The 53,984-nt window shown below is 64.3% G+C and carries 53 protein-coding genes and 2 tRNA genes; 35 read left to right on the top strand and 20 right to left on the bottom strand.

Translation table 11 applies throughout. The features are described from left to right. Window positions 1–328, bottom strand: a 328-nt coding sequence (locus FHR95_RS16440) for a helix-turn-helix domain-containing protein (protein WP_183315220.1), incomplete at its 3' end; no start/stop codon positions are given. A gap of 186 nt (window positions 329–514) precedes the next feature. Beyond that, window positions 515–1,348, bottom strand: coding sequence for a posphoenolpyruvate synthetase regulatory kinase/phosphorylase PpsR (ppsR, locus tag FHR95_RS16435; RefSeq protein WP_040187115.1), 834 nt, complete (start codon window positions 1,346–1,348; stop codon window positions 515–517). A gap of 238 nt (window positions 1,349–1,586) precedes the next feature. On the opposite strand from ppsR, the gene ppsA reads away from it, so the two are divergent. The 6 genes from ppsA (at window position 1,587) to FHR95_RS16405 (ending at window position 10,445) form a co-directional block, all read left to right on the top strand. After that, a complete protein-coding gene (gene ppsA / locus FHR95_RS16430) occupies window positions 1,587–3,959 on the top strand; it encodes a phosphoenolpyruvate synthase (protein ID WP_183315219.1) in 2,373 nt (790 codons plus the stop codon). A 119-nt stretch (window positions 3,960–4,078) separates the two neighbouring features. Then, window positions 4,079–4,690 carry an anti-virulence regulator CigR family protein gene (locus FHR95_RS16425; RefSeq protein ID WP_183315218.1) on the top strand — a complete coding sequence of 204 codons (612 nt, stop codon included), beginning with the start codon at window positions 4,079–4,081 and terminating at the stop codon, window positions 4,688–4,690. A gap of 130 nt (window positions 4,691–4,820) precedes the next feature. Next, on the top strand, window positions 4,821–7,229 hold the full coding sequence (locus tag FHR95_RS16420; RefSeq protein ID WP_183315217.1) for a Lon protease family protein: 2,409 nt from the start codon (window positions 4,821–4,823) through the stop codon (window positions 7,227–7,229). After that, entirely contained in the window at window positions 7,219–8,001 is a 783-nt protein-coding gene (locus FHR95_RS16415) for a universal stress protein (RefSeq protein WP_183315216.1), read from the top strand. Before FHR95_RS16420 ends, FHR95_RS16415 begins: the two co-directional genes overlap by 11 nt. An 83-nt stretch (window positions 8,002–8,084) precedes the next feature. Beyond that, window positions 8,085–8,555: a hypothetical protein gene (locus FHR95_RS16410; RefSeq protein ID WP_183315215.1), complete on the top strand. Its 471-nt coding sequence runs from the start codon at window positions 8,085–8,087 to the stop codon at window positions 8,553–8,555. 63 nt (window positions 8,556–8,618) lie between these two features. Further along, window positions 8,619–10,445: a gamma-glutamyltransferase family protein gene (locus FHR95_RS16405; protein ID WP_183315214.1), complete on the top strand. Its 1,827-nt coding sequence runs from the start codon at window positions 8,619–8,621 to the stop codon at window positions 10,443–10,445. Between the two features lie 36 nt (window positions 10,446–10,481). On the opposite strand, the gene phnE (FHR95_RS16400) is transcribed toward FHR95_RS16405, so the two are convergent. The 4 genes from phnE (FHR95_RS16400) to phnD form a co-directional block, all read right to left on the bottom strand. Further along, a complete protein-coding gene (gene phnE / locus FHR95_RS16400; RefSeq protein ID WP_183315213.1) occupies window positions 10,482–11,291 on the bottom strand; it encodes a phosphonate ABC transporter, permease protein PhnE in 810 nt (269 codons plus the stop codon). Beyond that, window positions 11,285–12,100 carry a phosphonate ABC transporter, permease protein PhnE gene (phnE, locus tag FHR95_RS16395; RefSeq protein WP_183315212.1) on the bottom strand — a complete coding sequence of 272 codons (816 nt, stop codon included), beginning with the start codon at window positions 12,098–12,100 and terminating at the stop codon, window positions 11,285–11,287. The genes phnE (FHR95_RS16400) and phnE (FHR95_RS16395) overlap by 7 nt, the downstream gene beginning before the upstream one ends. After that, window positions 12,087–12,902 (bottom strand): phosphonate ABC transporter ATP-binding protein, encoded by an 816-nt coding sequence (gene phnC / locus FHR95_RS16390; protein ID WP_183315211.1) that lies wholly within the window; start codon window positions 12,900–12,902, stop codon window positions 12,087–12,089. The genes phnE (FHR95_RS16395) and phnC overlap by 14 nt, the downstream gene beginning before the upstream one ends. 83 nt (window positions 12,903–12,985) lie before the next feature. Beyond that, window positions 12,986–13,990 (bottom strand): phosphate/phosphite/phosphonate ABC transporter substrate-binding protein, encoded by a 1,005-nt coding sequence (gene phnD / locus FHR95_RS16385; protein WP_040187106.1) that lies wholly within the window; start codon window positions 13,988–13,990, stop codon window positions 12,986–12,988. Window positions 13,991–14,092: 102 nt separating this feature from the next. Here phnD and FHR95_RS16380 point away from each other — a divergent pair, with 102 nt between their 5' ends. Further along, window positions 14,093–14,692 (top strand): histidine phosphatase family protein, encoded by a 600-nt coding sequence (locus FHR95_RS16380; protein WP_183315210.1) that lies wholly within the window; start codon window positions 14,093–14,095, stop codon window positions 14,690–14,692. Window positions 14,693–14,728: 36 nt separating this feature from the next. On the opposite strand, the gene glpD is transcribed toward FHR95_RS16380, so the two are convergent. Further along, entirely contained in the window at window positions 14,729–16,306 is a 1,578-nt protein-coding gene (gene glpD, locus FHR95_RS16375; protein WP_183315209.1) for a glycerol-3-phosphate dehydrogenase, read from the bottom strand. Window positions 16,307–16,483: 177 nt separating this feature from the next. After that, a complete protein-coding gene (locus FHR95_RS16370; protein ID WP_040187104.1) occupies window positions 16,484–17,242 on the bottom strand; it encodes a DeoR/GlpR family transcriptional regulator in 759 nt (252 codons plus the stop codon). Between the two features lie 211 nt (window positions 17,243–17,453). Here FHR95_RS16370 and glpK point away from each other — a divergent pair, with 211 nt between their 5' ends. The 3 genes from glpK to FHR95_RS16355 all read left to right on the top strand — a co-directional run bounded on the left by glpK (window position 17,454) and on the right by FHR95_RS16355 (window position 19,240). Next, the gene (glpK, locus tag FHR95_RS16365) at window positions 17,454–18,938 is read left to right on the top strand and encodes a glycerol kinase GlpK (RefSeq protein ID WP_040187103.1); all 1,485 of its coding nucleotides are present in this window, start codon (window positions 17,454–17,456) and stop codon (window positions 18,936–18,938) included. Window positions 18,939–19,061: 123 nt separating this feature from the next. After that, window positions 19,062–19,138 (top strand) — tRNA-Val (locus tag FHR95_RS16360). A gap of 25 nt (window positions 19,139–19,163) precedes the next feature. After that, window positions 19,164–19,240 (top strand) — tRNA-Val (locus FHR95_RS16355). Window positions 19,241–19,283: 43 nt separating this feature from the next. Here FHR95_RS16355 and FHR95_RS16350 read toward each other — a convergent pair. The 4 genes from FHR95_RS16350 to FHR95_RS16335 form a co-directional block, all read right to left on the bottom strand. Continuing rightward, entirely contained in the window at window positions 19,284–19,742 is a 459-nt protein-coding gene (locus FHR95_RS16350; protein WP_183315208.1) for a GAF domain-containing protein, read from the bottom strand. A gap of 84 nt (window positions 19,743–19,826) precedes the next feature. Next, window positions 19,827–20,621 (bottom strand): MetQ/NlpA family ABC transporter substrate-binding protein, encoded by a 795-nt coding sequence (locus tag FHR95_RS16345; protein WP_183315207.1) that lies wholly within the window; start codon window positions 20,619–20,621, stop codon window positions 19,827–19,829. Between the two features lie 99 nt (window positions 20,622–20,720). Next, window positions 20,721–21,374, bottom strand: a complete 654-nt coding sequence (locus tag FHR95_RS16340; RefSeq protein ID WP_183315206.1) for a methionine ABC transporter permease — start codon at window positions 21,372–21,374, stop codon at window positions 20,721–20,723. Beyond that, window positions 21,355–22,413 (bottom strand): methionine ABC transporter ATP-binding protein, encoded by a 1,059-nt coding sequence (locus tag FHR95_RS16335; protein WP_040187099.1) that lies wholly within the window; start codon window positions 22,411–22,413, stop codon window positions 21,355–21,357. The genes FHR95_RS16340 and FHR95_RS16335 overlap by 20 nt, the downstream gene beginning before the upstream one ends. Window positions 22,414–22,851: 438 nt before the next feature. Here FHR95_RS16335 and FHR95_RS16330 point away from each other — a divergent pair, with 438 nt between their 5' ends. The 14 genes from FHR95_RS16330 to FHR95_RS16265 all read left to right on the top strand — a co-directional run bounded on the left by FHR95_RS16330 (window position 22,852) and on the right by FHR95_RS16265 (window position 37,019). Then, window positions 22,852–23,481, top strand: a complete 630-nt coding sequence (locus FHR95_RS16330) for a riboflavin synthase subunit alpha (protein ID WP_183315205.1) — start codon at window positions 22,852–22,854, stop codon at window positions 23,479–23,481. A 219-nt stretch (window positions 23,482–23,700) separates the two neighbouring features. Beyond that, window positions 23,701–25,005 (top strand): NCS2 family permease, encoded by a 1,305-nt coding sequence (locus FHR95_RS16325; RefSeq protein ID WP_040187097.1) that lies wholly within the window; start codon window positions 23,701–23,703, stop codon window positions 25,003–25,005. A gap of 42 nt (window positions 25,006–25,047) precedes the next feature. Further along, a complete protein-coding gene (locus FHR95_RS16320; protein ID WP_040187096.1) occupies window positions 25,048–25,593 on the top strand; it encodes an adenine phosphoribosyltransferase in 546 nt (181 codons plus the stop codon). A gap of 5 nt (window positions 25,594–25,598) precedes the next feature. Further along, on the top strand, window positions 25,599–26,078 hold the full coding sequence (gene gpt / locus FHR95_RS16315) for a xanthine phosphoribosyltransferase (protein WP_040187095.1): 480 nt from the start codon (window positions 25,599–25,601) through the stop codon (window positions 26,076–26,078). Between the two features lie 2 nt (window positions 26,079–26,080). Beyond that, the gene (ung, locus tag FHR95_RS16310; RefSeq protein WP_040187094.1) at window positions 26,081–26,764 is read left to right on the top strand and encodes a uracil-DNA glycosylase; all 684 of its coding nucleotides are present in this window, start codon (window positions 26,081–26,083) and stop codon (window positions 26,762–26,764) included. A gap of 97 nt (window positions 26,765–26,861) precedes the next feature. Then, window positions 26,862–27,491 (top strand): uracil phosphoribosyltransferase, encoded by a 630-nt coding sequence (gene upp / locus FHR95_RS16305; protein ID WP_040187093.1) that lies wholly within the window; start codon window positions 26,862–26,864, stop codon window positions 27,489–27,491. 384 nt (window positions 27,492–27,875) lie between these two features. After that, window positions 27,876–28,964 (top strand): ABC transporter ATP-binding protein, encoded by a 1,089-nt coding sequence (locus FHR95_RS16300; RefSeq protein WP_183315204.1) that lies wholly within the window; start codon window positions 27,876–27,878, stop codon window positions 28,962–28,964. A gap of 1 nt (window position 28,965) precedes the next feature. Continuing rightward, window positions 28,966–30,066 (top strand): ABC transporter ATP-binding protein, encoded by a 1,101-nt coding sequence (locus tag FHR95_RS16295; RefSeq protein ID WP_183315203.1) that lies wholly within the window; start codon window positions 28,966–28,968, stop codon window positions 30,064–30,066. Continuing rightward, entirely contained in the window at window positions 30,059–30,940 is an 882-nt protein-coding gene (locus FHR95_RS16290; protein ID WP_040187078.1) for a carbohydrate ABC transporter permease, read from the top strand. Before FHR95_RS16295 ends, FHR95_RS16290 begins: the two co-directional genes overlap by 8 nt. 1 nt (window position 30,941) lies before the next feature. After that, window positions 30,942–31,835 (top strand): carbohydrate ABC transporter permease, encoded by an 894-nt coding sequence (locus tag FHR95_RS16285; protein ID WP_098180669.1) that lies wholly within the window; start codon window positions 30,942–30,944, stop codon window positions 31,833–31,835. Between the two features lie 12 nt (window positions 31,836–31,847). Further along, window positions 31,848–32,120: a DUF2160 domain-containing protein gene (locus FHR95_RS16280; protein WP_040187076.1), complete on the top strand. Its 273-nt coding sequence runs from the start codon at window positions 31,848–31,850 to the stop codon at window positions 32,118–32,120. A gap of 57 nt (window positions 32,121–32,177) precedes the next feature. Beyond that, the gene (locus tag FHR95_RS16275) at window positions 32,178–33,920 is read left to right on the top strand and encodes an ABC transporter substrate-binding protein (protein ID WP_183315202.1); all 1,743 of its coding nucleotides are present in this window, start codon (window positions 32,178–32,180) and stop codon (window positions 33,918–33,920) included. Window positions 33,921–34,068: 148 nt separating this feature from the next. Beyond that, a complete protein-coding gene (locus tag FHR95_RS16270; RefSeq protein WP_183315201.1) occupies window positions 34,069–35,679 on the top strand; it encodes a glycerol-3-phosphate dehydrogenase/oxidase in 1,611 nt (536 codons plus the stop codon). Window positions 35,680–35,777: 98 nt separating this feature from the next. After that, window positions 35,778–37,019, top strand: coding sequence for a uracil-xanthine permease family protein (locus tag FHR95_RS16265; RefSeq protein WP_183315200.1), 1,242 nt, complete (start codon window positions 35,778–35,780; stop codon window positions 37,017–37,019). A 6-nt stretch (window positions 37,020–37,025) separates the two neighbouring features. On the opposite strand, the gene FHR95_RS16260 is transcribed toward FHR95_RS16265, so the two are convergent. Continuing rightward, window positions 37,026–37,610 (bottom strand): cupin domain-containing protein, encoded by a 585-nt coding sequence (locus FHR95_RS16260; protein WP_040187073.1) that lies wholly within the window; start codon window positions 37,608–37,610, stop codon window positions 37,026–37,028. A gap of 193 nt (window positions 37,611–37,803) precedes the next feature. Between FHR95_RS16260 and mobA the strand changes: the two genes are divergently transcribed. From mobA to FHR95_RS16225, 7 genes are all read left to right on the top strand, one after another. Then, window positions 37,804–38,448, top strand: coding sequence for a molybdenum cofactor guanylyltransferase MobA (mobA, locus tag FHR95_RS16255; RefSeq protein ID WP_183315199.1), 645 nt, complete (start codon window positions 37,804–37,806; stop codon window positions 38,446–38,448). Next, window positions 38,445–39,041: a molybdopterin-guanine dinucleotide biosynthesis protein B gene (gene mobB / locus FHR95_RS16250; RefSeq protein ID WP_183315198.1), complete on the top strand. Its 597-nt coding sequence runs from the start codon at window positions 38,445–38,447 to the stop codon at window positions 39,039–39,041. Before mobA ends, mobB begins: the two co-directional genes overlap by 4 nt. Beyond that, a complete protein-coding gene (moeA, locus tag FHR95_RS16245) occupies window positions 39,038–40,291 on the top strand; it encodes a molybdopterin molybdotransferase MoeA (protein ID WP_183315197.1) in 1,254 nt (417 codons plus the stop codon). Before mobB ends, moeA begins: the two co-directional genes overlap by 4 nt. Before the next feature lie 13 nt (window positions 40,292–40,304). Further along, a complete protein-coding gene (moaC, locus tag FHR95_RS16240) occupies window positions 40,305–41,165 on the top strand; it encodes a cyclic pyranopterin monophosphate synthase MoaC (protein ID WP_183315196.1) in 861 nt (286 codons plus the stop codon). A gap of 3 nt (window positions 41,166–41,168) precedes the next feature. Next, the gene (gene moaE, locus FHR95_RS16235; RefSeq protein WP_183315195.1) at window positions 41,169–41,624 is read left to right on the top strand and encodes a molybdopterin synthase catalytic subunit MoaE; all 456 of its coding nucleotides are present in this window, start codon (window positions 41,169–41,171) and stop codon (window positions 41,622–41,624) included. Next, entirely contained in the window at window positions 41,621–42,613 is a 993-nt protein-coding gene (gene moaA, locus FHR95_RS16230; protein ID WP_183315194.1) for a GTP 3',8-cyclase MoaA, read from the top strand. The genes moaE and moaA overlap by 4 nt, the downstream gene beginning before the upstream one ends. A gap of 259 nt (window positions 42,614–42,872) precedes the next feature. Further along, complete coding sequence (locus tag FHR95_RS16225) at window positions 42,873–43,163, top strand: H-NS family histone-like protein (RefSeq protein ID WP_183315193.1); 291 nt, start codon at window positions 42,873–42,875, stop codon at window positions 43,161–43,163. 196 nt (window positions 43,164–43,359) lie between these two features. On the opposite strand, the gene FHR95_RS16220 is transcribed toward FHR95_RS16225, so the two are convergent. The 4 genes from FHR95_RS16220 to FHR95_RS16205 form a co-directional block, all read right to left on the bottom strand. Continuing rightward, window positions 43,360–44,967: a ribonuclease J gene (locus tag FHR95_RS16220; protein ID WP_183315192.1), complete on the bottom strand. Its 1,608-nt coding sequence runs from the start codon at window positions 44,965–44,967 to the stop codon at window positions 43,360–43,362. 168 nt (window positions 44,968–45,135) lie between these two features. Next, window positions 45,136–45,897 (bottom strand): amino acid ABC transporter ATP-binding protein, encoded by a 762-nt coding sequence (locus tag FHR95_RS16215; RefSeq protein WP_040187065.1) that lies wholly within the window; start codon window positions 45,895–45,897, stop codon window positions 45,136–45,138. Continuing rightward, window positions 45,894–46,568 carry an amino acid ABC transporter permease gene (locus tag FHR95_RS16210; protein ID WP_040187064.1) on the bottom strand — a complete coding sequence of 225 codons (675 nt, stop codon included), beginning with the start codon at window positions 46,566–46,568 and terminating at the stop codon, window positions 45,894–45,896. The genes FHR95_RS16215 and FHR95_RS16210 overlap by 4 nt, the downstream gene beginning before the upstream one ends. Window positions 46,569–46,585: 17 nt before the next feature. Beyond that, complete coding sequence (locus tag FHR95_RS16205; protein ID WP_246378670.1) at window positions 46,586–47,302, bottom strand: amino acid ABC transporter substrate-binding protein; 717 nt, start codon at window positions 47,300–47,302, stop codon at window positions 46,586–46,588. A gap of 525 nt (window positions 47,303–47,827) precedes the next feature. Here FHR95_RS16205 and FHR95_RS16200 point away from each other — a divergent pair. Then, the gene (locus FHR95_RS16200; protein ID WP_040186973.1) at window positions 47,828–48,499 is read left to right on the top strand and encodes an energy-coupling factor ABC transporter permease; all 672 of its coding nucleotides are present in this window, start codon (window positions 47,828–47,830) and stop codon (window positions 48,497–48,499) included. Between the two features lie 96 nt (window positions 48,500–48,595). Then, the gene (locus FHR95_RS16195; RefSeq protein WP_183315190.1) at window positions 48,596–48,937 is read left to right on the top strand and encodes a four helix bundle protein; all 342 of its coding nucleotides are present in this window, start codon (window positions 48,596–48,598) and stop codon (window positions 48,935–48,937) included. 105 nt (window positions 48,938–49,042) lie between these two features. Here the strand turns inward: FHR95_RS16195 and dinB are convergent, their stop codons facing one another. Continuing rightward, complete coding sequence (gene dinB / locus FHR95_RS16190) at window positions 49,043–50,101, bottom strand: DNA polymerase IV (RefSeq protein ID WP_183315189.1); 1,059 nt, start codon at window positions 50,099–50,101, stop codon at window positions 49,043–49,045. A 24-nt stretch (window positions 50,102–50,125) separates the two neighbouring features. Beyond that, window positions 50,126–50,779, bottom strand: a complete 654-nt coding sequence (gene lexA, locus FHR95_RS16185; protein WP_183315188.1) for a transcriptional repressor LexA — start codon at window positions 50,777–50,779, stop codon at window positions 50,126–50,128. A 406-nt stretch (window positions 50,780–51,185) separates the two neighbouring features. Here lexA and FHR95_RS16180 point away from each other — a divergent pair, with 406 nt between their 5' ends. Continuing rightward, a complete protein-coding gene (locus FHR95_RS16180; RefSeq protein WP_183315187.1) occupies window positions 51,186–51,854 on the top strand; it encodes a TetR/AcrR family transcriptional regulator in 669 nt (222 codons plus the stop codon). After that, entirely contained in the window at window positions 51,854–52,372 is a 519-nt protein-coding gene (locus FHR95_RS16175) for a L,D-transpeptidase (RefSeq protein ID WP_183315186.1), read from the top strand. The genes FHR95_RS16180 and FHR95_RS16175 overlap by 1 nt, the downstream gene beginning before the upstream one ends. Window positions 52,373–52,580: 208 nt before the next feature. On the opposite strand, the gene FHR95_RS16170 is transcribed toward FHR95_RS16175, so the two are convergent. Beyond that, window positions 52,581–53,813: a type II secretion system F family protein gene (locus tag FHR95_RS16170; protein WP_183315185.1), complete on the bottom strand. Its 1,233-nt coding sequence runs from the start codon at window positions 53,811–53,813 to the stop codon at window positions 52,581–52,583. Window positions 53,814–53,984: the final 171 nt, after the last annotated feature.

Below are 53,984 nucleotides of genomic sequence, written 5' to 3'. Positions count from 1 at the left end.
CTAGTGCAGTCAGGCCACCACTATGGTATTGACGCTCCCATCTGCCAATGGCGCCGCGCTCGCGGATATCGAACAGGGCCTCCGTCTGACGCCGTGACAAGCCATCTCGCCACATCGTCTCAAGGACCTCTAGCTTGAAAGCCGCGCTGCGGCGCGTGTATTTCTTGCGCAGGCCCATCACGCCATGCTGACGGTAGTTGTCCCGCCATGTCCGTACCAGGGAATGGTCCAGGCCATGCTGGCGGGCTACCTCCCTCAAGCTGGTGTCATCGTGCAAACACTGCTGAGCCACCAGCAGCTTGAACCACTCGTCGTATCGATTGCTCATAAAAACACCCCGAAGGTTGGATTGGGTGTCCAACTTTCGGGGTGCAGTTCAGCCGCTGGAGGCTTTTGCTTGTCGCCATCTTGGTGCATGAGCACACTCCTGCTGGCGCTCGGCGCTCGGCGCTCGGCGCTCGGCGCTCGGCGCTCGGCGCTCGGCGCTCGGCGCTCGGCGCTCGGCGCTCGGCGCTTATCGCGGCGAAAACCGCCGTGTCAGCCCAGTCTCGGCGATCATCCGGGTGGAGATCTCTTCCACGGAGAAGCGGGTGGTGTCGATGTAGGGGACGTGCATCTGGCGATACAGTCCCTCAGCCTGCTCGACCTCCTGAACACACTGATCCATCGAGCTGTAGCGGCTGTTGGGCCGGCGTTCATGGCGGATGGCCGCCAGCCGTCGCGGGTCGATGGTCAGGCCGAACAGCTTGTGGCGATGCGGCACCAGCGCCTTCGGCAACTTCAGGGTGCCGTTCTCGTCCTGGTCGTCCTCGGTGAGAGGATAGTTTGCGGCGCGAATGCCGAACTGCAGGGCCAGGTAGAGCGAGGTGGGCGTCTTGCCACAGCGCGAGACCCCGACGAGGATGATGTCCGCCTTGTCGTACTGGTGGGTGCGGGCGCCGTCGTCGTTGTCCAGGGCGAAGTGCACCGAATGGATGCGATCCATGTAGACGTCGTCGCGGCCGATGGCATGGGTGCGGCCGACGCTGTAGGAGGAGTGGGCTTCCAGCTCCTCTTCCAGCGGCTTGAGGAAGGTCGAGAAGATGTCGACCTTGAAGCCCGGGGCCTGACGGATGACCTCACGGATCTGCTCGTCGACGATGGTGTCGATGATGATCGGCTGTTCCCCATCGCGAACGGCCGTCGCCTCGATGATTGCCACCAGGGTATGGGCCTTCTCGAGGGAGTCGATATAGGGCTTGGTGAGCATGCGGATCTCGACGCTCTCGAACTGGGCGAGCAGGCTGCGTCCCAGGCTCTCGGCGGTGATGCCGGTGCCGTCAGAGATGAAGAAGGCGGTGCGCGTCATGGCGGGTCGCTGTGCGGCGAAGGGAAAGTGGGCTCCATTGTCGGTGCTGGCGGATACCGGAACAAGAGGTGGGGATGCCGGGTGAATCGGCCAGGTGTTGTAAAAAACCTCCAGTGACTTCGATGTTAGACTAATGGCGAATATGGAGGGTCGCTGTTAGAGTCGCCACCATCCCTTCATGCCCGTGTCCCGCGCGGCCCGCCGGCATGTTGCATCCGTCGCTTTCCTGGGAGGTCTCATGGACGATTACATTCAGTGGTTCGATCAATTGGGCATGGACGATGTTGAGCGGGTAGGAGGCAAGAACGCTTCCCTTGGCGAGATGATCTCCAACCTCTCCGGCGCGGGCGTCACCGTCCCTGGCGGGTTTGCCACCACGGCCCACGCCTACCGCGAATTCCTCTCCCATGAAGGGCTCAACGAGCGCATCAACCGCCGGCTGGCGACTCTGGACGTCGATGACGTGGCCGAACTGGCGAGGGCCGGCGCCGAGATCCGCCAGTGGGTCATCGATACCCCGCTGCCGCCGACCTTCGAGCGCTACCTGCGCGAGAGCTACGAGGCGCTATCGGCGATGCATCCCAACCTCAAGGTCGCCGTGCGCAGTTCGGCGACCGCCGAGGACCTGCCGGATGCCTCCTTCGCCGGTCAGCAGGAAACCTTCCTCAATATCGAGGGTTTCGACAACATCAAGCGTGCGGTGCATGAGGTCTTCGCCTCGCTGTTCAACGATCGTGCCATCTCCTATCGCGTCCATCGCGGTTACGCCCACGAGAACGTGGCGCTCTCCGCCGGCATCCAGAAGATGGTGCGCTCCGAGACCGGCGCCTCGGGCGTAATGTTCACCCTGGACACCGAGTCCGGCTATCGTGATGCGGTCTTCGTTACCGCCTCCTGGGGGCTGGGCGAGACCGTGGTACAGGGCGCGGTGAACCCCGATGAGTTCTATGTCCACAAGCCGACCCTGGCGGCGGGGCGTCCGGCGGTGCTGCGTCGCAACCTCGGCTCCAAGCTGATCAAGATGGTCTACACCGACGACACCAGCGCCGGCAAGTCGGTGGCGACAGTGGACGTGCCGCTGGCAGAACGCGCACGCTTCTGCATCGATGACCAGCAGATCATGGCGCTGGCGCGTCAGGCGGTGACCATCGAGCAGCACTACGGTCGTCCCATGGACATCGAGTGGGCCCTGGACGGTGACGACGGCGAACTGTACATCGTTCAGGCACGCCCCGAGACCGTGGTCTCCCAGCAGGAGGGGGGCAAGCTCGAGCGATTCCAGCTCAAGGAGAAGGGGCGCACCCTGGTGGCTGGGCGGGCCATCGGTCAGCGCATCGGCCGCGGTGCGGTCAAGGTTGTCTTCTCGCCGGACGACATGGAGAAGGTCAACCCCGGCGATGTGCTGGTCACCGACATGACCGACCCGGACTGGGAGCCGATCATGAAGCGCGCCTCGGCCATCGTCACCAACCGCGGTGGCCGGACCTGCCATGCGGCGATCATCGCCCGCGAGCTGGGCATACCCGCCGTGGTCGGCTGTGGTGACGCCACCGAGGCGCTCGAGGATGGGCGCGACGTCACCGTCTCCTGTGCCGAAGGGGATACCGGTCACGTCTACGCCGGGCTGCTGGAGTTCGACCGACGCGTGACCAGCGTCGACGCCATGCCCGAGATCCCTTTCAAGATCATGATGAACGTCGGCAACCCGGATCGCGCCTTCGGCTTCGCCGGCCTGCCCAATGCCGGGGTCGGTCTGGCGCGGCTCGAGTTCATCATTAACCGCATGATCGGTGTGCACCCCAAGGCACTGCTCGAGTACGACCTGCTGCCTGCTGACCTTCAGCAGACTATCGACCTGCGCACCGCCGGCTACAGCGACCCGGTGGAGTTCTATGTCGACAAGCTGGTCGAGGGAATCTCCACCCTGGCGGCGTCCTTCTACCCGCAGCGGGTCATCGTGCGGCTGTCGGACTTCAAGTCGAACGAATACGAGAACCTGATCGGCGGCAAGCTCTACGAGCCGGGCGAGGAGAACCCCATGCTCGGTTTCCGCGGCGCCTCGCGCTACATCTCGGAAACTTTCCGTCCCTGCTTCGAGTTGGAGTGCCGCGCGCTCAAGCGCGTCCGCGAGGTGATGGGGCTGGACAACGTCGAGATCATGGTGCCCTTCGTGCGCACCACCGAGGAGGCCCGCGAGGTGGTCGACCTGCTGGCCGCCAACGGTCTGACCCGTGGCGAGAACGGCCTCAAGGTCATCATGATGTGCGAGCTTCCCGCCAACGCTCTGCTGGCCGAGGAGTTTCTCGAGTACTTCGACGGCTTCTCCATCGGCTCCAACGACCTCACGCAGCTGACGCTGGGGCTGGATCGCGACTCCGGTATCGTTGCCCACCTGTTCGACGAGCGTAACCCGGCGGTGAAAAAGCTGCTGGCCATGGCCATTCAGGCGTGCCACGCCCAGGGCAAGTACATCGGTATCTGCGGTCAGGGGCCCTCGGACCATCCGGACCTCGCCAAGTGGCTGATGGAGCAGGGCATCGACTCCGTCTCGCTCAATCCCGATGCGGTACTGGAGACCTGGTTCATGCTGGCCGGCGAGACCCTGGGCTGACGCGAGAGCTGGCCCGTAGTGATCGACGACACCCGGGCTTGCCCGGGTGTCGTGCTTTGCACCGCTCTTGCACGATGGCGGGCTAGACTTGGCCTATATGTCTCGACGAGGAGGTCCGCATGAAACGCCGTTTCCCTCACTATCCTCTGCTGTTGGCCAGTGTCCTTGGCCTGGCCTTCGCCGCCTCGCCGCTGCTGGCCCAGCCCGGTAATAGCCAGGGCAATGCCCAAGGCGCCGCACCCTGGAAGGAGCAAGGTCAGCCGCAGCGTGGCCAGAAGGGGCAGGGTGGTCCCCAGAAGTCCCATGGTCAGGGCCAGGCCCGAGGTGAGCGTTCCCGCCAGGAGCCGGGTGATCGAGTCCGTGAGGAATATCGCGACCGCGACCTGGAGCGCGATGCGTATCGTGACCGTGAGCGTGACGAATACCGCGAACGCTATCGCGACGAGGCTCGGCGGCCGATCATCGACGAGCGCCGGATTCGCGACATCTTTCGCGAGCGGCGGGAGTTCATCCGTCATGACGACCGCGATCGCCTTCCGCCCGGCATCCGCATGAATCTGGAGCGTGGCAAGCCCCTGCCGCCCGGCATCGCCAAACAATTCGACGCGCGTGTGCGGCGTGATCTGCCCACCTACGAGGGGTATGAATGGCGTCGTGTGGGCGACGATGCCGTGCTCGTTGATCTCACCAATGACATCATCCGCGAGGTGATTCACGACATCCTGCGGTGATCGCCGACGAGGGGCATGCTGTTGCCCGTTGACCCCTGTCGCGGCTCTCTGTGGCGACTCGCCTTGATTCACATCAGGCAGGACCCTGCGACGTGTCTCATACTGCCCGTGTCTGCAAAGGAGAGCCGCTATGGTGGAACCCCTTGAGGTGGCAAAGGTGTACCGGACCTGTCCGACCGATGCCTTCGACTTCGAGATTACCAGTGAGCTCGAGTCGCTGGACCTGCTCGTCGGCCATGAGCGGGCACGAGGTGCGTTGAGTTTCGGCACCGCAATCCGCAGCGACGGCTTCAATCTCTTCGTGCTGGGCCAGCCTGGCCACGACCGGCGCAGCCTGGTGGGCAGTTTCCTCGCCGAGAAGGCCTTGGACGCCTCGCCCCCCCGGGACTGGTGCTACCGCTACAACTTTGACGACCCGGGGGTGCCGCTGGCGCTTCCACTGCCGCCGGGCCTGGGACGCCGGCTGCGTACGGACCTGGAAGCGCTGGTCGAGGAACTGCGCAGCGCCATTCCGGCCGTTTTCGAGAGCGAGGAGTACCAGAATCGCCTCCATGAGCTCAAGCAGGCCATGGGCGAGCGGCAGCGCGATGCCGTGGAAGCCGTACGACGCGAGGCCCGCGAGCACGATATCCTGCTGCTCTCCACCCCCAACGGCTTCACCTTCGCGCCGGCCGACGGCGACAAGATGATGGCACCGGAGGCCTTCGAGAAGCTGCCGCAGGACGAGCGCGAGCGCATCGAGGCCACAATCGAGACCCTGCAGGGCAAGCTGACTCAGGCGATCCGCCAGATGCCGCGCCTCGCCAAGGCGCTGCGGGATCAGGCCAACGCCCTCAACGCGGAAATGCTCGAGTCGGCCATCGGTGCCCCCCTGGAAGAGCTCAAGGAGCGCTATGCCGAGCACTCGGGCGTGCTGACCCACCTCGACGCCATCCGCGAGGCGATCCTGTTCAATGTCGACTCCTTCATCGACGATGAGCCCGATATCCCGGCGGAGGCGGTGTTCAGCCGCTTTCAGGTCAACCTGCTCGTCGACAACGCCGAGGCACAAGGGGCGCCGGTGATCTACCAGGACCTGCCCAGTCACCAGCACCTGGTGGGGCGCATCGAGCACCATGTGCACAACGGTACCCTGCTGACCGACTTCTCGCTGATTCGCCCCGGTGCCCTGCATCGTGCCAACGGCGGCTACCTGGTGCTGGACGTGCGCGGCGTGCTTACCCAGCCGGGGGCCTGGGAGACCCTCAAGCGGGTGCTGAAGGCCGGCGAGATCCGCACCGAGTCGCTTGAGCAGGCCTATGGGCTGATCAGCACCGTGACCCTCGAGCCGGAGCCGATCCCGCTGGACGTCAAGATCGTACTGCTGGGCGAGCGCCTGCTCTACTACCTGCTCTGCGAGCACGACCCCGAGTTCCTGGCGCTGTTCAAGGTCCAGGCCGACCTCGAGGACGAGCTCGAGCGTGACCCTGAGCATGAGGCCTTCTATGCCCGCCTGGTGGCAACGCTGGCCCGCGAGGCGGCCCTGCGCCCGCTGGACCGCAGCGGCGTAGCCGCTGTGATCGAGCGTGCCAGCCGCCTGGCCGACGACCAGCGTAAGCTGACCGCTCGCCACCGCGACCTTCATGACCTGGTGCTGGAAGCCGATCACTGGGCTGGCGAGGAGGCGGCCAAGGTGATCGCTCGCCGCCACGTCGAGAAGGCGGTCAGCCAGCAGCTGTGGCGCACGGGGCGTATCCGCGAGCGTAGTCACGAGATGATCTCTCGCGGCACCATGATGGTCGCCACACAGGGGCGCGTGGTCGGGCAGGTCAACGGCCTCTCCGTGCTGCAACTGGGCGAATATGCGTTCGGCCAGCCGTTGCGCATCACTGCCACGGCGCGTCCCGGCAACGGCCAGGTAGTGGACATCGAGCGCGAGGCACACATGGGCGGGCGTATTCACTCCAAGGCGGTGATGATCCTGTCACGCTACCTGGCCAGTCGCTACGCGGGGGCAGAACCGCTCTCGCTATCCGCCAGCCTGGCCTTTGAACAGTCCTATGGCGGGATCGAGGGCGACAGTGCCTCCGTGGCCGAAGTCTGCGCGCTGGTCTCGGCCATTGCCCAGGTGCCGCTTGACCAGGCCTTCGCCGTCACCGGCTCCATCGACCAGCATGGTCGTGTCCAGGCGGTGGGCGGCGTGAACGAGAAGATCGAAGGTTTCTTCGATGTCTGTGCCGCCCGTGGCGACCTCGCGGATCAGGCGGTGATCCTGCCGGCCACCAATGTCGAGCACTTGATGCTCAAGGCCGAGGTCCGCGAGGCGATCGAGCAGAAGCAGTTCAGGGTCTTTGCCGTATCTCGGGTCGATGAGGCACTGGCGCTGCTGACCGGCTTGCCCATTGGTGAGCCCGACGCCCAAGGGCAGTTTCCCGAGGGCAGTCTGGATGCCTGTGTGGCCAAACGACTGGCGCAGTTCCGCAGGGTGGTGAAGCAGGCGCGACTGGACGAGCGGGATGATAATGGCGACGCGCACGAGAAGCATGATCATGAACGCTGACCCACCCCGGTCAGGCATGGCCAGGCGTATGGGAGATGACAATTTCCCGGTGATGCGGGTGCTGGCCTTGCTTGATGCGTCTCGTCACAGCCTGGCGGCCCTGGCCGCCGCGGTGGACCTGGCGATGACGCGTGACGCCGAGCTGGTGGCGCTCTACGTCGAGGACCAGGAACTGCTGGGCAGCGCCGGCTTTCCCTTTGCACGGGAAATCGGCGCCGCTTCGGGCAGAGTGCGCCGGCTGTCAAGGACCGACCTCGAGGCCGGCATGGTCCGCCAGGCTCGCCGAGTGACCGAGGCTCTGGAGGCTGCGGTGGCCGGCCGTGAGCTGCGCCACGAGCTGCGGATCCGTCGTGGCCTGGTGGTCAGTGAGGCGCTGTCGCTGGCCGGCCCGGGAGATCTGCTGGTGCTCGGCAAGGCCGGGCTATCGGGCCACTGGGGCGTACGCCTGGGATCCACCAGCCGTGCCCTGATCCTCGAGGCGCCGTGCACCGTGATCATCTGGGACGAGCGTCTTTCGCTGGCCCGCGGCCTGCTGCGCACGCTGGACGGTCCCGGGACCGAGGGCGAGCGTCCGCCGGTTCCCGAGGCACTGGCCCGCCTGTTCGACGGCCGGGAGGTCCTGCAGGCGATCGATGCCCGGCAGCTGGAACAGCAGCTGGCCCGCGTGGACAATGGCGCCCTGTTGCTCCATCGCTCCCAGCTTGCTCGCCTGGCCGAGCAGGACGCCGACCTCTTGGCCCGTTTGGCGATCCCGGTCATCGTGGTGCCATGAAAGGCGAGGGCGATCGTGGCCCACGGGCCGGCGAGAATTTGGCAAGATAGCGCCTCTAACGAGCCTGAGGGGGATTTGCCGGGATGGCATACTTGCTGGTGATGGGTGGCCTGGCGCTGTCTGTCTTCTTTACGCTGGGTTGGTGTCTGGTCTGCGCCACGCGCTGGCTGGTCGGCCGCCTGCCGGGCGCGGGGGGCCAGTCGCCGGGTCGCGCGCGCCGTGCGCCGACCAGGCCCAGGGCCAAGCCCCGCGCCAAGCCTCCTTCCAAGTCACAATCCACGGCCCGCAAGGCCACGCCTGCCAAGACGCCATCGGAACCTTGGGGCCTGACCCAGTGGCTGGCGCGGCAGCGCTCGCTGCTGCCGCTGGGCCTGTTGATGCTGCTGCTCTACGGGGGCAGTAGACTGGCCGAGTATGGCATGGCCTTCCGGCCTCAGGCGGCCCCCGGCGCGTACCATGGCCTGGTCAGCACGCTTGGCTGGGTCGCCGCGGTACTGCTGATCCTCGCCTGCATGAATCTGCTGGCCGTATGGCGCTGTCGGCGGCAGGGGTAGCGACGCGCCGGCCAGCCTCACCTATGCTGACATGCACGTGAATCGAGACAAGGAGTCATGATCATGGTTATCCCGCGCCCCTGTCGCCGTCCAGTATCCCTGCTGCTGCTTCTCGCGTCGCTGCTGCTCTCTCCAGCGGCCTTGGCCGAGACGGACTTCCAGTACCAGCGCCCGGACATTGCCCCGGAAATGGGCTCCGGACACCAGGAGAAAGCCGGCTGGGCCACCCAGACGTTTGCCGTGGCCGCGGCCAACCCGCTGGCGACCGACGCCGGCTACCAGATCCTCCAGGCAGGGGGCTCGGCCATTGATGCCGCCATCGCCGTGCAGATGGTGCTCACTCTGGTCGAGCCCCAATCCAGCGGTATCGGCGGTGGTTCCTTCCTGGTGTATCACGACGGCGAGGAGGTCAAGGCCTACGACGGCCGCGAGTCGGCACCCTCCTCGGTGAAGGAGGGACTCTTCCTGAATGCGGACGGAGAGCCTCTCGCGTTCATGAAGGCCGTGGCCAGCGGTCGTTCGGTCGGCGTGCCTGGCACCCTGCGCATGCTGGAGATGGCTCATGATGCGCATGGCCGACTGCCTTGGGCAGCCCTTTTCGCACCGGCCATCGCCCTGGCCGACGAGGGATTCCCGATCAGCCCCCGGCTGCATCAAAGCCTGGCCAACACCGACGCGCTGCGGAACGATGCCCGGGCGGGGGCCTTCTATTTTACCGAGCAGGGCGAGCCGCTGCCGGAAGGGTATACGCTCAAGAACCCGGCGCTGGCCGTGATCCTCGAGCGGGTCGCCGAGCAGGGCAGCACGGCGCTGCATACCGGTGATATCGCGGCGGACATCGTCGCACGGGTGCAAAATCACCCCGACGTTCCCGGCAGCCTCAGTCTGGAGGACCTGGCCACCTATACCGCGAAGGAACGCGATCCGCTCTGCACCGACTGGCAGAGCTACCGGGTGTGCGGTTTCCCGCCACCCTCCTCGGGCCATCTGACGGTGATGCAGATCATGGGCATGCTCGAGGAACGTCCGCCGCTGGAGACGGCCCTGGAGGATGATCTGCCCGGCGTTGACTGGCTGCACCGCTTCCTCGAGGCCTCGCGGCTGGCCTTTGCCGACCGGGGGCGTTACATCGCCGATCCGGACTACGTCGAAGCGCCGGGTGGCGACTGGTCATCGATGCTTGATCCTGACTACCTGGCGGAACGCGCCAGCCTGATCGAGGCGGAGCAGAGCATGGGGAGTGGCGGTGCCAGCCCCGGAAATCCCGGCGCCCTGGCCACTGCCTGGGCCGTGCAGCCGACGCAGCCGGAATACGGCACCAGCCACATCAGCATCGTCGACGAGCACGGCAACGCCTTGGCCATGACCAGTTCCATCGAGCAGGCCTTCGGCGCCCGCATACTCTCCGACGGGGGGACCGGCATGCCGGGAGGCTTCCTGCTCAACAACCAGCTGACTGACTTTTCCTTCGCGCCCACCGATGACGAGGGGACGCCCATTGCCAACCGAGTCGAGCCCGGCAAACGGCCACGCTCGAGCATGAGCCCGACACTGGTCTTCGACCGAGGCAGCGACGAGCTGGTGGCGAGTCTCGGCTCACCAGGGGGAGCGGCCATCATCCATTACACCGCGCGTTCGCTGGTGGCGATGCTCGACTGGGGGCTGGATGCCCAGCGGGCGCTGGATTTGCCGCATGCCATCACCTTGGGCGGGCCGGCCTATCTGGAGGCGGGACGTTTCCCATCGGCCACGCTGGAGGCGCTTCGCGAGCGCGGCCACGAGGTGGAGGAGCGTGAGCTGACCAGCGGCCTCCAGGCGATCCAGCGCACCGAAGAGGGTTATTTCGGCGGCGCCGATCCTCGCCGGGAAGGGATCGTGATGGGGGAGTAGGGGCTCCCCCCGGCGGCGCAGACTGAGCCGTTGCGCTTACAGTGCCTTGCGACGCAGCAGGCCGGTGATTGCCTCGCCGATCAGTACCAGCACGATGATGGCGATCAGGATGGTGGCCACCGTCTGCCAGGCGAAGGTGTCGATGGAGCCCTGCAGGATCACACCGATGCCACCAGCGCCGACCAGGCCCAGCACCGTCGATTCACGGATGTTGATGTCCCAGCGCAAGATGACGATGGCGAAGAACGCCGGCATCACTTGGGGCACCACGGCATAGGCGATCACCTTCGCCTTGGACGCGCCGGTCGCTTCCATGGCCTCCACCGGGCGACGGTCGATTTCCTCGATGGCCTCGCCCATCAGCTTGCCGATGAAGCCTATCGAGCGGAACATGATGGCGAGGATGCCGGCCAGCACTCCTGGCCCGAAGATCGCCACGAACAGCAGCGCCCAGATGATGGTGTTCACCGAGCGGCTCGAGACCAGGATAAAGCGTCCCAGCCACAGGCAGGCGCGGTTGGGCGTGGTGTTCTGTGCGGCGATGTAGGAGACCGGCAGGGCAATGAAAACGGTCAGCATGGTAGCGAGCGTGGCGATATGCACGGTCTCGATCATGGCAGCGACGATCTCGCCCAGCCGGCTCGGGTCCGGCGGCCACATGCGTGCCCCGAGGCTCGAGATCTGGTTGGGCGCATCCCAGACCCAGGGCCAGAAGATGTCGATGTCGCGTACCGCCCAGACAACCAGCATTAGCGTTACCAGCATCACGCCATAACGGATGATCTGCTCCCGGGGGTTGTGGCGTCGCCAGATGCGCTCGGCCAGCAGGTCGGCGTCCTCTACCATATCTTCTTCCTTACCCAGCCGCTCACGCCCTCGCTGACCAGGATCACCGCGATGATGACCAGCAGGATGGCGAAGGCGAAGTCATAGTCATAGCGCCCGAAGGCATTCATCAGGGTGCTGCCGATCCCTCCCGCTCCGACGATTCCCACCACCGCGGAGGCGCGCAGGTTGCTGTCGAGCTGGTACATGGAGAGTCCCACCTGGCGCGGCAGGATCTGGGGAAAGACCGCATAGTAGAGTGTGGCGAGGTAGCCGGCGCCCGTGGCTCGCATGGCCTCCACCTGGCCCCAGTCGATCTCCTCGATCTCCTCGGCGAGCAGCTTGCCGACGAAACCGATGGAGTAGAGGGTCAGGGTCAGGATGCCGGCCAGGGGACCGAAGCCCACCGCGGCGACGAACAGGATGGCGACGATCACCGGATGGAAGCTGCGCGAGACGATGATCACCGCGCGCCCCAGCAGGTAGACGGGCAGCGGCGCGACATTGCGCGCCGCCATCACCGCGAAGGGGATCGACAGCAGAACCCCGAGCAGGGTGGCGAGGATGGCGATCTGCAGGCTCTCCGTGAAGCCGGTCAGCAGCAGGTCGAAGCGCGAGAAGTTTGGCGGGAAGCCACCGCCGAAGATGCGCGCTGCGCGTGGCAGCCCTTCGCTGATGCGCTCCCAGTTGAAGGGCAGGGTGGCGAAGGCCCACACCAGATAGACGGCCACCACGCCGAGCAGGCCATAGCGCAGCAGGGGATTGGCGATGAAGGGTGGCTTGCGCCAGGTCCGCGGTGGCTTCGCCCCGCCGGTCTCAGGTCGAGTCATGGCGGACCTCCTCTTCAGACTTTCCATGGTCGGCCTGGGGTGAGGCGGTCTCATCCTCCGGCGACTCGATGCCGCCGTAGATGGCGTCCAGGGCCTCCTTGTCGAAATCGGCGGGGGTGCCATCGAAGATCATGGTGCCGTGGCGCAGCCCGACGATGCGGTCGGTGTAGGTCCTGGCCTGGGCCACGTTGTGGATGTTGATCAGTACCGGCAGCGACAATTCGCTGGCCAGGCTCTGCAGCAGCACCATGATCTGTTCGGAGGTGCGCGGGTCCAGCGACGCGGTGGGCTCGTCGGCCAGCAGGACCTCGGGTTCCTGCATCAGCGCACGCACCACGCCGACCCGCTGGCGTTCACCACCGGAGAGCTCGTCGGCGCGCTTGTTGGCATAGTGGGCAATGCCGACTCGCTCCATCAGCACGAAGGCTCGTTCGATATCCGTAGCGGGATAGCGCCGCGTCACGGCCTGGAAAAGGTTGACGTAGCCCAGGCGGCCGGCCAGCACGTTTTCCATCACGGTCAGGCGGTCGATCAGGTTGAAGCCCTGGAAGACCATGCCGATCTTGCGTCGGGCGTGGCGCAGCTCGCGGTGTCTAAGATTGACGAGTTCGCTGCCGTTGAGCGTGATCGAGCCCGAGGTGGGCTCCACCAGGCGGTTGATACAGCGCAACATGGTGCTCTTTCCGGCGCCCGAGGCACCGACGATGGCCACCACACTGTTGTCCTCGACGCTCAGATCAAGCCCCTTGAGCACTGGTTCGTCATGGCCGTAGCGCTTGATCAGGTTGGATATCTCTAGCATCGGCGGATCCGATCGGCAAAAGGAGGGGATCAAGACGACGGCGCCGGCCTTCCCGAAAGGCCGGCGCCGTTATCTCGTCATCGTTACTGGAGGTTGTCGGGGGTGTACTCGACCCCGTTGGCATTCTGGATGGTGCGAATGACCTTCCAGTTCTCCTGGTAATTGATGGGAATGAATTTCTCAACCCCTTCGAACTCTTCGCCCAACTCGGTGCCGGCGAATTCAAAGCTGAAGAAGGCTTCCTCGATCTTGTCGACCAGGTCAGGATGCAGATCGTGGGCGTAGTTGTAGGAGGTCGTGGGGAAGCTGTCGGACTCGTAGATGATCTTGACGTCTTCCGGGTCGTAGAGATCGCGAGCGGCCATGCGTTCGACGACCTCTGAGGCCACCGGAGCCGCGTCGTAGTCCTGGGCGACCACGCCGAGCATGGACTGGTCGTGGCTACCGGAGTAGACCACCTCGTAGTCTTCGCCGGGGACGATCCCCATCTCGGGGAAGAGCGCGCGCGGCGCCTGGTTGCCGGAGTTGGAGGTCGGCGAAGTATGGGCGACCCGTTTGCCCTTGAGGTCTTCCATCTCGTCGATACCCGAATCGACATGGGTGTAGAGCTGCAAGGTGTAGCCGAAACGCCCGTCATCCGAGCCCATCAGCGCGAAGGGCACGGCACCGGCCAGGTTGACGGCGAAAGGCGTCGGGCCGGTGGAGAAGCCAGCAATGTGCAGGCGGCCGCTACGCATCGCCTCGACCTGGGCCGAGTTGGACTGCACGGCGAAGAAGCGAACGTCGCGGCCGGTTACCTCCTCGAGGTGATCGATGAATGGCTGCCAGATGTCGGAGTAGATCGCCGGGTCTTCCACCGGTGTGTAGGCGAAGATCAGCGTGTCCGGATTGACCCACTCCGATTCGTCATCCGGGCGGTCGGCGACCATGTCGCCGTTCTCGTCGCAGTAGATCTCGGCCAGGTCACCCCTCGGGCAGTCGTCCTGGGCCTGCGCCTGGGCGGCGACAAGCATCGAGAGAGGCAGCAGCGAAGAGAGGGCCAGCGTGGCGAGCGGGTGCTTTCGAGAGCGGGAGAGATGATGGATCATGGCATGCCTCGTGAGATTATTGTTGTGCAGGGCGTTCGGATCTCGACATGTTGATGATCGATTCCGAATAACTCATTCCAATCTAGAGTTTGTGACAAAAGCATGTCAAACATTTTCCCCCCCGCGTCGGACCAGTGGCGTAACCGCTACCTGTTGATGCGCCATGGTCACAGCCAGGCCAATCAGCAGGGATTGATCATCAGCTCGCCGGAACGTGGGCTGGTCGACTACGGCCTCTCGTCCCGGGGGCGGGAGCAACTCGATAGCCTGCTGACCGACTGGCGCTGGGCAGCGCCCGCAAGGATCCTGCATTCGGATTTCCGTCGCACGACCGAGACGGCAGAGCGCATCGCGCAGCACTTCGGCCTGCGGCTCGAGCCCGAAACGCGATTACGGGAACGCCATTTCGGGGCGTTCGAGGGTGAGGGAGACGACTGCTATGCCGAGGTCTGGGCGCGGGACGCCCTTGACCCGGCGCATCGCCATGCCGGGGTCGAGGCCGTGGCTGAGGTGGCCGCGCGGATGCGTGAGGTCATCGATCAGTTGGAGCAGCGCCACGCGGGGGATACCTTCCTGCTGGTCAGTCACGGTGACCCGTTGCAGATCCTGCTGACCGCCCTGGAAGGCCGCGAACTGAGCCGGCATCGCGAGCGGGTGGCGCTGGCGCCAGCCAGCATCACGGTGCTGGGTAGCCCTTTGTAAGATGCTCCTGTGGGGCTGCTTGCGTGACAGATGATCTTACGCCGTACGTCGCGGTGGGGGGCGAACGGCGGTGGGCCTCAGCCTGTGGGGCGCTGTGGCGGGGAGCGTCTGGTGACTGTCGCGCTGGCCGAGCCGCTCATCAAGGTACTCGGCCAGGGCCTGTGTCTCGACAGCATTGAGGTGCAGGGCCAGCTTGGTTCGCCGCCACAGAATGTCCTCGAGTGAGCCTGCCCATTCCTGCTCGATCAGATAGTCCACCTCGGCGGCCGTGAGTCCCGCGCCGAATGCCTGGCCGAGCGCCGCCTGGGAGTCCCTGCCGTCCAGGAACTCCACGCACAGCGATCCATAGCTTCGGGCAAAGCGTCGAGCCTGGGCGGTGTCCAGGAAAGGATAGGTCGCGAGCAGCTGCTGCTCGAAGCTCGCCGGGTCGCCGATATCGCCGCCCGGCAGCAGCGCCTGTGTCGTCCAGGGTGGGGACATTCTCGGTAGATGGGGTTCGAGCGATGCCAGGGCGGCCTCGGCAAGCTTGCGGTAGGTAGTGATCTTGCCACCGAAGACCGACAGTACGGGCGGGCCATCGGTATCCAGGTCGAGGGTGTAGTCGCGGGTCATGGCCGAGGGGTCAGCCGATTCGTCGTCGCACAGCGGTCGCACGCCGGAGAAGGTCCGTATCACGACGTCACGGGACAGCTGGGTGCGGAAGTAGCCGTTGACCACCGAGAGCAGATAGTCGACCTCTTCCTCGCCTGCCGCGACGTGCGATGGATCTCCCTCATAGCGGCGGTCGGTGGTACCGATCAGGCTGAAATCTTCCTCGTAGGGCAGGACAAAGACGATGCGCCCGTCGTCATTCTGGAGGATATAGGCCCGATCATCATGATTCAGGCGTGGCACGATCAGGTGGCTGCCCTGGATCAGGCGTACCCCGTACCGTGATTGCCGCTGGGCCTGACGGTGAACCACCTGTTCCACCCACGGGCCGGCGGCGTTGACCAATGTTCGACAGCGGCGGGTCAGCCGCTTGCCTGTGTCGAGCTCCTCGAGTTCCACTTGCCACAGGCCGTCGACTTCCCGGGCCCCGAGGCAGCGTGTGCGGACCCGGATATCGGCCCCGTTGTCGCGGGCCTGAATCGCATTGAGCACCACCAGGCGCGCATCATCCACCCAGCAGTCCGAGTACTCGAAGCCGCGAGTGATGTCGGGTGCCAGGCCCTGGTGCGGCGAAAGGCGGAGACCGCGTGATCCGGGGAGTCTCCGGCGCTTGCCGAGATGGTCGTAGAGGAACAGGCCGGCACGCAGCACCCAGGCCGGACGCAGGTGAGGACGGTGGGGGAGGATGAAGCGCAGCGGCCAGATGATGTGCGGGGCCTTGGCGAGTAGTACTTCACGCTCGCGCAGCGCTTCGCGTACCAGACGAAATTCGTGGTGCTCCAGATAGCGCAGGCCGCCGTGGATCAGCTTGCTGCTGGCGGACGAGGTGGCGCCGGCAAGATCTCCCTGTTCGCACAGGCCGACGGAAAGGCCCCGGCCGGCGGCGTCGTTGGCGATACCGGTGCCGTTGATCCCGCCGCCGATCACGAAGAGGTCGAGCACCTCCCGAGACGTATCACTCATGGAATCTCTCCTCCGGCGCTGTCCAGGCCTCGATGATGTTTGATTCCGAAAGTAGACGAAAACAAAACGAACATCAACAGGCTTGCCTGGTGTGTCCGGTCGAGCCGGGATCCACGCCCCAGGGAAAGGGCCGCGAGTCAGGATGAGCGTCGAGGCGAGAGGAACAGGGGCGCAGCATCAGGCGATATACAGCGTCACCTCATGCTGCGTCAGCATGCGCAGGATGGCCTCGGGCGGTTCGCGGTCGGTGAACAGGGCATCGAGCTGGGCCAGATTGCCCTGGCGCACCACCGGGTTGCGTTGGAACTTGGAGTGGTCAGTGGCCAGAAAGACCTTGCGGGAATTGCGGATGATGGCCTGGGCGACACGCACTTCCTGGTAATCGAATTCCAGCAGGGAGCCATCCTCGTCGATCCCGCTGATACCGATGATACCGAAGTCGACCTTGAACTGGTTGATGAAGTCGATGGTTGCCTCGCCGATGATGCCGCCGTCGCGAGAGCGCACCTGGCCGCCGGCAACGATCACGTTGAAGTCCTCCTTGTGCTGAAGGATCGCGGCAACGTTGAGGTTGTTGGTGATCACCTCCAGCCCCTGGTGGTCGAGCAGTGCCTCGGCAATCACCTCGTTGCTGGTCCCGATGTTGATGAACAGCGACGAGTGGTCGGGAATGTGCCGTGCGAGCAGGCCAGCGATTCGCTGCTTGGCCTCGAGGTTGAGGGCCTTGCGTGTCGTGTAGGAGGTGTTGACGGTGCTCGACTCCAGGCCCGCGCCGCCATGGACTCGGCGGATACGCCCCTCGCCCGAGAGCGTGTTGAGGTCGCGGCGAATGGTCTGCGGCGTGACGGTGAAATGCTCGGTGAGCTGCTCGATGCTCGCATAGCCCTGGCGGCGCACCAGCTCGACGATGGCATCCTGGCGTTGCTGTTGATTCATGAAACCTCCTTGGCTCCCCGGATTCTACGTCATCGTCTCGACCGCTGCAGGCGTGGGGCTGTGCCTCGATCTTCGTCCAAAGTCGTAGCCTCTCCGGTGTTCGGGCATTTGAGCGGGAGGGCCGGCTGGAGTAGTCTGGATGATCATAAACGAACATTAGCGTTTAAAAACGAAATCAGCACGCCATTACAACCACAACAGGATGCATGCCATGGCTTCATACCTTCTGGCCATCGACCAGGGCACCACCAGTTCCCGCGCCATCCTCTTCGACCGCCAGGGTCGCAGCGTTGCCTCCTCCCAACGAGAGTTCCCCCAGCACTACCCCCACGATGGCTGGATCGAGCATGATCCCGAGGATATCTGGGAGACCGTCTTGACCACCTGCCGTGAAGTGCTCGCCGAGACCGGTGCCGCCCCCGAGGACATCGCCGGGGTCGGCATCACCAACCAGCGCGAGACGACCCTGCTGTGGGATCGCGCCACGGGTGAGCCGCTGTACAACGCCATCGTCTGGCAGGATCGTCGCACCGATGAAGCCTGTCGGAGATTGCGTGAGGCAGGCCACCTGGAAGACGTTCAGGCGCGCACGGGGCTGCTCATCGATCCCTACTTCTCGGCCACCAAGCTGGCCTGGCTGCTCGAGGAGGTGCCCGGGGCGCGAGAACGCGCCGAGCGTGGCGAGCTGGCCTTCGGCACCGTCGATACGTTCCTGATCTGGCGGTTGACCGGAGGACGGGTACACGCCACCGATGCCACCAATGCCTCGCGCACCGCGCTGTTCAACATTCATGAGCAGCGTTGGGACGAAGCACTGCTGGAGCTCTTTGCTATCCCGGCGAGCCTGTTGCCTGAGGTCAAGGATTCCAGTGACGATTTCGGCACCGTCGATCCCCGCTGGCTGGGCGGCGAGCTACCCATTGCCGGCGTCGCCGGCGACCAGCAGGCGGCGTTGGTCGGTCAGGCCTGCTTCTCGCCCGGCATGGGCAAGAGCACCTACGGCACCGGCTGCTTCATGATCGTCAATACCGGCGAGACTGCCGAGACCTCCCGTAACCGCCTGCTGACCACCGTCGCCTATCGTCTGAACGGCAAGCCCACCTTCGCCATGGAGGGCAGTATTTTCGTGGCCGGGGCCACGGTACAGTGGCTGCGCGATGGCCTGCAGCTGTTTGCCGATGCCGCCGAGACCGAAGCCCTGGCGTGTCAGACGCGCAGCGGCCATAGCGTCTATCTGGTGCCGGCCTTTACCGGGCTGGGGGCGCCGCACTGGGACCCAAAGGCCCGCGGAGCCATCTTCGGCCTCACCCGTGATACCGGCATTGCCGAGATCGTCGCCGCCGGGCTTCAAGCGGTCTGCTACCAGACCCGCGACCTGCAGGTCTGCATGGACGATGATATGTCGGCCTCGCCGGGCATCCTGAGGGTCGATGGCGGCATGGTGGCCAACAACTGGGTGATGCAGTTCCTGGCCGATATGCTGGGTGTCCAGGTAGATCGGCCCACGGTACTGGAGACGACGGCCCTGGGATCGGCCTATCTCGCCGGTCTCAGGCTCGGCTGGTATCGCGACCTCGACGAGATTGCCGAGCTGTGGCGCTGCGAGCGGCGTTTCACGCCGCAAATGGACGAGGCAGAACGCGAACGTCTTTATGGTGGCTGGAAAGAGGCCGTGGAGCGGGTGCGTACCCAGTAGCGGGAAGCGGGCCAAGGTGCTGATTCATGGGTATTGAACGGCGATTCCGGGCTTGCATTTCCGGGGCGGATGGGTAGAATACGCATCCGTTGCCACGGCGAAGTCACGCCGCAGCGGTGATGCAGGACCATAGCTCAGTTGGTTAGAGCGCCACGTTGACATCGTGGAGGTCGGCGGTTCAAATCCGCCTGGTCCTACCAGAATTCCCCCGGTGACGACAGCTTCAGGACCATAGCTCAGTTGGTTAGAGCGCCACGTTGACATCGTGGAGGTCGGCGGTTCAAATCCGCCTGGTCCTACCAGATACTGTAACGCCCCCGCAGCCCCTGGCTGCGGGGGCGTTCTTCATTCCAGGTCGGTCTTCTCGATGAACACCGCCACCAGCCGCTCGATGCCCGCCTGGTCGGCCTCGCCGAAGCGCGCCTGCCTCGGGCTGTCCAGGTCCAGTACGCCCCATAGTCGATCATTCGCCACGATGGGTACCACCAGCTCGGCCCGGGAGTCCGCATCGCAGGCAATATGGTCGGCCACGGCATGCACATCCGCCACGCGCTGGGTCTCGCGCGTGCGGGCGGCGGCCCCACAGACACCCTTCGAGAAGGGGATAGGGTGGCAGGCCGGCTTGCCCTGGAAGGGGCCCAGCGAGAGTATTTCCGGCTGGCGCTGGAAGTAGAAGCCGACCCAGTTGAGGTCGGGGAGCTCCTGCATCAGGAAGGCGCAGGCCTGGGCGCTGTTGGTCAGCCAGTCGCGCGTATCAAGCAGGGCCTCGAGCTGGCGGGCCAGCAGAGGGTAGTCGGGTGTCATGGCGGCTCCTTTAACGTAAAAGGGCCGGCACAGCGGCCGGCCCCAAAGACAAGAATCTCCAGATAGCTGGATAGGGAAATTATTTCACTTCCAGCCGGGCACCGCCTGCGGCCCGAAGAGTTCCTCCGCCTTGGCCTCGACCTCTTCGGTCTGGTAGGCCTCGACCAGCTGCTGAATGGCCTCGCGCTCCTCGTCACCTTCGCGCACCACGATCAGGTTGACATAGGGGGACTCCGCGCCCTCCTTGATCAGGGCATCGTCCAGGCTCAGGCCGGCCGGCTGGGCGAAAGTGTTGTTGATGAAGGCCATGTCCACGTCGGGCAGCACACGGGGCAGCTGGGCGGCCTCGATCTCGCGGAAGTCGAAGTCGTGCGGGTTCTCGGCGATGTCCAGCGGCGTAGCTTCCAGGAACGTCGGATCGTTGAGCTCGATCAGTCCTTCGTTGTGCATCAGGATCAGCGCCCGGCCCTCGTTGGAGGGGTCGTTGGGCAGGGCGATGGTGGCCTCATCCGGGAGCTCCTCGATGCTGTCGTACTTCTCGGAGTAGGCGCCGATCGGGTAGACGAAGGTGTAGCCGGCGATGGCGAAGTCGTAGCCGCGGTCCTCGACCATGGAGCGCATGTAGGGCTCATGCTGGTAGGCGTTGGCGTCGAGGCTGCCGTCGGCCAGGGCGGCGTTGGGGGTCACGTAGTCGGTGAACTCGATGATCTCGACCTCGAGGCCGTACTTGCGCTCGGCAATCTCGGCGGCCACCTGCATGACGTCGGTCTCGGGGCCGGCCACGGTGCCGACCTTGATGGCGTGCTCGTCGGCCAGGACGGTGCCGGCGCCAAGGGTCAGGGCGGAAGCTGCCAGGGTGCCGATCAGGCTCTTGCGCATATCGTGGTTCTCCTCGTTGAGGGGGTGGTAGACTCGTTTACGATTTTAATGGAATAACCAGAAAAATTTTAATGCATTTTGGTTATCTTCCCGAAAGCTTCACTTGTGGTCGCTCTTGCGCACCAAATAATCCCCCAGGCTCTGAAAGCCCTGAACCATCACCACCAGGATCACCACGGTGATCAGCATGATGGTGGGGTTGAAGCGGTTGTAGCCATAGCGAATGCCCAGGTCACCGAGGCCGCCGCCGCCCACGGCGCCGGCCATGGCCGAGTAGCTGACCAGGGTGACCACCGTTACCGTGAGCGCCGTGAAGATGCCGCCGCGGGCCTCGGGCACCAGCACCTTGGTGATGATCTGCCAGGGCGTGGCGCCCATCGACTGGGCAGCTTCGACCAGGCCCGGGGGAATCTCATTGAGGGCACCCTCCACCAGTCGCGCCACGAAGGGGATGGCGGCGATGGTCAGCGGTACCACGGCGGCATTGGTGCCGATCGACGAGCCGACCAGCATCCTCGTAAAGGGGATGATGGCGACCATCAGGATGATGAAGGGGATCGAGCGGCCGATGTTGGTGATCGCCCCCAGTACACGGTTGAGCGTCGGCTCGGCGAGAATCTGGCGCGGCCGCGTGACGTAGAGCAGTACGCCCAGCGGGATGCCGACCAGCGCCGAGATGACGCCCGAGGCTGCCACCATATATAGCGTATCCAGGGTGGCCTTGAGGATCAGGTCAATCATTGCGCTGGACATGGCCGAGCACCTCCACTTGCAGGTCGTGGGATTCGAGATAGTCGAGGGCTTCACGGGTCTTCTCCGCCGGCCCCATCAACTCGGCGATCATCAGTCCCAGGGTGCGTTCCTGGATCGACTCCACCTTGGCCTGGAGGATGCTCACCTCCACGCTGCATTCGCGGGCCAGACGTGAGATCAGCGGCGTCGAAACGGCATCCCCCGAGAAGGCTAGGCGAACCACCGGGTGGCTGTGCGGGCCGGGATGGGCCTCGAGACGCTCGATCAGGGCGCGCGGCGGTTCCAATTCCAGGAAGTCGTTCAGGAAGTCGCGTCCCAGCTGGGTGCGCGGCGCGGTGAAGAAGTCGCCCACCTCGGCCTCCTCGACCAGTTCGCCGTCGGCGATCAGGCTGACGCGGTGGCAGATCGACTTCACCACCTCCATCTCGTGGGTGATCAGCAGGATGGTCAGGCCCAGCTTCTGGTTGATGTCGCGCAGCAGCTCCAGGATCGCGCCGGTGGTGTGGGGATCCAGTGCCGAGGTGGCCTCGTCGCAGAGCAGCACCTTGGGGCGGCTGGCCAGCGCCCGGGCGATGGCCACCCGCTGCTTCTGGCCACCGGAGAGTTGCGCCGGATACTGTCGTGCCTTGTCGGCCAGGCCCACCAGTTCCAGCAGCGGCGTGACCCGCTCACGGATCTCACTGCGCTTCATGCCCATCAGTTCCAGTGGCAGGGCCACATTGGCGAAGACGGTGCGCGAGGTCAGCAGGTTGAAGTGCTGGAAGATCATGCCGATGCGGTGGCGGGCCTGGTTGAGGGCCGCCCCCGAGAGGGCCGTCAGTTCCTGGCCGTCCACGGTGACGGTGCCCGTGGTGGGGCGCTCGAGCAGGTTGACGCAGCGGATCAGGGTGGACTTGCCGGCACCGGAGAGGCCGATCACGCCATGGATCTGTCCCTGGGGTACGTGGAGGTCGGCATGCTTGAGTGCCGTCACGGCCGCGCTGCTGCTGCGCCGTCCCTTGGGGTAGTAGGTCTTGGAAACGTCGTGGAGTCGAATCATCACAGCCGCCGGTGGGGCGCCGGTCGAGCGTCGGGCGGGCAGGGCAGTGGGTAGGCACAAAAAAAGGCCACCCTGGCGGGTGGCCATCAACGCTGGACACACCCTTTTAGCTGCACTTCACGCCATGGATTGCCTTGGGGCTCTCCATGACGTCGGCGCCCGCAATCCGGGTTCAAATCGGCGCCTTCAAAATGTAGCCGCCAACAATAGGTTTCGAACGGGCTTATGTCAATGCGAACGGGAGATGATATCGTTAAGAACGCTTTGATCTGGTGAGATTTCCTGCCTGACGCTATAGCGCTGGAACATATTTGTCGTGGCGTGGATGTCGTTGGAGGCTGGCGCCTCGCCCGTTGCGGCCATGGACGTCTTTTCTGCAGTTACCTAGACTGGCTTTCTTTCCCGGCCCGGAGCGGCCGGTCAGCACGAGGAGCGTTCATGTTCACAGGCATCGTACAGGGCACCGCCGAGGTGGTGGCCATCCATGAGGCGCAGGCCTTTCGCACCCATGTGCTGGCACTGCCGTCAGAGCTGCGCGAGGGACTGGCGCTGGGGGCCTCGGTGGCCCACAACGGGGTCTGCCTCACGGTGACGGCCATCGATGGCGAGCGGGTCAGCTTCGATCTCATGCGAGAGACGCTGCGGGTGACCAATCTTGGTGCGGTGGCGGTGGGTGACCGCGTCAATATCGAGCGTGCAGCGCGTTTTGGCGATGAAATCGGCGGTCATGCCATGTCCGGCCATGTCATGGCGCTGGCCGAGCTGGTTGAGCTCGATGAGGCCCCCAATAATCGCCGGCTGTGGTTTGAAGTGCCGCACGCGCTGGGCCGTTTCCTGTTCGACAAGGGCTATATCGGCGTCGATGGCATCAGCCTGACCATTGGCCAGACGCTTCCTGCCAGCGCGGCCCATGGTCCGCGCTTCTGTGTCGACCTGATCCCCGAGACCCTGGCGCGCACGGTCCTGGTAGACCGGGTCCCGGGGGATGTCGCAAATATCGAGATAGACCCCCAGACCCAAGCCATCGTCGAGACGGTGGAGCGCGTGCTGGAAGCACGTGACGAGTGATGCGTCACGCCGGGTCCTGACCATTCCGTCAAGTCTGCGTTGGATGGCCGGGTGGCGAATGGCCCGCAAGTTGCTTAACTATGCTGGACCGTGCTGTCCTTGGCTACCCGGGTGCCTCGCCACGCGCCGAGGCTTTGGGTACCATAGGCGGCTTTTCTCGCGGGCTTTCTCGCATCCCTCAGGACCAACACAACGTCCACGCGCGCAGGAACGATAACCATGCTGCAACGCCTGATCGACAACCAGTTCAAGCTGGTCGAGCACAAGACTGATGTGAAGACCGAGGTCATCGCCGGGATCACCACCTTCCTGACCATGGCCTACATCATCTTCGTCAACCCGAGCATTCTCTCCCAGGCCGGCATGGACTATGGCGCGGTGTTTGTCGCCACCTGCCTGGCCGCGGCGGTGGGCTGTCTCATCATGGGGCTATGGGCCAACTATCCCATTGCCCAGGCACCGGGCATGGGCCTCAACGCCTTCTTTACCTACGGCGTGGTGCTGGGCATGGGCTACACCTGGGAGGCGGCGCTGGGCGCGGTCTTCCTGTCCGGCTTCATCTTCTTTCTGCTCAGCATCTTCAGAGTCCGCGAGTGGATCATCAACTCGATCCCGCTATCCCTGCGCTTGGGGATTGCCGCGGGCATCGGGCTCTTCCTGGCGATGATCGCGCTGAAGAATGCCGGTATCGTGGTAGCCAACGACGCGACCTATGTGGCCCTCGGAGATCTCTCCGAGCCCGCCGCGCTCTATGCGCTTCTGGGCTTCTTCGTGATCACCGCGCTGGCCTACCTAAAGGTCACCGGTGCGGTGATGATCGGCATTCTTGGCGTTACCGTGCTGGCCATGGTGCTGGGGCATAACGAGTTTGGTGGCTTCATGTCCATGCCGCCTTCCATCGCGCCGACCTTCATGGCGATGGATCTGGCCGGTGCCCTGGACGTCGCGATGCTCAGCGTGATCTTCGCCTTCCTGTTCGTCGACCTGTTCGACACCTCCGGTACCCTGGTTGGCGTGGCCCACAAGGGTGGGCTGCTGGACAAGGATGGCAAGCTGCCACGCATCGGTCGCGCGATGATGGCCGATAGCGGCGCCTCCATGGCCGGTGCAGCACTGGGGACTTCCACCACCACCAGCTACATCGAGTCCACGGCCGGTATTGCCTCCGGTGGCCGTACCGGCCTGACCGCCGTGGTGGTAGCGGTACTCTTCCTGATCAGTCTGTTCTTCGCACCGCTGGCGGGCTCCATCCCGGCCTACGCCACCGCCGGGGCCCTGCTGTATGTGGCGGTGCTGATGGCCGGCAGCCTGGCGCATGCCAACTGGGACGACCCGACTGACGCTGCGCCGGTGCTGATCGCCGCCCTGGCCATGCCGCTGACCTTCTCGATCGCCGAGGGTATCGCGCTGGGCTTCATCAGCTACGCCGCGATCAAGACGCTCTCCGGGCGCTTCAAGGACCTGAATCCCGCGGTGATCGTGCTGGCGCTGCTGTTTGCCGGCAAGTTCCTGTTCCTTGGCTAATTCTTCTCTAGCTACTGTACTCACTCACCGAGGCTCGACCCGATGAGCATCTATGGCGACTACATCAAGTCCGTGATCCGCACGGTCCCCGACTGGCCGCAGTCGGGCGTCAACTTTCGCGACATCACACCGCTGCTGCAGAACAGTGCGGCCTTCCGCAAGCTGGTAGACAGCTTCGTGCATCGCTATCAGGAGATGGATCTCGACGCCATTGCCGCCATCGATGCCCGGGGCTTCATCATCGGTGCACCGCTCGCGTATGAGCTTGGCTGCAGCTTCGTGCCGGTGCGCAAGAAGGGCAAGCTGCCGTTCCGCACCATCAGCGAGACCTATACCCTGGAGTACGGCGAGGCCGAGGTGGAACTGCACTCCGATGCGTTCCACAAGGGAGATCGTATCCTGGTCGTCGACGACCTGATTGCCACCGGTGGTACCATGCTGGCGGCGGCGAAGTTGATCACCCGTAGCGGCGGTCAGGTCGTCGAGACCGCCACCATCGTCGACCTGCCGGATCTGGGCGGGTCTCAGCGCATCCGTGAAGCGGGCTTCGGCGTGTTCTCCGTCTGCTCCTTCACCGAGGACGAATAATCGGCATGAGTACCCATCGCTATCACCAGCACTTCACCGTTTCCTGGGATCAGCTGCATCGTGACGTGCGCGAACTCTGCCACCGGCTGATCGAACGCGACTTCAAGGGCATCGTCGCCATTACCCGCGGTGGGTTGATTCCCGCGGCCCTGATCGCTCGGGAACTCGATGTGCGCTTGATCGATACCGTCTGCATCAAGAGTTACGATCACATGGAGCAGGGCGGCCTGGAGGTGCTGAAGGGCGTCGACCATCAAGGCGAGGGCTGGTTGCTGGTCGATGACCTGGTGGATACCGGCCGGACCGCCAAGGCCGTGCGCGAGATGCTGCCGAACGCCCACTTCGTGACCATCTATGCCAAGCCCGATGGCAAGCCGCTGGTCGACCAGTACCTTACCGAGGTGGCCCAGGACTGCTGGATCCAGTTTCCCTGGGACATGGGCGTGGCCTACGTCGAGCCGCTGGTCGATCAGGCAAAGCGTTGAGTATGGCCTGTCCGCTCCCCGACAGCTGGCAGCAGTGGCTGGGCGATGAGTTCGAGGCGCCCTACATGCAGTCGTTGCGCGACTTCCTGGCGGCCGAGAAGGCCGCCAGGAAGGTCGTCTATCCCCACTCGGCGGACTGGTTTCGTGCCTTCGAGCTGACGCCGCTGGACCGGGTCAAGGTGGTGATCCTTGGCCAGGATCCTTATCACGGCCCGAACCAGGCCCATGGCCTTTGCTTCTCGGTGCGTCCTGGCGTGCGCGTCCCTCCTTCGCTGGCCAACATCTACAAGGAGCTGCAGGCGGATGTGGGCTTCCAGCCGGTGGATCACGGCAATCTCGAGTCCTGGGCGCGCCAGGGCGTGCTGCTGCTCAATACCTCGCTGACGGTGGAGCAGGGCAATGCCGGCTCGCACCGCGGCAAGGGCTGGGAGACCTTCACCGACCGCGCCATCGCCACGGTCAGCGCGCATGCCGAGCCCACGGTGTTCCTGCTGTGGGGCAGCCCGGCCCGCAAGAAGAAGGCGCTGGTCGATACCTCGCGCCACCTGGTGCTGGAATCTCCGCATCCCTCGCCGCTCTCCGCCCACCGCGGCTTCTTCGGCAACCACCATTTTTCCCGGGCCAATGCCTTCCTGGTCGAGCACGGGCGTGAGCCCATCGACTGGCAGCTACCCGCACAGCCTTAACCTTAACGCGGGATGCGGTTAGAATGGCCGCCAATTTGTCGTTGCTGTCCATCCGACGATAGTCGCCACGTTTCTACCGCCGCCCAAGAGGTCTCCCATGAGTGTCCACGCCATCCAGCATCCCCTTGTCCAGCATAAGGTCGGCCTGATGCGCGAAGCCGGCATCAGCACCAAGAGCTTTCGCGAACTGGCCGGCGAGCTGGCCAAGTTGCTCACCTACGAGGCGACCAGCGACCTGGAGCTCCAGGAGCAGGAAATCGATGGCTGGAGCGGCAACAAGATTCCGGTGCAACTTCTCAAGGGCAAGAAGGTCACCATCGTGCCGATCCTGCGGGCGGGGCTGGGCATGCTCGATGGCGTCACCGACCTGATTCCCAGCGCTCGGATCAGCGTGGTGGGCCTCTATCGTGACGAGGAGACGCTGGAGCCGGTGCCGTACTTTGCCAAGTTCGCGGGCGACCTCGACGAGCGCATGGCGATCGTCATCGATCCCATGCTGGCCACGGGTGGCACCATGGTGGCGACACTGGACATGCTGCGTGAGCGCGGCTGCAAGCACATGAAGGTCATCGTGCTGGTTGCCGCTCCCGAGGGCATCAAGCGAGTGCAGGATGCCTACCCCGATATCGAGCTCTACACCGCGGCAGTAGACGACCATCTGGACGAGAACGGCTACATCGTCCCCGGCCTGGGCGACGCGGGGGACAAGATCTTCGGCACCCGTTGAATCCTGCAGCGGCGCTTCACTGACGCCAGCCCCACCTGATCTGCGAAACTGCTTCAGGTGAGGCTGGCGCTTTCGTTTTCGGCCTTCCGCTTACGGTCTTCCACGGCCTTCCTTTCCGTACCATGAAATGTTCGTTTTCGATCACTCTGCAACATGGATTGCCAGTCTGCCTTTCGTCATCCCTCACTCGACAACCCTTAGACAAAAGTTCAACTAGCACTAAAATTATTTATTTAACAACAGGTTAAGTTGAAAATAACGGTCCCGACCGTCAGAGCAGCGCAATTTTCGATTGAAGACATTTGTGTTTGAAAGCGAATCTCAGCTACGTTGTGTTCAGCAGTCTCAGAACCCACCACATAACAACGAACCGTCGAGATCTGTATGTCCTTGATCCTAGATAACATCGACCACGTGGTCGGTGGCGCCACTCACATATCGGGCGTCAACCTGGAGCTCCAGCCGGGCTCCTTCAACGTCCTTCTGGGGCGGACGCTGGCCGGCAAGACCACTCTGATGCGCCTGATGGCAGGACTCGATGCGCCGACTCGGGGGCGCATCCTGATGGATGGGGAGGACGTGACCGGTCGCTCGGTGCGCAAGCGCAACGTCTCCATGGTCTATCAGCAGTTCATCAACTATCCCGCCCTGACCGTCTTCGACAACATCGCGTCGCCGCTCAAGCTTGCCAAGGTCTCCCGGCCCGAGATCGACCGGCGAGTGCGCGAGGTTGCCGAAATGCTGCACATCGAGCACTTGCTCGATCGCCAGCCCCTTGAGCTCTCAGGCGGCCAGCAGCAGCGGACCGCCATGGGGCGCGCGCTGGTAAAGGATGCCGATGTCGTGCTCTTCGACGAGCCGCTGGTGAACCTGGATTACAAGCTGCGCGAGGAATTTCGCGAAGAGCTGCGCTCGGTATTCAGCGAGCGCAACTGTATTGCCGTGTATGCCACCACCGAGCCCGCCGAGGCGCTGGCACTGGGCGGCAATACGGCCGTGCTTCACGAAGGCCGCCTGCTGCAGTACGGTCGCACCGAGGATGTCTACCACCGTCCTAGCGACATCCTGACCGCCGAGATGTTTTCCGAACCGCCGATCAACATCGTCAAGGGTATCATCTCCGGGTCCGAGGTGACCTTCGACAAGACGCTGCATTTTCCCATCAACGACGACCTGCGCACCCTCGCGCCGGGTGAGTATCGTTTCGGCGTGCGCGCTTCACACATCTCTCTCTCGCCGCGTGCCAAGGACGACATCGAAGTCAAGATGACCGTCGACCTGGCGGAAATCAGCGGCTCCGAGACCTTTCTCCACGTGCATAACGACCTCTTCCACATGACCGTTCACCTCGAAGGGGTCCACGAGTTCCGCGTCGATGCCCCGGTGACGCTCTATTTCCCCACCCACAAGGTCTATGCCTTCGATCGCCAGGGCGCGGTGGTGCATATTCCGACTCACCTGGGGGGCCTCTGACATGGCCGAGATCACCCTGAAATCCCTGGCCCATACCTACCTGCCCGAGCCTCAGTCGCCGGAAGATTATGCCATCCGCGAGATGAATCACGTCTGGCACCAGGGCGGCGCCTACGCGCTGCTCGGTCCGTCGGGCTGCGGCAAGTCGACCCTGCTCAACATCATCTCCGGATTGCTGGAACCCTCCAGCGGCGACGTGCTCTTCGACGGTGAGGTGGTCAACTCCCTGCCGCCCGAGGCACGTAACATTGCCCAGGTTTTCCAGTTCCCCGTCATCTACGACACCATGACGGTCTACGACAACCTGGCGTTTCCGCTGCGCAACGTGCGCACGCCTGAAGCCCGCGTTCACGAGCGCGTCATGGAAGTCGCCGACGTCCTGGAGCTCACCGCCCAGCTGAAGCGCAAGGCCAAGAACCTCACCGCCGATGAAAAGCAGAAGGTCTCCATGGGCAGGGGGTTAGTGCGCGAGGACGTCTCGGCGATTCTCTTCGACGAGCCGCTTACCGTTATCGATCCTCAGCTCAAGTGGAAGCTGCGCCGCAAGCTGAAGGAGATCCACCAGCGTTTCGAAATCACCATGGTCTACGTCACCCATGATCAGCTCGAAGCGTCCACCTTCGCCGACAAGATCGCCGTGATGTACGAGGGCCAGGTGGTGCAGTTCGGTACGCCCAGGGAACTCTTCGAGACGCCCAACCACACCTTCGTGGGTTACTTCATCGGCAGCCCGGGCATGAACTTCCTGGATGTCACGACGCGTGACGAGAGGGTAATGGCCGGTGATACCCAGCTGACGGTAGGGAAGAACGTGCACGATGCCGTTGCCAATGCCCGCTCCACCAACATCAAGCTCGGTATCCGCCCCGAATTCATCGAGGTGCATGCCGAGCCGGTCGAGGGGGGCATGCAGGCCAGGGTCGAGCATTCCCAGGATCTGGGCACCTACTCGATCGTCTATCTGATGCTTGGCGGTATCGCCCTTAAGGCCCGCATCGAGGAAGACCAGAAGACGCCCTCGGGTAAGGCCTGGCTGCGCTTCCCCGACGAGCGAATCGGGCTTTACGTCGACGAATTCCGCGTGGAGATCGATCATGAATAAAGTCTATAACAATCGTGCATGGTGGCTAATTCTGCCCATGCTGCTGCTGGTGGCGTTCTCGGCCGTCATTCCGCTGATGACCGTGGTGAACTACTCGGTCCAGGACGTTTTCGATGCCAATACGCGCTTCTTTACGGGCACCGAGTGGTTCAAGGAGATGCTCAACGACCCGGCGCTGCAATCGGCGGTGTTGCGGCAGTTTGCCTTCTCGCTGACCGTGCTGGCCATCGAGGTACCTTTGGGGATCGGCATCGCCCTGATCATGCCCAAGAAGGGCTGGCAGGCGTCGGCCGTGCTGATCCTCGTCACCATGCCGCTGCTGATTCCCTGGAATGTGGTGGGCAGCATCTGGCAGATCTTCACGCGGGGGGATATCGGCCTGATGGGATGGGGCCTGCGCGAGCTCGGCTATGGCTACAACATCACGGCGAGCCCGGTGGATGCCTGGGCCACCATTATCCTGATGGACGTCTGGCACTGGACCCCGTTGATTGCCTTGCTCTGCTATAGCGGCCTGCGCTCGATCCCCGATGCCTACTATCAGGCGGCGCGTATCGATCGCGCCTCGAAGTGGGCCGTATTTCGCTATATCCAGCTCCCCAAGCTGACCAATGTGCTGGTGATCGGTGTGCTGCTGCGCTTCATGCATTCCTTCATGATCTACGCCGAACCCTTCGTGCTCACCGGCGGGGGGCCTGGCAGTTCCACGACCTTCCTCAGCCAGTCGCTGACCACCATGGCCATTGGCCAGCAGGATCTCGGGCCCTCGGCGGCATTCTCGCTGATCTATTTCCTGATCATCCTGCTGGTCACCTGGGTGTTCTACACCGCGATCATGAACATGCAGAAAGACGACAACAACAAGGAGGCATGACATGAGTGATTCATTGCCCACTACGCCAGAAGCCGTTCGCCAGCGCGCCGCCGCCGCCGATAACCGGCGTCGCCGTCAGGCCCGCCCTGTGTCCCGTCAATGGCGCCGTCGGGGATTGATGACGGCGTACATCGTGTTCGTGCTGCTGCCGATCTACTGGCTGCTCAACATGTCCTTCCAGTCCAATACCGAGATTCTCGGCGGGCTGACCCTGTTGCCCGAGGACTTTACCACCGAGCACTATGCCAAGATCCTCACCGAGCCCAGCTGGTACATGGGCTACGTCAACTCGATCACCTACGTACTGATGAACATGTTGATCAGCATCGCGGTGGCACTCCCGGCGGCCTATGCCTTTAGCCGTTATAAGTTTATCGGCGACAAGCACCTGTTCTTCTGGCTGCTGACCAACCTGATGGCGCCACCAGCGGTCTTCCTGCTGCCTTATTTCCAGCTCTACTACACCGTTGGGCTCTTCGATACCCATGTGGCGGTCGCGCTGGCCCACTGTCTGTTCAACATTCCGCTGGCGGTGTGGATTCTCGAGGGCTTCATGAGTGGCGTGCCCAAGGAGATCGACGAGACGGCCTTCATCGATGGCTACAGCTTCCCGAGATTCTTCGTGAAGATTTTTATCCCCATGATCAGCTCGGGTATCGGCGTGACCCTGTTCTTCCTGTTCATGTTCTCCTGGGTCGAGTTGCTGCTTGCCAGCACCCTGACCTCCACAAACGCCCAGCCCATCGCCTCGGTGATGACCCAGACCAAGGGCGCCTCGGGGATCGACTGGGGAGCGCTCGCCGCTGCCGGCACGTTGACCATATTGCCTGGCATCGTGGTGGTCTATTTCGTTCGTAACCACATTGCCAAGGGCTTTGCCCTGGGCCGTACCTGAGGAGGACACGACATGGAATGGATGGTCTGGACCACACCCACCACGGTCTTCTTCGCGGTCATTGCTGCCATGCTGGCGAGCATGACGGCCTGGGAAGTCATCTCACCGACAGTCGAGCGCAAGGGCTTTCTGCCGATCGCGACGACACGTGGTGACCGGCTCTTCATCGGGCTGCTCTGCGCGGCCTATATTCACCTGGTGGTGGTGGGGTTTACCCCGCTCAGCATCTGGCTGGCTCTCGGCGCATCGGTACTCTGGCTACTGATCCTGATGCGCTGGGGCTGACAGAAACGCATGGAGCCTAATGTCCAGGGACGGACGACAACAACTCAAGAGGTCAACATGAAAGCGACAACAATGCGACTCTCTCTACTGGCGGCCGGTGTCATGCTGGCAAGCCCTGCGCTGCACGCCGACAATCACGATGCCCGCGCCATTGCCGAACGGCTGGTCGACGAACACTTCCAGAACTCGACGCTCTCCCGCGAGGCGCAGATCGAGGAGCTGATGTGGTTCGCCAAGGCCGCCGAGCCCTATCGCGACATGGAGATCAACACGGTCGCCGAGGGCCTGACCACCCACATCTACGAGCGGGATGTGCTGGCCGAGGCGTTCGGCGAACTAACCGGCATCGACGTGACCCACAACATCATTGGCGAGGGTGATGTGGTCAACAACATGCAGACCCAGATGCAGTCGGGTCGCAATATCTACGATGGCTATGTCAACGACTCCGATGCCATCGGCACGCACATTCGTTACGGCACCACTATTAATATCTCCAACGCCATGGAGAACGAATGGGCCGATGTCACGCTGCCGACCCTGGACCTCGATGACTTCATCGGTCTTCAGTACGGCACCGGCCCGGACGGCAGCATCTACCAGCTGCCGACCCAGCAGTTTGCCAACCTCTACTGGTTCCGCTACGACTGGTTCCAGCGCGAGGACCTCCAGAATCAGTTCCGCGATATCTATGGCTATGACCTGGGGGTGCCCACCAACTGGACCGCCTACCAGGACATTGCCGAGTTCTTTACCGAGCACGTCGGCGAGATTGATGGCACCAAGGTCTATGGCCACATGGACTATGGGCGTCGCGACCCGTCGCTGGGCTGGCGTTTCCACGACTCCTGGCTCTCCATGGCCGGCATGGGCAGCCCCGGCGTGCCGTTCGGCAACCCGGTGGATGACTGGGGCATCCGAGTGAACGAAGAGAGCCAGCCGGTCGGTGCCAGTGTGTCGCGCGGCGGTGCCACCAACTCACCGGCCTCGGTGTTTGCCGTCACCAAGATGGTGGATTGGCTCGAGAAGTATGCCCCGCCCGAAGCCAGCGGCATGACCTTCGGTGAGGCCGGGCCGGTGCCTGCTCAGGGCAACATCGCTCAGCAGATGTTCTGGTACACCGCCTTCACCGCCGACATGACCGCGCCCGACCTGCCGGTCACCGATGATGAGGGCAACCCCAAGTGGCGCATGGCGCCGTCGCCCACTGGGCCGTATTGGGAAGAGGGCATGAAGGTCGGCTATCAGGACGTGGGCTCCTGGACCTTCTTCGACTCCACTCCGGAGGATCGTCGCACCGCGGCTTGGCTGTTCGCGCAGTTCACCGTCTCCAAGACGGTCTCGCTGGAGAAGCTCATGGAGGGCCTCACGCCAATTCGCGAGTCGGACGTGTTCTCTGAGCAGATGACCGAGATGGCGCCGAAACTGGGTGGCCTGGTCGAGTTCTATCGCAGCCCCAAGGAGTCCAACTGGACGCCGTCTTCCACCAACGTGCCGGATTATCCGCGCATGGCACCGCTGTGGTGGCAGAACCTGGCGCCGGCGGTCAATGGTGAGATCACCCCGCAGGACGCGCTTGATAACCTGGCCGGCGACATGGACAGCATCATGGCGCGCCTGGCGCGGGCCAGCGTCTTCGAGACCTATGCCCCCAACCTGAACGAGGAGCGTGATCCCCAGTACTGGCTCGAGCAGCCGGGGTCGCCGAAGGCGAAGCTGGCCAACGAGATGCCGCAGGGCACGACCGTTCCTTACGACGAAATGATGGAGGCGTGGATGGCTGCCGGTTCTCGCGAGTAATGAGCAGGCGGGTCGTCTGACTCGTTTGCCGTTGCCCCGGCTTATGTCGGGGCCGTTCAAGATCGTGTAACCGGTTGCCTGAACGGGACCCATGGCCCCGCTCGGTGCATACCGAGCGGGGCCTGTTGCTTTGAAAAAAGGGCCAGACATGCAACTCAGAGAGAACAACATCCGCAAGTTCCCCGATCAGGTCTTCGATGCGCTGATCATCGGTGGCGGCATCAATGGCGCTTCCGCGGCGGCAGCGCTGAGCGGAAAGGGGGCCAAGGTCGCGCTGATCGATCGCGGAGATTTCGCCGGCAGCACCAGCATGCACTCGTCCAACCTGGTGTGGGGCGGCATCAAGTACATGGAGAGCGGCGACTTCAAGCTGGTGCGCAAGCTGTGCAAGAGCCGTAATCACCTGATCAAGAGCTATCCCTCCACGGTGCAGGAGATTCGCTTCCTGACCACCATCAACAAGGGCTTTCGCCACCATCCGCTATATCCCTGGGCCGGCACCTGGCTCTATTGGCTGATGGGCAGTGCCTTTACGCGGATGCCCGACTTTCTGCGCCCAGCAAGAATCAAGGCGCGGGAGCCGATCATCGATACCCGCAATGCGCAGGGGGGCTTCGAGTATTCCGATGCCTACCTGCACGACAACGACGCGCGTTTCGTCTTCAACTTCGTGCGCGGCGCCCTGGATTTCGGCACCGTGGCGGCCAACTATGTCGAATCCCAGGGCGCTCGTCGTGAAGGCGACCTCTGGGTGACCACGGTCCGCGACCGTACCAATGATCATACCTTCGAGATTCGCTCCCGAGTATTGATCAATGCGGCCGGGCCCTGGGTCGACCAGCACAACAGCCTCTCGGGACAGCAGACTGACCATCGCCATGTCTTTTCCAAGGGCATTCACCTGATCGTGCCCCGGCTGACGGAGAGTAAGCGTGTGCTCGCCTTCTTCGCCGACGACGGCCGCCTGTTCTTCGTTATTCCCATGGGCCCGCGCACCTGTATTGGCACCACCGATACGCGGGTCGAGAAGCCGGAGGTCGGGGCGACGGAAGAGGATATTCGCTTCGTGCTCGACAATATCAACACGCGACTCGAGCTCGAGTCGCCACTAGGCAAGGAGGACATTATCGCCACGCGCTGTGGTGTGCGGCCGCTGGCGGTCAAGCCCAGCGGCGGCGGCGATCGGGATTTCCTCAACCTGTCGCGCAAGCATGCCATCGACATCGACGCCGAGAAGCGCCATCTGAGCATCTTTGGCGGCAAGCTGACCGACTGCCTCAATGTCGGTGAGGAAGTCGTCGAGGAGGTGCGTCGGCTCGGCGTCGAGATCCCCTATCCGGATGTTCGCTGGTACGGTGAGCCCGATGCGTCGGTTCGCGAGGCCTTCATGCACCAGGCGCGACTGATGGACCTGGATGCCATGACCAGCGACGCGGCTTCCGAGCCTCTCAGCACTCGGCTGTGGCGACGCTATGGGGCGCAGGCGTTGGAGATGCTCGAGGACATTCGCCAGGATCCCCACCAAGGGGAAGTGCTGATCGAAGGCACCGAATATTTGCGATGTGAGCTGAAGCTGGCCAGGCGTCGCGAGATGGTGACCAAGCTGGAGGATTTTCTGAGACGCCGCTCCAAGGTCTCGCTGGTGGTGCCCGAGTCGAGCATCCGTCATTCGCCGGGGCTGCGCGAGGCCTGCGATATTCTCTTCGGTGACCAGGCCGAGGCGCGTCTACAGGAGTATCTGGAGGCAGAGGCGGAGTGAAAGACGGGCGGCAATGAGTGCCAACGCGCGGCAGGCTGGTAGAATACTGCGCGAGCTTTCTCTCTCCCACTGCCCCGACCCTTACGGAGCCCTGCACCATGACCGACAATACGGCGGCGGCCGCGATGCCCACCGAGTCTCCTTTACGCACCCTGCTGACCGGGGCGCAGATGCTCTTCGTGGCCTTCGGCGCCCTGGTGCTGGTGCCGCTGCTGACCGGCCTGGATCCCAATGTGGCGCTGTTCACGGCGGGCATTGGCACCCTGATCTTCCATGGCGTGACGCGAGTCAGCGTCCCCGTCTTTCTGGCCTCGTCGTTTGCCTTCATTGCCCCTATCCAGGGCTCGGTGGCGAACTACGGCATTCCGGCCACCCTGGGAGGGCTGATGGTAGCCGGCCTGGTCTACGTGACGATCTCCCAGTTCGTGCGTCTCAAGGGCACCGCCTGGCTGCATCGACTGCTGCCGCCGGTGGTCGTGGGGCCGGTAATCATGGTGATCGGCTTGGCGCTGGCTCCGGTGGCGGTGGACATGGCCACCGGCGAGACCAGCGATAACATCGGCTATGGTGCGGCGATCTTCCTCTCCATGGCCAGTCTGCTGGTCACCCTGGTGCTGGCGGTGTTCGGTCGCGGCCTGATCAGGCTGGTGCCGATCATGGGCGGTATCCTCGCCGGGTACGGGCTGGCGCTGGTGATGGGCGTGGTGGATTTCACGCCGGTTCATGGATCGGCCTGGCTATCATTGCCGTCATTTACCGCACCGAGCTTTCACTGGGCGGCGATCCTCTTCATGATTCCGGTCGCCATTGCCCCGGCGGTGGAGCATATCGGTGACATGATCGCGATCGGCTCGGTGACGCGCCGGAACTACCTGGAAAAACCTGGCCTGCATCGCACCCTGCTGGGTGACGGCCTGGCCACGACCGCCGCGGCGCTCTTCGGTGGGCCACCCAATACCACCTACTCCGAGGTCACCGGCGCCGTGACCCTGACGCGTGCCTTCAACCCCAAGATCATGGTGGTAGCGGCCTGTATCGCCATCGTGCTGGCCTTCGTCGGCAAGCTCGGCGCGCTGTTGCAGACCATCCCCGGCCCGGTGATGGGCGGCATCATGACCCTGCTCTTTGGCTCCATTGCCGTGGTCGGCATGAATACCCTGGTGCGGGCCGGCAAGCCGCTTACCGCACCGCGCAACCTGGTGGTGGTCTCGCTGGTGCTGGTCTTCGGCATCGGCGGCATGCAGTTCGGCAACGGCCAGTTCACCTTGCAGGGCGTCAGCCTCGCCGCCCTGGTTGGCATCGTCCTCAACTGGGTTCTGCCCCGCGCCGAGGAGGAGTGAGCCCGTTCAGGCGTGGTGCTGCTCCTGGCCCGCGTCGGAGAAGGTCGGCGGGGTGCTGGCGCTGACGATCACGCACTCCTCGTCGCCGGGGTTGCGGAAGCGGTGGGGCAGGCGGGAGTCGAAGTAATAGGCATCGCCTGCGCCCAGCACCTCCACCTCCCCATTCACGGTGAGCTCGATCTGCCCCGAGATCACCACGCCGCCTTCCTCGCCATCGTGTTCCAGCATTTCCTCGCCGCTGTCGGCACCAGGGGGATAGCGCTCGTGGATGATCGACATGCGGCGGTCGGGTCGCCGAGCGGCTACCAGCCGCCAGGAAAGGTTGCCGTCGCCAATCTCGGTCAGCTCGCTGTGGCGATAGAAGGAGTGTGGCGGACTGGGCTCGTCGCCGGCGAAGAAGGCGCTGATCGATACCGGCAGGGCGTCGAGTATCTTCTTCAGCGAACTCACCGACGGGCTGACGTTGTTCTGCTCGACCAGTGAGATGGTGCTGTTGGTGACCCCGGCTCGCTTGGCCAGTTCTCGCTGCGACAGCTTGCGAGAAACCCTGAGCTGCTTGAGCCTGGCGCCTACATCGAATGCCTCGTCCATGGATCGGTCCTAGCCGCGGTCGGTGCCGCTTTCGTGGAATATTTTCAACATAGTGTACCTCCTTGGAGGAACAGGGATAAGCCGCGGCTTGACCGGTGTCAGAGGCGGGCGCCAGCGTGGACGCTCGGCATGGCACGCGCCGCCGGGCTGAGGCATCATGACCCATGACATGACCGATTCGTCAGGAGCCTACATGATCACCCGAGATGAGCTGACCGGCCTGATCCTGGCCGGCGGCCAGGGGCGCCGGATGGGCGGTCGCGACAAGGGGCTCGAACCCTTCGCCGGACGCCCGCTGGTGGCCCATGTTCGCGAGCGCCTGGCAGGGCGGGTCGCCGAGGTGCTGATCAACGCCAACCGCAACGCCGAGGCCTATGCGCCGCTGGCCGATCGCGTGATCCAGGATGCCGAAGGCGGCTTCCAGGGGCCGCTGATGGGTATCTACAGCGGCCTGCGTGCCGCCGCCACCCCCTGGCTGCTGGTGGTGCCCTGCGATACACCGGCCCTGCCTCGAGACCTGGTGGATCGGACGGTGGCCGCTGTTAACCAGAGCCCGGACGAATGCGATATTGCCGTGGCCTGCGATGGCGAGCGGTTGCATCCGGTGGTGGCGCTGATTCGCACCGCCCTGGTGGAGGACCTGGCGGCGGTCCTGGCCGAGGGTGAGCGCAAGATCGATCGCTGGTACGCCCGTCACGCCTGGTGTCGGGTGGATGTCAGCGACTGCCCCGATGCCTTCGCCAACCTCAATACCGATGAGGAGAAACAGCGGCTTGAGCGTGCCCTTAGCGAGGCGACGTCAGATCCCGCAGGAAACAAGGAGCCCCTGAGCCCATGAGCGATGGCGTAGCGGAGAACCTGTCGTTCGACAATGACCTGCCACTGCTGGGTATCGCTGCCTGGAGCGGTACCGGCAAGACCACCCTGCTGGAGCAGCTGCTGCCCCGCCTCGGCGAGCGCGGCCTGCGTGTGGCGGTGATCAAGCACGCTCATCACGGCTTCGACGTCGACCAGCCCGGCAAGGACAGCCATCGCCTGCGTCAGGCCGGCGCGTCGCCGATGCTGGTGGCGTCCCGTGCGCGGGTGGCGCTGATGATGGAGACCCCGGGACGCGAGGAGGCCGATCTCGCCGAACTCATCGATATGGTGCGTCCCCAGCGGCCCGACCTGGTGCTGGTGGAGGGCTTCAAGGCCTGGCCGCTGCCCAAGCTCGAGCTCTATCGCCCCGAGGTGGGGAAGTCGCTACGCGTCGCCGAGGATCCCTGGGTGCGCGCCGTGGCCAGTGACGCGCCGCTGACGCTGCCCCAGGACGTCGAGGCGCTCGATCTCAATGATCTCGCGGCACTCACCGACTGGATCGCCGCCTGGCCCGCCCGTTGGCCGGCGAGTCAACTGCCCCGCGAGCGCAACCGTGAGGGAGCCGCGCCATGACGCTCTCCTGCTTCGATCTCGGCGAGCGCATGCTCTCGGTGGCGGAGGCGCGCACGCGGCTGGCCAGTCTGGTCGAGGCGCCGCTGCACGCGGAACGGGTCGCGCTGGCCGAGCTTTACGGCCGGGTGCTGGCCGAGGATGCGGTCTCACCCATCGACGTACCCCAGAACACCAATGCCGCCATGGACGGTATCGCCCTGGCCTGGCCCATGGCTGACACGCCACCCGACGCGTGGCGCGTCGTCGGCGAGGTGTTCGCCGGCCGCCGCCTCGATAATGCGCTGGGTGCCGGCGAGTGCGTGCGCATCACCACCGGGGCGCCACTGCCGCCGGGGGCGAACACCGTGATCATGCTCGAGCAGCTCGAGACGTGCGGCGAGACGGTAACGATCCTTCAACCCGAGCGCGTGAGGCGTGGCCAGCATGTGCGTCAGGCCGGCGAGGACATTCCCCGTGGCCATAGGGCGCTGCCTGCCGGCACTCGACTGGGGGCAGCCGAACTGGGCCTGCTGGCTTCGCTGGGGCTGGTTGATGCGATGGTGTATCGTCGCCCGCGGGTGGCAATCTTCTCTACCGGCGACGAAGTGACCGCACCCGGGGAGCCGCTGCCACCCGCCGGTATCTTCGATGCCAACCGTTACACGCTGGCCGGTCTGCTCGCCCAGCAGGGCGCTGAGCTGACCGATCTGGGCGTCCTGCCTGACGACCGCGAGGCCATGATCGCCGCCCTGGGCGATGCCGCAGAGTGGGCCGACATGGTGATCACCAGTGGCGGCGTGTCGGTGGGCCATGCCGATTTCACTCGCGCGGCGCTGGAAGCGGTCGGCCGTCTGGCGTTCTGGCGCATCGCCATCCGTCCCGGGCGCCCCCTGGCCTGCGGCCTGCTGGGCAAGCGCGGGACACCCTTTGTGGGCCTGCCCGGCAACCCGGTGGCGGTGATGGTGACCTTCCTGCAGTTCGTGGCGCCGCTGCTCTCCACGTTGCAGGGAAGGGCGGTGCGCGAGCCCGAACGGTGGACCGCCATCGCCGACGAGGCCCTCAAGAGCCGGCTCGGCCGCACTGACTACCTGCGCGGCCACTACCGTGGCGACGCCGACGGCCGCCTGCACGTGCGCGGCACCGGGGCCCAGGGCTCCGGCATCCTCTCCTCGATGGTGGCGGCCAACTGCCTGATCGAGCTTACCGATGATCGCGAGGGGGCGGCCCCGGGCGAGACGGTGAGCATCCAACCCCTTTACAGACTGCCATGAGACGCTGACCCCCATGCCTCTGACCAACCCCTCCTTGACCCATCTCAATGCCCGCGGCGAGGCCCACATGGTCGACGTCGCCGACAAGCCGGAGAGCCGCCGCGAGGCCAGCGCCTCGGGCCTTATCCGCATGCAGCCCGAGACGCTGGCGCTGCTCGCCGAGGGCGGCCTGCCCAAGGGCGACGTGCTGGCGACGGCGCGTATCGCCGGCATCCAGGCCGCCAAGCGCACTCACGAGTTGATTCCTCTCTGCCATGCCCTGGCGCTATCGAAGGTCGCCATCGACTTCGAACTCGACGAGCCGGAATCCTGTGTCCACGTCACCGCCACCTGCCGCCTCAACGGGCGCACCGGCGTGGAGATGGAGGCACTGACCGCGGTCTCGGTGGCCTGTTTGACCCTCTATGACATGTGCAAAGCGGTGGACAAGGGCATGGAGATCGGCGCTATCCACCTCGATACTAAGACCGGCGGCAAGTCCGGTGACTATCGTCGCGAGGAGGCTCGGGGAGAGCGAGCCGTGACACCCTCCTTCATCGAGTCCGCCGCGTCGCCGATCGTCACCGGCGAGGGGGCCTCCGGCGAGGTCTCGGTAGGGCAGCGTGGCGATATCGCCGCGCCCTGCATCCGCGTCAAGTGCCTGGCCGAGCTGCGCGAGCGCCTCGGCGTCGGCGACGTGACGGTTCCGGTTGATCGCCTGGCGAGTTCCGACGTGGCCGGTCTCAAGACGGCCCTCAAGGCGCTGGATGCCCGCTTCGAAGGGCTCGACCAGGGGCGCGTACTGTGTGCCGTCAATCAGGTGATGGCCGGTGATGCCACGCCGTTGACCGACAACGACGAGGTCGCCTTCTTTCCCCCGGTGACCGGAGGCTGAACGATGATCCGCGTGCAGCAACGCGTCTTCGATGTGGGCGATGAGCAGCGTGCCCTGCTCGAAGCGCGTCGCGATATCGGGGCGGTGGTGAGCTTCACTGGCCTGGTGCGCGATTTCAACGAGCGTCCCGAGGTCCAGGCGCTGACCCTGGAACACTATCCGGGCATGACCGAGGCGGCTCTTGGCGACATCGTCGAGCAGGCTCAGTCGCGCTGGCCGCTGCAGGGGGTCACCCTGATCCACCGGATTGGACGCCTCGCCCCTGCAGACCCTATCGTGTTGGTAGTGGTCGCCAGCGCCCATCGACGCGCTGCCTTCGAGGCCTGCGACTTCATCATGGATTACCTCAAGACCCGCGCGCCCTTCTGGAAGAAGGAGCATACCGCCAGCGGGGACTACTGGGTTTCGGAGCGCGACGGCGACCATGATGCCGCCCGTCGCTGGGAGATGTCTTCATGACCGATGAGCTGATCGACGACTTCGGCAGGCGAGTGCGCTACGTGCGCATCTCGGTCACGGATCGCTGCGACTTTCGCTGCGTCTACTGCATGAGCGAGGAAATGACCTTCCTGCCGCGTGCCCAGGTGCTGACTCTCGAGGAGTTGGCAATGGTGGCGCGTGCCTTCACCGAGATGGGCGTGGAAAAGGTTCGCCTGACCGGAGGGGAGCCCCTGGTGCGGCGCGATATCGACCGTCTGGTCAGTGAGATAGGAGCGCTGCCGGGGCTCAAGGATTTCGCCATGACCACCAATGGCGCGAGCCTGCCCAAGTTCGCCTCTCGCCTGCGCGAGGGTGGGCTCAAGCGCCTCAACATCAGCCTCGACTCCCTGGATCCTGAACGCTTCCGTCGCCTGACACGTACCGGCGACCTGCACAAGGTCATCGATGGGATTCGCGCCGCACGTGATGCTGGATTCGAGCGTATCAAGCTCAATGCCGTGATCCTCAAGGGGCGCAATGATGATGAAGTGCTGGATCTCGTCGAGTTCGCGCGTCGCGAGGGTCTCGATATCAGCTTCATCGAGGAGATGCCGCTGGGCGACGTGTCGGATCACTCCCGCGCCGAGACCTTCTGCTCCAGCGACGAGGTTCAGGCCCGGATCGAGACTCGCCACCAGCTGATCCCCACCACCGAGTCGACGCTCGGCCCGTCGCGCTATTTCATGATGCCCGACAGCGAGTCCCGTGTCGGTTTTATCTCGCCCCATAGCCACAACTTCTGCGATACCTGCAACCGGGTTCGCGTCACGGTGGAAGGGCGTCTGCTGCTGTGCCTCGGCAATGAGCATTCCGTGGATCTGCGTGCCGTGTTGCGTCGCTATCCCGGTGATATGGACGCACTCAAGCAGGCGATCGTCCGCGCCATGCCGCTCAAGCCCGAGCGTCACCATTTCACTACCGACGGCGATGTTCAGGTGGTTCGCTTCATGAACATGACCGGCGGCTGAGGCGCTAACAAGCCGGATTGATACCGGCACGCGGGTATAACGGGCGACATCACGGTGTCGCCCGTTGTCATGTAGGTGTGCTAATTGATGGCAGGAGATCGCATTTCCTGCTCGACTGTGCGCCGCATGTCGTGGACATTATGCCGGTATTTGTTGCCGTTTTTCCCGCAGCTTTGCTTGCCAATGTGATCCAAGTGCATATACTTTTGACGTGTCATTCTAGAAAGTTACCGTCCAACCTTCGGCATGGAGACCGCTAATGTCCAGCGAATCCCTGGAGCGCATCGCCCGCAACAAGAACGTGGCTCGTGCTGCGGCACGCCAGCTGAGCACAGAACAGCTCCACAAGCTGGCCGAAGTCATCGGTGAAGTGATCGAGCAGAAAAAGGACGAGGAAATTCAGCGCCAGGAGGAAGAAGCCGAAAAGGCGCGCAAACTTGCCGAGATTCGCGAGCAGATCAATGAGGCCGGCCTGTCGCTGGATGATCTGGTGACCGAGCAGCCCAAGCGCAAGCGCGGGCGTCCGCCGAAGAATGCCAACAAGGCTTGATGTTTTAGCGTTCGACTTACATGGCGAGTTACCGTTTGCCTGTCTCGCGGGGTGCAAGTCGAAGCGTCGAACCGACCGCTCCTACAGGGGCCATGAGCCAATCGTAGGAGTCGTCGGTTCGACGTCTCGACTTGCACCGCGCATATTGCCTTCTTCATCGCGACAAGCAGATCCCTCCCACCCTCGAAAGCTCCCCTTACTTCCCCAGCATCTCGGTTTCCACTGCCAGGATCTGCAGGTGCACCTCGGGGACTCGGTGCAGGTGATCGGCTAGCCAGCCGAGTAGCCTGGGCTGCAGGGCTAGGCGCAATTCGGCCAGCGTATCCACCTCAATCTCCTCAAGGCAATCGTCCAGCCAGTCGGCGAACGCCGTCTCGTCGATCGGGCTTGTGTGGCTGGCGTCGAGCATCAGACGACCGATACGCGTCCATCCCGTGTCGGTGGCGGCCACCGGAATGGCCAGGTAAAGGCTTCCATGGCGAGAGCGGTGGCTGGCATCGCTGCTCCCCAGACCGGGCAGGGCAGAGACCGCATTCTGGCTGACGATATGCGGCCGTTGGGGGTGGCGCGTTTCCAGGGTGAGCCCTTCGGCATCCAGTCGGATCAGATCGCCGTTCACCGGCGTCAGTGGCGCCTGGATACCGAGTTCCTCGGCGAGTGCCTGATGAGCCTGCTGGTGGCGCGCCTCGCCGTGTACCGGCAGCAGTTGGCGAGGTTTTACCCAGCCGTAGAAAGTGCGCAGTTCCTCCTGGGCGGGATGGCCCGAGGCGTGCAGTTCGGGATGGTTGTCATCATCGAGAATGGCCACATTGAAGTGCTGGAGACCACGTTTCAGACGATGGATCAACCGCTCGTTGCCGGGAATGGCCTTGGCGGAGAAGATCACGGTATCACCCGCCATCAGCTCGAAATGAGGGTGTCGGCCGCGTGACAGGCGGGATAGAGCGGCACGCGGTTCGCCCTGGCTGCCGGTGGCGATGACCAGGACTTCTTCCGGTGGCAGGTATCCGAGGTCGGTGACCGGCACCAGCGGCGGCAGGTCGTCCAGGTACCCGAGCCCGCGGGCCACGCCCACCATGCGTTCCATGGAGCGCCCCATCAGGCTGACACGACGCCCGCAACGTTCCGCCGCGCGACCGATGGCCAGCACGCGCGCCAGGTTGCTGGCAAAGCAGCTCACCACCACGCGCCCTTGGCAGCGGGCGATGGTGTGGCTCAGCGCCTCGGCGACTTCGCCTTCGCTGCGGGAGTGACCGGGCATCGGCGCATTGGTGGAGTCGCCTACCACCAGGTCCACGGGCGCGATGGCGCGGAACGTCGCGGCCGAGATGGCTGGCCCGATCAGTGGCTCGGGGTCGAGCTTCCAGTCCCCGGTGTGCAGCACGCGATAGTCACCGGCGGCGATCAGCAGCGCACAACTCTCCGGGATCGAATGGGTCAGTGGCAGGTAGCGCAGCGTGAAGGGGCCAGTCTCCAGCGCCTCGCCCGGCTCGATGACCTGAATGGCGTCGGTGGCCAGGCCGCGTTCGACGAACTTGGCCCTCAGCAGGCCGGCGGCCAGCGGGGTGGCGTAAAGCGGGCAGCCCCACTTGGGCCACAGCCAGGCCGCGGCGCCGATATGGTCCTCATGGCCATGGGTGATGATCAACGCCCGCGGACGAATCGACAGCGTCTCCAGGGTGGAGAGATCCGGCACCTGGAGCGGATTGTCCGGAAGGTCCTGACGAATCATCATGCCGCAGTCCACGGCGATCCACTCATCCCCCTGGCCTCTCTCCCCGTGGCCATACAGGCTGAGGTTCATGCCGATCTCGCCACAGCCGCCAAGCGGCAGAAAATGCAGGGCAGGGCGGCGGCGAGGGCGGATCTGGACGCGTGGCTGTGACATCGATGGGGGTGTGGGCCTGGAAAGTATCCGGCTACTATACGGGATGCCCGCCGGCCCTCACAACGCGGCCCTCAGGCGTTCGGCTCAGGTGGGTGAGTCGATAGACACCTGGGTCGCCAGCACCTTGCGCAGGAAGTCTCTTGTGCGGGGGTCCTGCGGCGAGCCGAAGAGATGTTCGGGTGGTCCCTGTTCGATGATGCGCCCGCCTTCCATGAAGATCACCCGGTCGGCAACGTCTCGGGCGAAGCTCATCTCGTGGGTCACCACTAGCATGGTCTGGCGTTCCCGGGCCAGCTGTTTCATCAGGCCCAGCACCTCCTCGACCCATTCCGGGTCCAGCGAGGAGGTCGGCTCATCGAAGAGGATCACCTCGGCCTGTGCCGCCATGGCGCGTCCAATGCCCACCCGCTGCTGCTGGCCGCCGGAAAGCGAAGCAGGATAGGCATCGGCCTTGTCGGCCAGGCCGATGCGCTCGAGGATCTCTCTGGCGCGCGCGTGCGCCTTCTCCTTCGGCCAGCGGTTGACCACGATCAGCCCCTCGGCAATGTTCTCCAGCGCCGTCTTGTTGGCGAACAACGCATAGTTCTGGAACACGAAGGCCGTGCGCCGGCGTGCCGTCAGGATGTCCGACCGGCTGGCTCGGGTGACGTCGACGTCAAGGTCACCGATGGTCAAGCGACCGGCATCCGGCCGCTCGAGAAAGTTCAGGCAGCGCAACAGCGTCGACTTGCCGGTCCCCGAGGGGCCGATCACCACGATGATTTCGCCCTGTTCGATGGCCAGGTCGATGCCGTCGAGGACAGCGGTTTCGCCGAAGCGTTTAACGAGTCCTTGCACCTTGATCATCGGCGGTACGCCTCGTTGAGTCGGGTTTCCAGGCGCCGCTGGAACCAGGCCAGCAGCTCGACGATGACCCAATAGAAGACCGCTACCGTGATGAAGGCCTCGAAGTAAAGGAAGCTGCCGGCAGCCTCCTTCTGGGTGGCGCCCATCAGCTCGGTCACTCCCAAGGTAAAGGCCAGGGAGGTGGCCTTGATCATGTCGATGAAGTAATTCATCAGCGTCGGCACCGCGACCCGCGTGGCCTGGGGCAGCACGATACGTCGCATCAGCTGGCCATTGGTCATGCCGATGGACAGGGCCGCTTCCGTCTGGCTGCGGTCGACCCCGACGATGGCGGCGCGAATCGATTCTGCCATGTAGGCCGAGAAGTGCAGGGTAAGCCCCATGATAGTGGCGGTAATGCCATTGATCTGGGTCAGGAAGGCCAGCAGCTGGGGCAAGCCGTAGTAGAACAGGAACAGCTGCACCAGCAGTGGCGTGCCGCGGAAAAAGGAGATGAACAGCAGAGTCGCAGCGTTCAATCCCGGGATGCGCAGCACGCGGATCACGGCGAGGCCGCAGGCCAACACCAGAGCCAGTGCCATGCCGACAGCAGCCATCTGCAGGGTCAGCGGCAGATAGCGCAGCAGGATGGGCACCAGCCCCAGCATGTAGTCGATATCGAGGACGGACATGGCGACGGCTCAGCCCCTCACGGGGTGGTGATGTCAGTGCCAAACCACTCTTCCGAGATCGCCGTGAGGGTGCCCGACTCGCGCAGGATGGTCAGCGCGGCGTCGACCCGATCACGCAGGGCGCGGCCCGCTTCCGTGTCGCGGAACGGCAGGGCATTGCGAATCTTGGAGAACGGCTGGCCGGCCAGTGCCAGGGGCAGCGGTTTCTCCTTGATGACCTGGCTGGCGCTCACCCGATCCATGACGAAGGCATCGACGCGCCCCAGGGCGGTGTCCTGCTCGATGTTGCTCTCGTAGGTGCGGATGTCGATCTCGTCGGCGTAGGGCAGTTCGCGCAGCAGCTGCTCGTAGTTGGAGCCGAGGTTGACGGCCACCGTCTTGCCTTTCAGGTCCTCGACGCCGTGGACCTCCTCGTTGCCCTCCTTGACCACGACCTGGGCGCCGTCATAGACGTAAGGGTCGGTGAAGGCGTACTTGTCGGCCCGCTCCTCGGTGATGGTGATCTGGTTGGCAATGGTATCGATCCGGCCGGATTCGAGCATGCCGAACAGGCCCGAGAAGTTGGCAGTAACGAACTCGACCTCGATGCCCATCTCGTCGGCCACGGCTTCCATGACATCCACCTCGAAGCCCTGCAGCTTGTCCTGTTCGACGAAGGTGAAGGGGAAATAGCCGCCGGACATGCCGACCTTGATGGCGTGCTCGTCGGCCTGGGTCAGGCTGCTCGCGGTCATCAAGCCTGTGACCAGAGCAGTGAGGGCAATACGCTTCAGCATGGGGTTGCTCCTGTATATTGATGGAAAAACAGGGTATACGTCACGGGGTTCGTGACGTAGATGGAAAAATACACTAGGGAATAAAGAAGCTTTTTTCCAATAGCTTTTGGTTATTAGCCGTGTCGCGTGGAGGGTTCTGTGATTCGGTCGGGTAGAGCGTGTCGACGTGTTGGGGGGGATTGGCAGGGCAACCGCATGTAGAAAGAATGCCCATCTATATCGAATCCTTCTTTATGATTCAGTTGCGAACGAATCTCGATGTGCGATTGCCCTGGTATACCCTGCTGACTCCCACCGCCGATCAGGATGGCGCCATCGGCGAGGCACGGGCCCACATCCACGGCGCTTCGAGCGTGTCCGAAGCCCCTGTTTTGGCTACACTGTGGCCCTTGCTATAGCGCCAAACCGGGATCATGCGATGCCACCCGACTACCATCCCACCACCCCTTCCTGCTGCTGGTCGTTGCCTAATGGAGTGAGCCGATGACGATTGCCGAACCGGTTCTCGCCGCCTGGTTGCTGTGGCTGTGCGGCTTGATCTCAGCGGCCTTTGTCGGGCTCGCGCTGAGCCGTCGGCCGTGGGTCGCGCTGCTCGATGACCACGCCCTGCAGCACCGCTGGCTGGCCGCCACCGTGGTGGTGATGCTGCTCTGGCAGCTGCGCGCCCAGGCGGTGGACTGGCTGACCCTGCACCTGATGTTCACCGCCTTGCTGACGCTGATCTTCAAGGCACCGCTGGCGCTGCTCTCGATCACCGCGATCAATGTGGCCATGGTGCTGCTGGGGCGCAACGACTGGTCGCTGCTGGGGGTAAACGTGCTGGTCAGCGGGGTGGTGCCAGCGCTGGTGATGGGCATCGTCTGGCGACTGGTCGACCGGCGCCTGCCGGACAACCTGATGGTCTTCATGTTCGTCTGTGCGTTCTTCGGCTCGGCGCTCGCCACCCTGGCGGCTGGCCTGGCCGCCGTGGGGCTGATGGCCATAGGCGCGACTGACGCCGAGGCGCTGCGCCAGGCGCTCGAATACGCCCGTTTCCTGCCGCTGCTGATGCCCTCCGAGGCCTTCATCACCGGCATGCTGATGAGCATTCTGCTGGTCTACCATCCCGGCTGGGTCGCCACCTTCAACGATCACCGCTATATCGATACTAAATAAGCCGCCAAGCGCCGAGCAGCCAAGCGCCGAGCAGCCAAGCAGCCCAAGCAGTCAGTGCTATGTTGAAAGCTCAAGGGTCTTGGGTGGGAGGCAGGGATGCGCTTCGAGGATCTGCTGGTATGGAAACGCTCGGCGAGACTGTGCTCGGAGGTGTACCGGTCTTTCAGCCAATCAAGGGACTTCGGGTTCAAGGACCAGATCACCCGATCCGCCTTATCGATTGCAAGCAATATTGCCGAAGGCTACGAAAGAGATAGTGACAGGGACCGCGTCAAGTTCCTTAGCTACGCCAAAGGTTCCTGTGCTGAGCTGCGAACGCAGATCTACATTGGCATCGAAATTGGTTATATCGAGAAGTCGTTGGGCCAACGCTGGGCCGAAGAGACGCGCGAGATTTCTCGCATGCTATACGGACTTATGACCCGATTCCGTGACTGAACAGTTCCTGCCTGCTCGACGCTTGGCTGCTTGGCCGCTTTCCCCGCTCGGCGCTCGATGGCTTTTTCCTTGGCTGCTCGGCGCTCGGCGCTCGGCACTCGGCGCTTACAAAGGCAGCACCAGCTGCTGCCGGGCTTCTTCGGGCACCAGGCGCACGCCGACGCCGAGCAGGCGTACGGGGCGGCGGGCGCGGGCCCAGGCCTGTTCCAGCAGGCGGGTGTAGCTTTCCGCATCGGGGCTGAGGCCGCGGCTTTCCAGGGTGGTGAGGCTGAAGTCGTCGAAGCGCACCTTGACGAAGAGCCCGGCCATTGGCGGATGGCCGTGGCGCTCCAGCCGGCCCTGCAGCTTGTCGCAGAGCGGGGCCAGGGCGGCACTGGCGGTTTCAAGGTCGGGCAGGTCCTGGTCGAAGGTGGTCTCGACGCTCACCGACTTGCGCTCGCGCTCGACGCGCACCGGGCGCTCATCGATCCCGCGGGAGAGCTCATAGAGCCGTCGCCCGAACTTGCCGAAGTCGTCCAGCAGGCGCTCGATGGGCAGTTCGCGCAGCTCGGTGCAGGTGGTGATACCCATGGCGTCGAGCCTGGCCCCGGTGGCCGGACCCACCCCGTGGAGCTTCTTGACCGGCAGGTCGCGCACGAAGGCATCGACCTTCTCGGGCGGGATCACCGTCAGGCCATCGGGTTTCTCCCAGTCGCTGGCGATCTTGGCCAGGAACTTCGACGGCGCCGCGCCCACCGAGACGGTAATCCCGGTGCGCCGGTAACACTCCTCCTTGAGCCAGCGGGCCATCCAGGTCGCGCTGCCGTGAAAGCCCTCGACCTCGGTGACGTCCAGGAAGGCCTCGTCCAGCGACAGCGGCTCGACCAGTGGGGTGAGTTCGTGGAACACCGCCTGGATCTGCCGTGAGACCTCGCGATACTTCTCGAACTGGCCGCGCATCAGCGTCAGATGCGGGCAGAGGCGCAGTGCCCGGGCGGTGGGCATGGCGGAGTGGATGCCGAAGGTGCGGGCGGGGTAGTTGCAGGTGGCGATGACCCCGCGCTGCTCTCGCGAGCCGCCGATGGCTAGCGGAATGTCGCGCAGGGCAGGGTTGTCACGCATCTCCACCGCTGCAAAGAAGCAGTCGCAGTCGGCGTGGAGAATCTTGCGGACGCGCTCGGTCATGGGGCGAGGGGCAACCGGCGTCGATCAGAGCGCCTGGCCGCTGCCGCCGCGGATCACGCCCACGCCGATGCCCTCGATCTCCAGCGGGTCATGGCGCAGGTCCACCTCGATGGGCGCGAAATCGGGGTTTTCGGCCTCCAGGGTGACCACATGGCCGTGGCGATGGAAGCGCTTGACGGTGACCTCGTCCTCCAGGCGCGCCACCACGATCTGGCCGTCGCGGATGCGCTCGGTGCGGTGCACCGCCAGCAGGTCGCCCTCGAGGATGCCGGCATCCTTCATCGAGAGGCCGCGCACCCGCAGCAGGTAGTCGGCGCGCGGGGTGAAGTACTCCGGCGGCAGCGGGCAGTAGCGGTCGATGTGCTCGGCGGCGAGCACCGGGCTGCCGGCCGCCACCTCGCCGATGATCGGCAGGCCCTGGGGCGTCTCGTCCAGCCCCTCGTCGTTGGCGGCCTCCGGTTCTTGGGCGGGCAGGCGGATGCCCCGCGAGGTGCCGCGGATCACCTTGATGGCCCCCTTGCGCTCCAGGGCCCGCAGGTGCTCCTCGGCGGCATTGGCGGACTTGAAGCCCAGCGCCCGGGAGATCTCCGCGCGGGTCGGCGGGTAGCCCAGCTCGTTCATGGTCTTGACGATGAAGTCGTACACGTTCTGCTGCCGGGCCGTGAGTGAGCGACTCATAAGGCCTCCAGGGTCGGTAACCAGAGAGTGGCGATCCTCTCGCCACGCGTCTGATCAAGTATACAGCATGTCTTTCTGTCCAGTAAAAGAGCTGAGCGCCGAGCGGCCAAGCAGCCAAGCAGCCAAACCGTTGGGCGAAACTCTCAGCCTGGTCGGTTTCGCTTCAACTGTGGATTGATGCCGTAACGGGCGGTGCCATCATCCTGCTCGGCGCTCGGCGCTCGGCGCTCGGCGCTCGGCGCTCGGCGCTCGGCGCTCGGCGCTCGGCGCTCGGCGCTCGGCGCTCGGCGCTCGGCGCTCGGCGTTTCAAACACCGAGCCTCCTGCGGCATTGAGCCACGCCCTTGGCTGTCATACACTCGCGGCATATTCAAACAATTGTTTCCAATGACATGGAGCCGTTGCCCATGGCCCAGCAGCCCGACACCGTCACGCGCATCCTCGATACCGCCGAGGTGCTGTTCGCCGAACGCGGCTTCGCCGAGACCTCGCTGCGCAACATCACCAGCAAGGCCAAGGTCAATCTGGCGGCGGTCAACTACCACTTCGGATCCAAGAAGGCGCTGATCCAGGCGGTGTTCGCGCGCTACCTGGACCCCTTTACCGTGCGTTTCCACGCCTCCCTCGACGAGCTCGAGGCCGACTACGCCGGCCGCGTGATTCCGCTGGAAGCGCTGCTCGAGACCATGGCGCGCAGCGTGCTCGAGGTGCCGGCGGAGCGCAACAGCCTCAAGGTGTTCATGCGCCTGCTGGGGCTTGCCTACAGCCAGGCCCAGGGCCACCTGCGCCGCTACATTCAGGAGGAGTACGGCAGCGTCTTCACCCGCTTTACCGAACTGGTGCGCCTGGCCACGCCGGAGCTGCCCGATGCCGAGCGCTTCTGGCGGCTGCACTTCATGCTGGGTACGGTGATCTTCACGCTCTCCGGCCTGGATGCCCTGCGCGATATCGCCGAGAAGGACTACGGCGAGCACGTCAGCGTGCGCGACCTGGTGCGACGTCTGCGCCCGGTGGTGGTGGCGGCCATGAACGCGCCGCTGCCCGACCCCAGCCCGGTGCGCCGCGAGGCCAGCTGATGCGCACGCCCCTGCTCACCGAGCTGCCGCCAGAGGAGGGCGTGTGGCTGGAGATCGACACCGCCGCCCAGCGGCTGACGGTCTGGCGGGGCCGCGAGCTCGAGTGGTCCTGCAAGGTCTCCACGGCCGCCAACGGCACCGGGGAGGAGGAGGGCAGCGGCGCCACGCCACTGGGCTGGCACCATGTGCGCGCCGCCATCGGCGCGGGCAACCCGCCGGGCACCGTCTACCGCGGCCGCCGGCCCACCGGCGAGGTCTACAGCGAGGCACTGGCCGCCGAGCATCTAGGGCGCGACTGGATACTCACCCGCATTCTCTGGTTGAGCGGCCTGGAGCCCGGGCGCAACTGCGGCGGCAACGTCGACTCCCAGCGGCGCTATATCTACCTCCACGGCACCCCGCCGAGCGAACCCATGGGCGTGGCCCGCTCCCATGGCTGCATCCGCGTTCGCGATGATGACCTGCTGGCGCTGTTCGAGATCGCCGTGCCGGGCACGCCGGTATGGCTGCACGATTGAGGGGGGGGCAGCGGCGAGCTGCCAAGCAGCCAAGTGTTGAGCGCCGAGCAGCCAAGCAAGTCAAACGGTCGGGCGAATCTCTCAGCCTCGTCGGTTTCGCTTCAATTGTGGATTGACACCGTAACGATCGGTGCCATCATCCTGCTCGGCGCTCGGCGCTCGGCGCTCGGCGCTCGGCGCTCGGCCGCTTGGCCGCTTGGCCGCTTTGTTAAATCACACTCCCCAGCTCGAAGATCGGCAGGTACATCGAGATAACCAGGCCGCCAACCAGCACGCCGAGCACCACGATGATGAAGGGCTCGAGCAGCGAGGTGAGGGTATCCACCTTGTTGTCGACCTCCTCCTCGTAGTAGTCCGCCACCCGGTTGAGCATGGCGTCCAGCGAGCCGGCTTCCTCGCCGATCCCCACCATCTGCACCGCCAGCGCCGGGAACTGCTCGGTGAGGCGCATGGCGAAGTTGAGCTGCTGGCCGGTGGCCACGTCCTCGCGGATCTGGGCGATGGCGCGCTCGTAGACCATGTTGCCCGCCGCGCCCTCGGCGGTCTCCAGCGCCTCCACCAGCGGCACGCCGGCACCGAAGGTGGTGGCCAGGGTGCGCGAATAGCGCGCCACCGAGGACTTGTCGAGGATGTCGCCGATCACCGGAATGCGCAGCGAGAGCGCATGCATCTTGTAGCGGAAGGCCTCGGACTTCTTCATGCCGGCGCGCAGGAAGAAGATGAAGCCTGCGATACCCAGCAGGCCCCACCACCAGTACTGCTGGGCGAACTCGGACAGCGAGATGGTCATCCGGGTCATGGCTGGCAACTCGGCGCCGAAGCCGCTGAACAGGCTCTCGAACTGCGGCACCACCTTGATCAGCAGCAGGGCGGTAACGCCGATGGCCACCATGATGACCGCCGCCGGGTACCAGAGCGCCTTCTTCACGCGGCTCTTGAGTGACTCGACCTTTTCCTTGTAGGCCGCCACCCGCTCCAGCATGCGGTCCAGCGAACCGGACTGCTCGCCGGCCTCCACCAGGTTGGCGAACAGCCGGTCGAAGTGCTGGGGGTGGCGCTTGAGCGCCTCCGAGAAGCTGGAACCGGCCGCCACGTCGTTCATCAGCTCCTGCACCAGGGCGCTCATCGCCGGCTTCTTGAGGCTCTCCGCCACCACCTGGAAGGCCTGCAGCACCGGCACGCCGGCGCGGATCATGGTCGCCATCTGGCGGGCGAAGAGCATGATGTCGCGTGGCTTGATCTTGCCCATGCCGCCGCCGAACCCGCTCTTGCGGCGGATGTTCTTGACGATAATGTTCTGGCCAAAGAGGGTCTTCTCCACCTCGGCCTTGCGGGCGGCGATGATCTCGCCGCCCACCTTGCGCCCGCCGGGCCCCTTGCCCGTCCAGCGCCAGCGGTAGAGCTTGCTCTTCTGTGCCTTGCGCATGGGCTTCGTTGCCATGTTCATAGTTCCGTCCCTGCGTTATGTATTGTCTGCGTCTTGCACGGCAATTCTTGGTGTTATGTGTGGGAACCGTCGCTCCTGGTATGGATTGACCCGTCAAGGGTTCGGTTGTCTCTACTGCATGCGGTTGTCCTTAATGCCTTCGGATCAGGGAGCGAGGGGCTATCA

This window comes from Halomonas fontilapidosi, from assembly GCF_014192285.1.
GTDB classification, from domain to species: domain Bacteria; phylum Pseudomonadota; class Gammaproteobacteria; order Pseudomonadales; family Halomonadaceae; genus Halomonas; species Halomonas fontilapidosi.
The sequence above is the reverse complement of the archived record's forward strand: the minus strand, read 5'-3'. Positions and strand labels throughout refer to the sequence as shown.

What these genes read in the sequence shown, in the direction of transcription:
- FHR95_RS16265 (WP_183315200.1), top strand. Translation starts at nt 35,778, where the DNA reads ATGACCGACAATACGGCGGCGGCCGCGATGCCCACCGAGTCTCCTTTA.
- FHR95_RS16200 (WP_040186973.1), top strand. Translation starts at nt 47,828, where the DNA reads ATGACGATTGCCGAACCGGTTCTCGCCGCCTGGTTGCTGTGGCTGTGC.
- glpD (WP_183315209.1), bottom strand. Translation starts at nt 16,306, where the DNA reads ATGAGTGATACGTCTCGGGAGGTGCTCGACCTCTTCGTGATCGGCGGC.
- FHR95_RS16280 (WP_040187076.1), top strand. Translation starts at nt 31,848, where the DNA reads ATGGAATGGATGGTCTGGACCACACCCACCACGGTCTTCTTCGCGGTC.
- FHR95_RS16340 (WP_183315206.1), bottom strand. Translation starts at nt 21,374, where the DNA reads ATGTCCAGCGCAATGATTGACCTGATCCTCAAGGCCACCCTGGATACG.
- gpt (WP_040187095.1), top strand. Translation starts at nt 25,599, where the DNA reads ATGAGTACCCATCGCTATCACCAGCACTTCACCGTTTCCTGGGATCAG.
- FHR95_RS16380 (WP_183315210.1), top strand. Translation starts at nt 14,093, where the DNA reads ATGTCAAACATTTTCCCCCCCGCGTCGGACCAGTGGCGTAACCGCTAC.
- FHR95_RS16350 (WP_183315208.1), bottom strand. Translation starts at nt 19,742, where the DNA reads ATGACACCCGACTACCCTCTGCTGGCCCGCCAGCTCGAGGCCCTGCTT.
- FHR95_RS16170 (WP_183315185.1), bottom strand. Translation starts at nt 53,813, where the DNA reads ATGGCAACGAAGCCCATGCGCAAGGCACAGAAGAGCAAGCTCTACCGC.
- FHR95_RS16335 (WP_040187099.1), bottom strand. Translation starts at nt 22,413, where the DNA reads ATGATTCGACTCCACGACGTTTCCAAGACCTACTACCCCAAGGGACGG.
- mobA (WP_183315199.1), top strand. Translation starts at nt 37,804, where the DNA reads ATGATCACCCGAGATGAGCTGACCGGCCTGATCCTGGCCGGCGGCCAG.
- FHR95_RS16175 (WP_183315186.1), top strand. Translation starts at nt 51,854, where the DNA reads ATGCGCACGCCCCTGCTCACCGAGCTGCCGCCAGAGGAGGGCGTGTGG.
- moaC (WP_183315196.1), top strand. Translation starts at nt 40,305, where the DNA reads ATGCCTCTGACCAACCCCTCCTTGACCCATCTCAATGCCCGCGGCGAG.
- FHR95_RS16370 (WP_040187104.1), bottom strand. Translation starts at nt 17,242, where the DNA reads ATGAATCAACAGCAACGCCAGGATGCCATCGTCGAGCTGGTGCGCCGC.
- FHR95_RS16295 (WP_183315203.1), top strand. Translation starts at nt 28,966, where the DNA reads ATGGCCGAGATCACCCTGAAATCCCTGGCCCATACCTACCTGCCCGAG.
- phnE (WP_183315213.1), bottom strand. Translation starts at nt 11,291, where the DNA reads ATGGTAGAGGACGCCGACCTGCTGGCCGAGCGCATCTGGCGACGCCAC.
- ppsA (WP_183315219.1), top strand. Translation starts at nt 1,587, where the DNA reads ATGGACGATTACATTCAGTGGTTCGATCAATTGGGCATGGACGATGTT.
- dinB (WP_183315189.1), bottom strand. Translation starts at nt 50,101, where the DNA reads ATGACCGAGCGCGTCCGCAAGATTCTCCACGCCGACTGCGACTGCTTC.
- FHR95_RS16270 (WP_183315201.1), top strand. Translation starts at nt 34,069, where the DNA reads ATGCAACTCAGAGAGAACAACATCCGCAAGTTCCCCGATCAGGTCTTC.
- FHR95_RS16425 (WP_183315218.1), top strand. Translation starts at nt 4,079, where the DNA reads ATGAAACGCCGTTTCCCTCACTATCCTCTGCTGTTGGCCAGTGTCCTT.
- phnC (WP_183315211.1), bottom strand. Translation starts at nt 12,902, where the DNA reads ATGCTAGAGATATCCAACCTGATCAAGCGCTACGGCCATGACGAACCA.
- lexA (WP_183315188.1), bottom strand. Translation starts at nt 50,779, where the DNA reads ATGAGTCGCTCACTCACGGCCCGGCAGCAGAACGTGTACGACTTCATC.
- FHR95_RS16320 (WP_040187096.1), top strand. Translation starts at nt 25,048, where the DNA reads ATGAGCATCTATGGCGACTACATCAAGTCCGTGATCCGCACGGTCCCC.
- FHR95_RS16420 (WP_183315217.1), top strand. Translation starts at nt 4,821, where the DNA reads ATGGTGGAACCCCTTGAGGTGGCAAAGGTGTACCGGACCTGTCCGACC.
- FHR95_RS16225 (WP_183315193.1), top strand. Translation starts at nt 42,873, where the DNA reads ATGTCCAGCGAATCCCTGGAGCGCATCGCCCGCAACAAGAACGTGGCT.
- phnE (WP_183315212.1), bottom strand. Translation starts at nt 12,100, where the DNA reads ATGACTCGACCTGAGACCGGCGGGGCGAAGCCACCGCGGACCTGGCGC.
- FHR95_RS16410 (WP_183315215.1), top strand. Translation starts at nt 8,085, where the DNA reads ATGGCATACTTGCTGGTGATGGGTGGCCTGGCGCTGTCTGTCTTCTTT.
- ung (WP_040187094.1), top strand. Translation starts at nt 26,081, where the DNA reads ATGGCCTGTCCGCTCCCCGACAGCTGGCAGCAGTGGCTGGGCGATGAG.
- FHR95_RS16330 (WP_183315205.1), top strand. Translation starts at nt 22,852, where the DNA reads ATGTTCACAGGCATCGTACAGGGCACCGCCGAGGTGGTGGCCATCCAT.
- FHR95_RS16325 (WP_040187097.1), top strand. Translation starts at nt 23,701, where the DNA reads ATGCTGCAACGCCTGATCGACAACCAGTTCAAGCTGGTCGAGCACAAG.
- moaA (WP_183315194.1), top strand. Translation starts at nt 41,621, where the DNA reads ATGACCGATGAGCTGATCGACGACTTCGGCAGGCGAGTGCGCTACGTG.
- mobB (WP_183315198.1), top strand. Translation starts at nt 38,445, where the DNA reads ATGAGCGATGGCGTAGCGGAGAACCTGTCGTTCGACAATGACCTGCCA.
- FHR95_RS16415 (WP_183315216.1), top strand. Translation starts at nt 7,219, where the DNA reads ATGAACGCTGACCCACCCCGGTCAGGCATGGCCAGGCGTATGGGAGAT.
- FHR95_RS16180 (WP_183315187.1), top strand. Translation starts at nt 51,186, where the DNA reads ATGGCCCAGCAGCCCGACACCGTCACGCGCATCCTCGATACCGCCGAG.
- FHR95_RS16215 (WP_040187065.1), bottom strand. Translation starts at nt 45,897, where the DNA reads ATGATCAAGGTGCAAGGACTCGTTAAACGCTTCGGCGAAACCGCTGTC.
- moaE (WP_183315195.1), top strand. Translation starts at nt 41,169, where the DNA reads ATGATCCGCGTGCAGCAACGCGTCTTCGATGTGGGCGATGAGCAGCGT.
- glpK (WP_040187103.1), top strand. Translation starts at nt 17,454, where the DNA reads ATGGCTTCATACCTTCTGGCCATCGACCAGGGCACCACCAGTTCCCGC.
- FHR95_RS16220 (WP_183315192.1), bottom strand. Translation starts at nt 44,967, where the DNA reads ATGAACCTCAGCCTGTATGGCCACGGGGAGAGAGGCCAGGGGGATGAG.
- FHR95_RS16345 (WP_183315207.1), bottom strand. Translation starts at nt 20,621, where the DNA reads ATGCGCAAGAGCCTGATCGGCACCCTGGCAGCTTCCGCCCTGACCCTT.
- FHR95_RS16210 (WP_040187064.1), bottom strand. Translation starts at nt 46,568, where the DNA reads ATGTCCGTCCTCGATATCGACTACATGCTGGGGCTGGTGCCCATCCTG.
- FHR95_RS16405 (WP_183315214.1), top strand. Translation starts at nt 8,619, where the DNA reads ATGGTTATCCCGCGCCCCTGTCGCCGTCCAGTATCCCTGCTGCTGCTT.
- FHR95_RS16285 (WP_098180669.1), top strand. Translation starts at nt 30,942, where the DNA reads ATGAGTGATTCATTGCCCACTACGCCAGAAGCCGTTCGCCAGCGCGCC.
- FHR95_RS16260 (WP_040187073.1), bottom strand. Translation starts at nt 37,610, where the DNA reads ATGGACGAGGCATTCGATGTAGGCGCCAGGCTCAAGCAGCTCAGGGTT.
- ppsR (WP_040187115.1), bottom strand. Translation starts at nt 1,348, where the DNA reads ATGACGCGCACCGCCTTCTTCATCTCTGACGGCACCGGCATCACCGCC.
- FHR95_RS16195 (WP_183315190.1), top strand. Translation starts at nt 48,596, where the DNA reads ATGCGCTTCGAGGATCTGCTGGTATGGAAACGCTCGGCGAGACTGTGC.
- FHR95_RS16205 (WP_246378670.1), bottom strand. Translation starts at nt 47,302, where the DNA reads ATGACCGCGAGCAGCCTGACCCAGGCCGACGAGCACGCCATCAAGGTC.
- FHR95_RS16300 (WP_183315204.1), top strand. Translation starts at nt 27,876, where the DNA reads ATGTCCTTGATCCTAGATAACATCGACCACGTGGTCGGTGGCGCCACT.
- FHR95_RS16275 (WP_183315202.1), top strand. Translation starts at nt 32,178, where the DNA reads ATGAAAGCGACAACAATGCGACTCTCTCTACTGGCGGCCGGTGTCATG.
- moeA (WP_183315197.1), top strand. Translation starts at nt 39,038, where the DNA reads ATGACGCTCTCCTGCTTCGATCTCGGCGAGCGCATGCTCTCGGTGGCG.
- phnD (WP_040187106.1), bottom strand. Translation starts at nt 13,990, where the DNA reads ATGATCCATCATCTCTCCCGCTCTCGAAAGCACCCGCTCGCCACGCTG.
- upp (WP_040187093.1), top strand. Translation starts at nt 26,862, where the DNA reads ATGAGTGTCCACGCCATCCAGCATCCCCTTGTCCAGCATAAGGTCGGC.
- FHR95_RS16290 (WP_040187078.1), top strand. Translation starts at nt 30,059, where the DNA reads ATGAATAAAGTCTATAACAATCGTGCATGGTGGCTAATTCTGCCCATG.